We start from the raw sequence: 56,863 nt of genomic DNA, 5'->3' as shown, positions 1-56,863 counted from the left end.
AAATGGGTTTTGACAATGAATGTTGAGTAAATGGTAGATCCGGGAGGTTATGGCTTTTAGAGAAACTGGCCTGTAGGTGTTTTGATTCGACAAGGTGTAAGCATGAGTGCCTTAAGAGCGGAATGGTTCAATCTATGAAAGGAATAAATTGTCTAACCCAGTCCCTTGGGTCAGACGTTAGTTTGAATCGGTTGTTCAAAAACTAGTTGAAGGCGCGAGCCACACGTCCCGCACTTTGAATACGGTAATGGCCAACGTAAGCAGGAACAAATACAGATTGTCCCTTCGCGGCGGTTAACGTCTCACCGTTATCACTGATGAGTGTCAGGTCGGCATCAATCGCCATCAAAATCTCTGCGCTATTGGCATCAACCACTTCATTGTTCGGTTGGTTAAGAATGCTGAAACTAAAGTCTGCCACTGGGACCGGATAAAGGCTTTGGCAACCATCGGCATTGGGTTCTAGAACAAGGCTGTTAAACGGCTTAGGCACAAAGTCTGTGCATTTAACCAGTTCTTCAACATCCATATGTTTCGGCGTGAGTCCTGCACGCAAAACGTTATCTGAGTTCGCCATGATCTCTAATCCCGTACCTTTAATGTAAGCGTGTGGCGTTCTTGCGCTCAGGAACATGGATTCGCCAGGTTGCAGCGTGATGACATTCAACAGTAATGGCGCAAACAAGCCGACATCGCCAGGGTATTGAGTGGATAGATCCAAGATGAGCTGGAAAACGTCGCTGTCAGTGCCTTGCTCCGATTGACGTGAAGCGTGGGCAAGAAGCTGTTTCAGTGCTCGCTCTTTTGTTTCTCCTTCCATGGTCAGAATGTGCACAAAGAAATCGCGTAAACCTTGTGAGTTGATTTCGCGTTTGAAGGCATCTAGCGGTGCGCGTAGCTCATCGATATCGCAAAGGCCAAATGCCTCAATAATCTCGTCATACGAACGAAAACCGTTCATGGCTTGGTAACTTGTCAGCGCGTACACCAACTCAGGTTTGTGGTTTGGATCCTTGTAGTTACGATGGCTCGCGTTTAGTGGGATGCCAGCACTTTGCTCTTTTTCGAAACCTATTTCGGCATCTTGTTTGCTTGGGTGAACTTGAATCGACAGTGCATGTTCGGCCGCTAAGATCTTAAACAGAAAGGGCAGGTCGCCAAATTTCGCTGCGGTTTCTGCTGATAAGTAAGCGGGTTGGTTTTGTTTGATCAGTTCAGACAAAGGCAGCGTGTTTTGCTCAATCTGAACTTCAGAGCAGCCGTTTGGGTGAGTACCCATCCATACTTCTGCTTGAGGCTCATTCGTTTCGTTAGAAAAGCCAAACAAATCGTGAATAGAAGAGGTGCTTCCCCAAGCGTAGTTTTGGATTTTGTTGTTCATTTGAAAGAAGCTATGCGATGAAATAGTGTTCAAATTCATGAATTTTTCCCATAGTTAACCCTCCGAACTGAATCGGAAGAAAAATTGAGCAGAGATACGTTAAATAAGGATGGCGAGCTCGGTTAGGTCACTCGCCAATTTGACCGAAGGGCGATAAGTCGATTTACAATCGAGGTTTTGGTTCGAGTGGTTTTCGTGATGGTTGCGCTTGCAAAAATGGCAGCAACAAAAGGCCAATGACGGCTGCACAAACTGAAATGGTGATGAAGAAACCTGTCCAATGATATTCTTCAAGAATTAATGCCAGTGGATAGCCAGACAATGCTGCGCCCATGTAGGCGAACAAGCCCACGAATCCTGTTGCCGCGCCGGCAGAATCTTTGTGAGAGCACTCCGCCGCCGCCATACCGATCAGCATTTGTGGTCCAAAGACAAAGAAGCCGATGGAGAACAATCCCGCTGCTTGGAATGCAAAGTTGGTCAGAGGCATTAGCCAAAGCGCAGAGACAGATAAGAAAATCCCAATCGCGAACAGCAAGTTCATTGGTCCACGGTTACCGCCAAAGAGTTTGTCTGAGCCCCAGCCCGCAACCAATGAACCAACAAAACCGCCGATTTCAAACATAGACAGAGCAGCGTTGGCATTAATCAGGCTATAGTGATGCTGCTCGGTCAAGTACAGGTTTCCCCAGTCATTGATTGCGGTTCGGACGATGTAAACCAACACATAACTGAACGCGAGCAGCCAGATGTATTTGTTGTTAAATACGTACGATTTCAGAATTTCTCGGTAGGTGAGGCCACGTCCGTAATTTTCCTGCGCAAGTTCTAGTGCGTCGTTGCGCCATTGGCCGACACTTGGTAAACCCATTGTTGTGGGTTTGTCGCGCAATCGCCAACAAACGAATAGACCGAGTAATACGCCGATGATGCCGGGTAGAATAAAGCCTTCACGCCAGCTGTAGTGCAACGTTAAATAGCCCACCAAAATAGGGATCAGCGCGCCACCAACGTTGTGTGCGGTGTTCCAAATGGCCCATAAGAAGCCACGCTCGGAGCGTGAATACCAAGTGGTTAACAGCTTGGAGCATGAAGGCCAGCCCCAGCCTTGGAACCAGGCGTTTAAGATCCACAGAGTAATGAAAGCCGCGAGTGAGCTAGAAAAACCGAACGCGATATTGACCAGACCTGTCGCAATCAATCCTAATCCCATGAAATAACGAGGGTTAGAGCGATCCGAAATCGTGCCAGAAATAAACTTCGAACAGCCGTAAGTAATGTAGAAAAGTGTACCGATAAGACCCAAATCGCCTTTATCTAAGCCAAGATCGGTAATCATCGCTGGTGCGGCGTAGTTAAAGGTCTTACGGGTAAAGTAGAAACCTGCGTAGCCGATGTACATCCCCAACATAATGTGCAAACGCCAATGGTGGTAACGCTGGTCGATTTGCTCGTTGCTCAGGCTCGGTTGAGTAAATTTAGGTGAACGTAAAAATCCAAACATCTTGAGTTACACCTTAGGTAAAGTAATGCTGATTTGTGTGCCGATCACTTGATCGCTGGTGGAGTAGATAACCATTTTTCCACCTAACGCGTGCACACGTTCTTGCATGCCGCGAACGCCCATGCCTTTCATGCTGTCCTGAACTTTGAATCCGACACCATCATCGTGAATCATCAGTGACACCGCAGCTTCTCCAATTGTCAGTTCAATATTGATCAACTGCGCTTCTGCGTACTTGGCAGCGTTATTTAATGACTCTTGGCATAAACGGAATAGGGTTACTTTGAGTGTGTCACTCAGGCTGGTGTAATCGCCTTGCCAGTTCAGTTGAACAGTTGTTCCGTGATTGGCGAATTCCATCTCTCGCGTCAGTTGCTCGACGGATTCTTTTAAGTCCAAATCATCCAGCATTTTTGGTCTTAGCTTGCTTAACAGTCGCTTAGTGGTGTCGTACACGTTGAGGGAAAGCCCTTCGATCATGTCGGCGCAACCCACGCTTGTTTCGGCGTTATTTACCCGCTTAATGATGTTGGCTTGTGTGCGGATCGCCGTGATGTTCTGTCCAATTTCGTCATGTAGCTCGCGCGCAATATCGCGTCTTACCGATTCTTCCGCTTTGATAAGCTGGCGAGACAAATTCTGATTGCGTGCAAGTTCGCCGCGCAGTTTGTGATTGAGGTCTTTTTGTTTCTGAACCCCTAAGCCGAGCATAATGCCGGTGATGGTTTGCGCCGAGAGAGATAATAACAAATCGGTGATTTCTAGATTTGATACGCCGCTGCGAGCCGCAATCAGCGCAATGCTGTTGAGCATGGTGGCGAGTAGGGCTCCTTGCCAGCCGTAACGAAGTGCCAGCACGATGATTGGGATAGCCATACAAAATGGCGCAAATCGTTTTAACTCTTCAGGCAAACTCGTTTGCACTAGAATGCTGCCGATAAGAAGTACGGCGTAAAACACAATGTGGCGAATGCTGAACACCACAGTGTTGTTCAAAAGATGCGACGTCAGAGGCGACCATCGGCTTTGAAATAGGTAGTTCCACAGTAGGTAACACATAGGAACCAGCATCAGCCCACCAGAAATACTGGCTAACCACACCATGTAAACAGAAGGCACGTGAAAGCCGACCGCCATTACGTTGATGAAGGCGGTAATGATGATCACAACGCCCATGACGGCTAAGTGGCGGTTTTGGTCACCGTAGTAGTATTTTTTCGCAATCAGAGTGACCGGGATACTGGCAATGCTCGCAATCAGCACGGTAAGCCACTGCGGTTGACCCAGTAAGATCGCAAGTGCGATGGAAAGTCCCCACTCCGAAAGGTAAATCGTCGGCCAATAAGCGGTGCGAGTGTGCAGGGCGACACCTAATCTTAAAGCGAAAGGAAACAATAAGATCGCCAGTTCGGGATCATTGACAAAGTAATAGGCAATCACCCATAAGCAGAACCAGGCGCAAGCCATAACAAATAGTCCGCAAATGGTGGTAACAGCGTAAGCTCGCATTAAAAGGACTCTTGAGAAAATAGTTTGGCGAGCTCAACGTTGTTTTTCACGCCGAGTTTGTCGATGGCATTCGCACGATGCACATGCACGGTCTTGTGGCTCAAGCCAAGCTCTGCCGCGACAGACTTTACATCCAACCCGGTCGCAAGTAGCTGACATACCTCGTTTTCACGTTTTGTCAGTTGGCATAGAGAGGTGGTGTTGTCGCTAGGCGTTGCAAGTTTAAGTGCAATATCTGATGTGAGGTAACAGCCGCCAGAAGCACTGGTTCTCACGGCTTGAATAAGTTCGTCTGGGCTACAGCGTTTACTAAGATAGCCTTTTGCACCTAGCTTTAGTGATTTTTCCACCATCGCAGGGGAGTCATGCACGCTAAGCATCACGCAGGCAATGCCAGTTGGTATTTCGCTAAGAAAGTTTAAGCCGCTTTCATCTGGCATGGAGATATCTAGGATGATGACATGAGGGTGTACCGCAGGCAAGCCTTTGCGCGCTTCGGCGACAGAGCCGAATTCACCGACAACGGTAATATCACTTTCTAAATTTAATAATTGTGCGAAACCTGAACGCACGATGACGTGATCATCAACTAGAGCAACATGAATCATTATTACAACCAAATAGAGCAGACGACTAACAACAATAAGCTCCAACAGGAGCCAATAGAAAAACCTTTAATGATACTGAATTGATCAACTCATTTTAATGATCTTGCGCGCTTTACCGAAGTAAAGCGCGCAGAGAAGCTAGGCTTGGTTTTGTGCAAGTTGAAGCTTCTTCGCGTGTCGAATCTTCTTCTCTTCCGCGATAGCGACGAAAGCAAGCAAAACAATACAAATCATGGCGGAGGTATCTAGAGCTGCGAAGGTACCTTTCCAACCAGTTAAGCCGAAGATAGGTGTACCGTCTGCAATCATACCGAGACCAAGTTTCGCGAAGCTGTCACCGATTAGGTAAGCGAATGTACCTTTTACGCCGTCAGCCACACTGATTGCTTTTTTAGGGACAAAACCAACCGCGGCAACACCGATAAGAAGTTGCGGACCAAACACCAAGAAGCCCAATACAAATAGAGAGGCTAAGTACATGAACTCGCTAGTGGCGTGTTGGTAGAACTCAAGCGATACGATGATCAAACCAAGAGATACACAAGCAACCAATGCGCGGCGACCGTTTGCTAAGTCAGATAAGTAACCCCACATCAAAGTACCCACAAGCGCACCGACTTCGAATAGAGTAAAGCCAGAGATTGCCGTTTCTTTTGACAGACCAAGCTCTTGGTACGCGTATACCGTTGACCATTGGTCGATACCAATACGCACGATGTAAAGGAAGATGTTGGCAAAGCAAAGTAGCCAGATAACTTTGTTTTTAAGAACGTATTCAACAAATATTTCTTTTTTGGTCATCTGGTTTTCTTCTGCGGCGGTGTCTTCTTCACTCACTGCTTCATCGAAAAGTTCTTCTACTTTACCTAGACCGTAAGCTTCTGGAGAGTCGCTACCAAAGCGCATACCGATAAAGCCAACGATGATCGCGATGATAGAGGGGAACACGAACATGCCGATTACGTGGCCGTCGAATAGGTAGTTAGCACCGAAAAGAGCAACACCCGCTGCGCCCGCACCACCAACGTTGTGTGACATGTTCCACAAGCCTAGGTAAGAGCCGCGCTTGTTACGAGGTGTCCATTTTGTAATGGTTGAGTAACTAGAAGGGCCACCAGTACTTTGGAAGAAACCACTCAGAGCGTAGAAAGCCACCATCAAGAACAGGCTTGCACTACCGCCGCCCATGCTGAAGCTGAAACCAAGCATTGCAAGACCAGAAAGGATCAGCATAAAAGGGAGGAATTGCTTGGTGTTCTTACCGTCAGCGTAGTAAGACACAACGGTTTTACCGATGCCGTATGTGATGGAGAAGCCAAGGCCAATAAGACCTAGGTCTGTCATGCTCAAACCGTAAGTTGAGATCATGTCGTTTTGCGCGACATTGAAGTTCTTACGAATCAAGTACATGGTTAGGTAGCCGATGAATACGACCAAGTAAGATTGGATGAATGGTTTAAACCACATCTTTCTTCTAACTTCGACAGGAAGATCGAGGGTCGGCTTCCGCACCTGTTCGAGGAATTTTAACATGATGAACTCTCTTGTAATTGTTTTAGAAACACAACGGAGACCGTTATGTGCTCTTGTTACCTTTGACTGAGCGGAATTCTAGAGAGTGGTTTTGTGAGGCACATGAGATGGTTGCCTAGATCGGCTAGGAAAAATTCCTAGAAATGCCTAGGAAGGCGGAAAAGCGTGAAAAGAGTCACACAAAACCCTTACTAATTTATGGTTTTTTGACAGCGTTCTTATCGGATTGGAAAGCGTTCAAATGCAAGCAGGTTAATATACGCAAGCTTAGTGCTGACAAGGGGTGAGCTCGTTTGGTTGGAGAGAATAGTGTCTTGTCGCTAAGTATCAATTGGGAACGAGAAGCAAACAACAGAGACCCAGAGGTCTCTGTTAGAAATATTAGGAATTCGGCTAGGTTGACGTGTTAAGGTGCAGGGCTGTATAGACGCGGCGAGCTGTGTTTTGGCAAGTGAATTAGGTTCAAATGGTTTCTTCTTGCCCATTCGACAGTTAACGCTGTAGGTGCAGATAAGCAAACCAGAGTGGGGATACGCGCGCGAACGGCTTTGTGGATCAACTCTAAGCTGCAACGGCTTGTCATTATTGCGAAGCCACTTTGAGGTTCGATGTGATTGTTGGCCAATGCGCCAATCAACTTATCTAGCGCGTTGTGACGGCCGATGTCCTCTCGGCACAACTTGATGTTGCCTTGTAAATCTGCAAATAAGGCGGCGTGTAACGCGCCAGATTCACGTGCGGCTTCTTGATGCAGTGCGACTTTGTCTCGCAGCCCTTCAAATACATCGGAGCGCGGAGGAAGAGACGGTGTTAGCGGTGCTAAATCAGGCAAAGCTTGTTCCAGAGCCTCGACACCACAAATGCCGCATCCAGTTGTGCCGGCAAGATTCCGGCGTTGTGTTTTTAACGCCCAGAAAGCGCGGTTGCTGATTTCCACTTCCGCATAGTGAGATTCGTGATCGCCACCAACTTCAATGTCTTTGATCTCTTTGAAGTCGTGGACGATGCCTGTGCTTAGGCTAAATCCTTTTACGAAGTCTTCCAGATGGCCTGGCGTCACCATCATGACCGCTTGGCTAATGCCGTTGTAGCTGATAGCTAAGGCGGATTCACTCGCCAGCGACATTTGTTGCACTGGGCGGCCATCAATCAATTCTCGGTAATTGAACGCACTTGGTTGAGGTGGTGCTTGATTGAAATCGGACAGTTCAAAATAAGATTGAGTAGTACATCTCATGAAATCACCTCATAAGCCGTTATGTATGCCAAAAATTGACGTGTGGGTTGTTGTTATCGATTGAATATGTTCTTCGCTTCTGCGAAGCACTGATCGGTTAGCGCGGAGAAGGGTTCTTGTTTTCGCTTTAACAAACCTAGCGGCGCGTGAACGGCGGCTTCTTCGATAGGGATAATGCGAAGCGTATCGTTCAACTCTTCCAATCCACAGTTCAGCGGCATAATGGCGCAACAAAGGCCACTGGTTACTGCTTGGATCAAGTGAAAGGTGGAGTTACTTTCAATGACGGTTTGCGGAACTAGCCCTTTACTCACAAAGCTAAGATCAATTGAGTGGCGATAGTGCATACCCTTCGAAAGCAGCCCTAGCGGAATGTTATTGAGTGACTCCAACAACACTTCAGATTCGGCAAAATCAAAATGACGCTCATCGAATAAAACGCCAAGTTTGGTCGAGTCGAGCTCGATAACATCGAAGTAAGCGGTGTTAACTTGATCGACATAACACATCCCCAAATCTAGTTGATTGCGATTGAGTTGGTCTATGATCTGTTCGGTCGTCATGGAGAGTATTTGAAAGCGTAACTCAGGGAACTGGTGAGCTAATGGTTTGAGAAATTGCATCGGGTTTTGGCTGGCGAGTGGCACCATTCCAAGCCGAAGAGAGCCGACCAACTGACCACGGCAGTTGGCGGCTTCAGCTTGCAATCCATCATGAGCTGCTAAGACGGTTTTTGCCCAAGCTAAAATGCGTTCTCCGGCTTCTGTAAATCCTTCAAATCGTTGACTTCTTTGGATTAATTCGAGATCGAGTTCTTCCTCTAAGCTTCGGATCCTCATGGACAAGGTAGGCTGCGTAATGTGGCACAATGCGGCGGCTTGACCAAAGTGTTTGGTCTGTTCAAGTGCGATGAGATATTTAAGTTGTTTGATATCCATAATGGCTTGTTAACCTTGCGTTGTGAGTCACATGTACGGGGGAACTCCCTAAAAAGGGCACAGCACTACCGTACTTTTTAAGCGCTGGAGCGTTTTAACTGGGGAATGGAAAACCAAAACCAAGTCAAGAATAAAACCACACTCAAAATTGATCTGAATCAAGGCTATTCCTGATATTAATTAGGGTCAAATTTAAAGTATCTATAGTGTGATAGATACTATCTATTATCAAGAGGGCCGATTTTATTGAGTTCGTTAAGCGAACTAGGTGGAATCGAATGGGAAAACGATTAACCTCATAAGTTGTATTGATTAAAAATGTGCTGACCGTCAGTGGAAAAAATCGTCATAGATTTTGTTTATCACTCGGTCAGGATTATCAATTGGACGCATATTGAATAACGACTTAATCTTTGATTTAGATCAAGGCGCAACAATGCGAATTGAATCTACCAGTCTTAGAAACAGTAGGCGGGTATCCGATATCAAGAATCTAGATAAGTAAACGCTCGGACAAGCGAGAGTATGTTGAGTGGTTACTTATTTGGATTAAAAAATACATGGATTAGAAACTAAGCCCTTCAATACTTCCGCATTATCTCAATAAATAACGCGCTTGTTTTCACGGGCACCCTGCTTGCTGGTATATCTGCGAGGAGTAAAGTCGTGAGCCAAAAAGAACAAATAAAAACATACAAAGGTCCAGCTGGTGGTTGGGGTGCACTGAAAGCCGTAACCAGAAGTTGGTGGGGCAGTGAAAATGCAGTTAAAAACATTCGCACTATGCTCAAAACCAACCAAAATGGCGGTTTCGACTGTCCGGGATGTGCATGGGGTGAGTCGCCAGATAGTGGTAAAGTCAATTTCTGTGAGAATGGCGCGAAAGCGGTAAACTGGGAGGCGACCAATCGTCTGGTTGATCCTGAGTTTTTTGCCAATCACAGCGTATCTTCTCTCTCAACGCAAACCGATTACTGGTTGGAATACCAAGGCCGTATCACGCACCCAATGCGATACGATGCTGAATCCGATCACTACGTGCCAGTCTCTTGGGATGAGGCTTTTGCACTTGTCGCGAAACATCTCAATCAATTGGATTCACCACACCAAGCTGAGTTTTATACCTCTGGTCGTGCAAGCAACGAAGCGGCGTTTTTGTATCAGCTATTTGTGCGCGCATTCGGTACCAATAACTTTCCAGATTGTTCCAACATGTGTCACGAAGCCAGTGCAATAGGGATGAAAGACACCATTGGCGTTGGTAAAGGCACAGTGATCTTTGATGATTTTGAAGAAGCCGATGCGATTTTCGTGATTGGTCAAAACCCGGGCACGAACCACCCACGAATGCTTGAACCTCTGCGCGAAGCGGTAAAACGTGGTGCACAGGTTATCTGTCTAAACCCGCTGAAAGAGCGCGGATTAGAGCGTTTCCAAAACCCACAAATGCCGATTGAGATGTTGAGCAACGGCTCAGAGCCTACCAACACGGCGTACCTGCGTCCTGCTTTGGGCGGAGACATGGCAGTGTTTCGTGGAATCGCAAAATTCTTGTTGCAATGGGAACGCGAGGCATTGCAAAACGGTGGCAAAGCGGTATTTGACCGTGAATTCATCAAACAACACACGATAGGTATTGATGAGTATTTGGCTGAAGTGGACGCAACCTCTTGGGAACACATCGCGGAACAATCGGGTCTTGATTTAAGTGAAATCGAGATGGTGGCGAGCATGTATCGACGTGCAGAACGTGTGATCATGTGTTGGGCGATGGGGTTGACTCAGCATCGTCACTCTGTGCCAACCATTAAAGAAGTCGCAAACGTGCAAATGTTACGAGGTAACGTTGGTAAGCCGGGAGCGGGGCTTTCACCAGTGCGTGGTCACAGTAACGTTCAGGGCGACCGTACGATGGGCATTGATGAAAAACCTTCAGATCTGTTGTTGGATCGCATTGAAAGTCGATTTAACTTTGACGTCCCGCGTGGTGAAGGCCACAACACTGTGCAAGCCATTAAAGCGATGGAAGAAGGGCAAGCGAAAGTATTTATCGGTTTGGGCGGTAACTTTGCACAAGCAACGCCAGACACAGAACGTACGCACAACGCGATGCGAAACTGTAATTTAACCGTACACATTTCGACGAAGTTAAATCGTTCTCACCTTGTCACAGGTAAAGATGCGCTTATTCTTCCATGCTTAGGCCGTACTGAGATTGATCAGCAAGCGACTGGCCCACAAGGTGTGACGGTTGAAGATACTTTCAGCATGGTACATATCTCATTTGGTCAGCTAAAACCGCGTTCGGAGCATTTGCGTTCAGAACCAGCGATTATTGCCGGTATTGCCAATGCTACACTCGGGGCAAAACCAATTGATTGGTTGTGGGCGATTGAAGATTACGACCGTATTCGCGATTTGATTGCCGACACGATTCCGGGCTTTACCGACTTTAACCATAAGCTTAAACACCCGGGTGGATTCCACTTGGTAAACCCAGCTGCTGAGCGTCGATGGAACACACCAAGCGGCAAAGCGCAGTTCAGATCTAGCGAGTTGCCGAAGCAGTTGATCAGCGAAGCGATACTCGAAAAAGGCCAAAAGCCAGATTTGATCTTGCAAACCATGCGCTCACACGACCAATACAATACGACACTTTACGGCTTGAATGACCGTTATCGTGGAGTATTTGGTATGCGCGAAGTGCTGTTTATCAATGAAGCGGATATTCGTAAACTCGGTTTTGAACCGGGCGACAAAGTGGACATGGTGTCATTGTGGGAAGATGGCGTTGAGCGCCGTGTGAGCGGATTTACGCTTGTTGCCTATGATGTACCAGCAGGTCAGGCGGCGGCTTACTATCCAGAAACAAACCCATTAGTTCCTTTGGACAGTTATGGGGATAGAACGTTTACGCCAACCTCTAAGTTTATTGCGATCAAATTGGAAAAATCGACATCCGATAAGATCGCTTTGGTGGAAGCGGAATAGTGACCAAACCGGCACAACGACATTTCCGATAAGCAAACGGCTGATATTAATTATCAGCCGTTTTTAATTGCGCTCAGTCTGCATTTAGTGCGCATAGCTTGTGTATAATGTTAATGACATTATGCTGCTCGATGATAGACAGATAAGGCCGATTTGAATCTAATTTCAAGTAGTAAAACTAATAAGAAGATGCTTATGACCTTGAAAAATATAATTAAATTAACAATCAGTCACTTAGTGGCAGTTTCTATTGGCATTGCGATAGGTATCTATACTTTACCGATCCTTATTGCACCACCTGCGCCGACCGATGAACAAGTTGCTAAGAGCAAGCAAGGTGCAGAATACAGCGCAGTGTTTAAGAGGGAACTCAAAGGTAGCGATGCTTTTCATTGGGGAGAGGGAGAAATTCATTTGAGTTCTGAAGTCATTACGTTGGTAGGAAAACTCGCTCCCGGACCAGACTATAAACTCTATCTATCTCCTAAGTTTGTTGAAACGGAACAAGAGTTTAATGACCTTAAATCTGAGATGAGCTTAATTGGTGATGTCAAAACGTTCGATAACTTCGTTGTTGAGGTTCCTCAAAGCACTTCAATTTCTGAATACAATACGGTTGTTGTATGGTGCGAGACATTCGGTGAGTTCATTACTTCGGCAAAGTATCAATAAACCTTAGCAGTAGAGTGAAAGGCTTTTCTTTTCACTTTACGCTAGGATGTTGTTTCGCATAATTAAGAGGCAAAGACTCTTAAACACTCTAAATTTAAGAGCCTTTGTTTAGAGTTATTGACAGAACCATTCGACTTGTAAGTCGTTTGCACCTTTCAGGCTACGTTCTGGAAAAACAAGATTTCGAACTATTTAGAGTTATTCTCTGTTTGGCTTGTTTCGTTCGATGACGCTAATCGCAATAGCTAAAAATAGAATATCTTTTACTAAAAAGAAGTTTGTCACCAAAACCCCATCAGACACTTTCCATGTATTCGGTGTCGTAATTAGAAAGCTGAGTGTCGCAAGAAAAATAATTGCGGCGGCTATGCCAGAAAAATAAGCGACTCGTGTGTTTTTAAGGCCAACGATTAATCCAATAGCGACAATGATTTCTGTTGCGCCAATGATGTTTGATACGGCTTGAACTGACATCACATCATACAACCAACTCATCAGAAAATGATTTTCAACGAGCGGTTGTATAAGCTTGGCCTCTGTAGGTGTGAATTTATAAATACCAATCCATATTAGAACTAAAGAAACGCCGAAAACTCCGATAAGATATCCAATTGAGTCACATTGATGATGGCTTTTTACGTTTTGCATAATTAACTACATTCTCCTGTTTGTTAGCGCTTCCAACAAGACCTATAAGGTTGGTAGAAAATTTCATAGGTTTTTTCGCTCAAACAACAGATATTAAAAATCACGTGATACAGAATTACGTGTTTGATAGAACTTAAGGATATTTCGTGGAAGTTAAAATTTTTCAGGTTGACTCGTTTACATCAGAGGTTTTCAAAGGTAATCCCGCGGGTGTTTGTATCACAGAGTCAAGCCTTGATGAGGAAACGATGTTGGCCATCGCGGCCGAGATGTCGTTATCTGAAACGGCATTTCTGTCACTCAATACAATGCAACTTCGTTGGTTTACACCGAGGACGGAAGTTGCTTTGTGTGGACACGGCACACTTGCAACGGCGCACGTTCTGAAAGAGCAGGGGTTATATAATACTGGAGATACGATTGAGTTCGTTACGCTATCTGGGGTTTTAACTGCACAACTCGATCATGAAGAAATTCATTTGGTGTTTCCTGCGCCAACTTTAGATATGAGAGCGAGTATTAACAAAGACTTACTTCATGGCTTGGGGCTAGATGCCGCCAATGTAGTCGCCTACGGTCAGTTTGATAATAAGCAGTTGATCGTCATTAATGATGAATTTGTGCTTGAACAGCTCGACCCTGATTTTGGTGCGCTGCTTAAACAAAAGGGCCGTGGCGTCGTCATCACTGCTCAATCAAGTACTGACGCCGATTTTGTCTCTCGATACTTCGCGCCTTGGGTAGGTGTTAATGAGGATCCAGTTACAGGCTCTGCACATTGCGCTTTATGTGTTTACTGGGCTAAAGAGCTCAACAAAAAGCAACTGAAAGGCTTCCAAGCCTCCGAGAGAAGTGGGGTCGTCCATACAGAGTTGTTAAGCACTGAGCACGTTAAGCTTTCTGGAAATGCAGTAACGATATTGCGAGGATATATGAGAATCGCGTAGCGGTCCTTGTGGGAATGATTTTATTTTCGTGTTACCCAATGCTCAATAGTGAGGACGCTTGAATGCTACTTATTTAAGTGGCTGATTTTTTTTTGTAAAAACACCCCTGGCACGGTGGTGTATAACGATTGGAGAGTTATATGAAAACTATCGGTCTTCTAGGTGGTATGAGCTGGGAGTCGACGCTTAGTTATTACAAATTGATCAACGAAGGAGTCAAAGAGGCGTTAGGCGGCTTAAATTCCGCAAAAATTTGTATGTATAGCGTGAATTTTTCGGAGATAGAGAAACTTCAACATCAAGGTAAATGGGAAGAAACGGCAAGCATTCTATCTGATGCTGCATCTTCAATAGAAAAAGGGGGCGCTGACTTCATTCTTATTTGTACTAACACAATGCACAAAGTTGCGCCTCAAATTGAAGCCAGTATTAATATCCCCATACTACATATCGCAGACGCGACTGCTGAGTTACTTCGTGAGAAAGGGGTTCAAAAGGTCGGACTCCTTGGTACTCAATTCACAATGGAGCAAGACTTTTATAAAGGAAGGCTTTCCGACCGTTATGGGCTTGATGTCGTCATTCCCGATCAAGACGACCGCTCTAAAGTACATAACATTATTTATAAAGAGTTATGCCAAGGTGAAATCAAAGAGGAGTCAAGGACGATATACTTGCAAATTATTGAAAAACTAAAAGAGCACGGAGCTGAAGCTGTGATTCTCGGGTGCACTGAAATTGCCTTACTTGTAAACCAAAGTCACACCGAGGTTACACTACTTGATACCACTTCTATCCATGCTCAAGCAGCAGTCCGTTTGGCAATTGAAGGTGAATGATCTACGCTTTCTTTCCTGCAAAAAAAGAGAAAACCAAGCACGTGGTTTTCTCTTTTTTATTATCAAGTTATAAGCGAGCAAATTTGAGAGTTCTGTATCCACCAATCAAGTTGCGGGCTTTGTAACCATTGTTGACCAGCTGACGGTATGCTACGTTACCGCGTAACCCAACTTGACAGTAAATCACGATCTCTTTGTCTTTAGGAAGTTCGTGCATGCGACGACGTAGTTGATCGACAGGAATATTAATTGCACCTTCAAGATAACCAACGGACTCCAATTCACCAGGATTACGAACATCAAGTAACAGTTGGTCTTCTGTCAGTGAATCCATTTCATCATAATGAATCGCGGTCGCATCGCCTTTGATGATGTTATTTGCCACAAACGCCGCTTGGTTAATTACATCTTTAGCAGAGCCATAAGGTGGCGCGTAAGTTAGCTCGAGGTGTTGCAGTTGCTCTACCGTCATACCAGCACGCTGAGCAACTGCCATTACGTCGATACGTTTATCAACACCGTCTTTACCTACTGCTTGTGCACCTAATATTTTACCTGTTACTGGATCAAACAGCATTTTGAATGACACGGTTTCTGCACCTGGGTAGTAACTCGCGTGACTTGCTGTATGCACATACACTTTTTCATAAGCGATGTTTTCACGTTTCAGCTGTTTCTCGTTTTTACCAGTAGAAGCGACGGCTAAATCAAAAATCTTACAGATCGCCGTGCCTTGCGTACCTTGGTAAGTTTCTTGGCGGCCAAGCATGTTGTCTGCTGCCATTCGGCCTTGACGGTTTGCCGGGCCCGCAAGTGGCACTAGAGTTTGCTCGCCAGTCACGAAGTCTTTCTCTTCTACCGCGTCGCCGACAGCGTAGATCGAAGGATCGCTGGTTTGCATGTATTCATTGGTATAAATACCACCAAGAGCGCCGATTTCTAAGCCAGCTTCTTTTGCTAATTTGGTCTCGGGGCGAACACCAATTGCCATAATCAGAATATCGGTGGTGAGTCTTTCACCATTGTTTAGTGTTAATTCCAATTCACCTTCTAGATGTTGGTGTTTTTCGCTTTCACCAGAGTCGAAACTTGCCACGTGCTCGTTAGGTACGAATTTCACCGACTCAAGTGCGACGCCAAGTTTAAGGTCGATGCCTTTCTCACGAATTTCAGCATGTGCGAAGCCAGCCATTTCACGGTCAACGGGCGTCATCACTTGATCCGCCATTTCAACTAATGTGGTTTTTATGCCTAGCTGGTGGAAGGCTTCCATCATTTCCAAACCGATAAAACCACCACCAACGACCGTAGCGTGTTCAACTTTGTTGGTTTCGATCGTTTTAATGATGCGATCCATATCTGGAATATTGCGCAGCGAGTGTGTTAACGGGTTATCAATACCCGGAATAGGCGGCACAACTGGACCTGCGCCAGGGCTAAGTAGAAGAAAGTCGTAGCTCTCTTGGTATTCCGAGCCATCAAGCAAATTGTTAACCGTAACCGTTTTGTCTTGACGGTTAATAGAAACCACTTCGTTCATCACACGGACATCAACATTGAAACGCGCTAGAAAGCTCTCAGGCGTTTGAAGAAGCAGTTTGCTGCGCTCTTGGATATCGCCACCAATGTGATAGGGTAAGCCACAGTTTGCAAATGACACAAATGGACCGCGTTCAAACATAATGATTTCTGCGTCTTCACTAAGACGACGAGCGCGAGCTGCTGCAGATGCACCGCCAGCAACCCCACCAATAATCACGATTTTGCTCATGGATTTCTCCTGCTGAATGATCGAAAACGCCTACACCTTACTTAAATAAATTAGCTAAGTCTAATGTTATTTAATCTACATTAGCATTGACTTAATAATATTAATTAGTAATATCTAATAAAATGTAATGTAGTAATGAAGAGGCATAAGAATGGGCGACAGTATGCTACAAAGTGCGACCGAAGCGAGTGAGCTGCTTAAAATTATGGCTCATCCAGAGCGCCTAATCGTGATGTGTAAGCTGATTGAAGGCGAGAAAGGGGTCGGTGAACTGTTTGAAGGTTCATCATTAAGCCAATCTGCTTTTTCACAACATCTCACCGTATTGAGAAAGCACGACATTATTAAAGCTAGAAAAGTTTCTCAGCAGGTATTTTATTCAATTTCTGATGAAAGAGTTGGTCCGCTGGTTGAGGCCTTTAAGCAAGTTTTCTGTAAGTAATTAGTTTGGCGGTTGCTATGTTTGAAGTTCCTTGGATGTCGCTGTTGGGCGGCATAATAGTTGGCGTATCAGCGATAACACTGATGCTATTTACTGGCAAGACTGCTGGGATCAGTGGGATCTTAAACGGTGCCGTTGAGAACGCAGATCGCGTTTGGCGCATTGTTTTTTTAATTGCGATGGTATTAGGTGGCGTGTTTGCTGTTTATGTTCTTGGCGGGCATGTACCAGAACAGTACAGCGGTTCTGTTGTTTTAGTTATCGTTGCTGGCTTGTTAGTCGGTGTCGGTACGCGTATCGGCAATGGTTGTACTAGTGGTCATGGCATTTGTGGGATAGGGCGTTTCTCAATCCGTTCTGTGGTCGCGACGTGTACTTTTATGGCCACAGCCATGTTAACCGCCTTGCTAGTATCGTGAGGAATAGTGCCGTTATGAAAACTCATGTAATGAAAAGTATTAAGCAAATGTCCGTTGTTGCATTTTCTGGTGTGCTCTTTGGTATTGGTATGGTGGTCTCTGGTATGGCTGAACCGGCAAAAGTGATTGGCTTTCTCGATATTACTGGAGCATGGGATCCAAGCTTAGCCTTTGTAATGGGCGGAGCACTTGCGGTGTTCGTTCCAGCTTATCTTTTATTAATAAAGCCAAGAAGCGAATCTGTGTTTGGTGATGAGATTGTATGCCCAACTTCTAAAGCGATAGACAAAAAGTTAGTCGGTGGTGCTGTACTGTTTGGTATTGGTTGGGGGTTACTGGGTGTGTGTCCTGGTCCTGCGGTTGCCAGCCTTTTCACTGGCAACACACAAGTTCTGCTCTTTATAGTGGCAATGGCGGCTGGGTCATTCACCGCTAAAAGAGTGGTTCGTCAATAAAGAAAGTACTTCAACGTTAAAAATAGTACTTAAACGCTAAAAAGTGAGTGTCGTAGAAACCGGGCAATGGTCACTCAGTTTATAGTCGAGTACATCTTGTGTTTTGAAAACGGTTTGAACACCAGACGACGCCTTTAAATCACCACTCGCAATGATGTGGTCTATCACCGAGCGGAATTGGTGGGTTTTATTCGGATTACGATTAGAGCGCACTTTACATTCCGCTTTAGTGTCTTTAGTCACTAGCTTTGCACTAGTATTGTCCGATATCACGTCCCACAACCAATCTCCTTGATAACCCAAGTTGTGGTTAAAGTCGCCAAGCACGACATAATGTTGTTTGTTGTCCTCGCGCGCCTTTATCCACTTAGCTAGTGCCTGTCCTTGTTGTTTCACTATCTTACAATCGCGGTTATTACGATACGCGCCACTGCAACCCGCTTTCAGATGTACAGAGAGTAGGTGAGTCTCGTTTTCTTGGTTTGGATTGAAAACAAGGTAGCTCGCGAAGCGAAGCTTGCTGTTGCCTCGTGTGATAGAGAAGTCTGGCTTGTCTAATACGCTTACGCCATTGCGCACGGCAAAGCCTGTGTATTGGTTGGTGTCGTTAAACTGAAGGTGTCGGTTGGAGGCGTTTGAACGATCGGAAAGATAAATAGTGAAGTCATTGCCAACGGCTTTTTGGATGGCAGCAGCACTTTCGACTTCTTGAAAAGCAAAAATGTCGGCTTGTGTTTTATCCACATAGTGGGTCAGCTTTTCAAAATCTTGTGGTGTTCTCGACACTTTTCCACCATCTATAGATAACCATTCTATGTTCCAACTGGTTAGATTGATGGAGTTTTGAGCAAATGAAAGAGAACTAAAAAGTAATATTAACGTAACAAAAAGTGATCGCATTTTGGCCTGTTGCACTCCTATCTTTTAGCGTATTCCTTTCCATCCTTTATCCTACAAGACCTCCAAAAATAGCAAGTAGATTTAGTACCAATTTTGCAATTTTCATGGTTTTCTTCGCAACTGAGATCAACGCCAATAAGATCGATTTCTTCTTGTTCGCTAGCCAATCTTTATTGATCAAAATCAATGTTTTCGAGTGGTGCTTCTCGTTAAATACGCCACAATATATTGTGTTGCCAGAATAAAAAATAACCCCATATAGTGTGTTTGTGGATAACTCTGTGAGTATGCTCGGGTAAGGAGAACAAAGTGAAACCAATCGTAATCAAACGCGACGGATCAAGAGCTCCGTTCAACAGGGATCGTATCCAAGCAGCAGTTGAAGCAGCAGCGGAAAACAAAGATAAAGATGTCGCTATTTATGCTCTTAATGTGGCTCTTGCTGTCGAGTTACAGTTAAGAGAACACGATGAAGTTCACATCCATGAGATTCAAGACTTAGTCGAAAATGAACTCATGCAAGGTCCTTACAAAGCCCTAGCGCGTTCTTACATTGAATATCGCCACGATCGCGACATCGCTCGTGAGAAGCAAAGTGCACTAACTCGCGAAATCGAAGGTTTGATTGAAGAAAGTAATCTGGATCTAATCAACGAGAACGCGAACAAAGACGGCAAAGTAATTCCGACTCAACGTGACTTGTTGGCTGGTATCGTAGCGAAACACTACGCGAAGACGCACATTCTTCCTCGCGATGTGGTTCAAGCGCACGAAGTGGGTGACATTCACTACCACGATTTAGACTACGCACCGTTCTTCCCAATGTTTAACTGTATGCTTATCGATCTTAAAGGCATGCTGACGCATGGTTTTAAAATGGGTAACGCTGAGATTGATACGCCAAAATCAATTTCGACTGCAACAGCGGTAACAGCACAAATCATTGCTCAAGTCGCGAGCCACATTTACGGCGGTACAACCATCAACCGTATTGATGAGGTTCTAGAACCGTACGTAATCACAAGCTACGAGAAACACCTAGAGATTGCAAAAGAGTGGAACATTGCTGAGCCAGAAGAGTTCGCAAAAGCGCGCACTGAGAAAGAGTGTTACGACGCATTTCAATCTCTAGAATACGAAGTAAACACGCTGCATACAGCGAACGGTCAAACCCCATTCGTTACGTTCGGTTTTGGTCTTGGTACAAGCTGGGCATCCCGCCTGATCCAGAAATCGATTCTGAAGAATCGTATTGCAGGTCTAGGCAAGAACCGTAAAACAGCGGTATTCCCTAAACTTGTATTCGGCATCAAAGATGGTTTGAACCACAAATCAGAAGATCCAAACTACGACATCAAGCAACTTGCGCTTGAGTGTGCGTCTAAGCGTATGTACCCAGACATTCTTAACTACGACAAAGTAGTGGAAGTAACCGGTTCATTCAAAACGCCAATGGGTTGCCGTAGCTTCCTTGGTACTTACGAAGAAAACGGTGAGCTGATTCACGAAGGTCGTAACAACCTTGGCGTCGTGAGCTTGAACCTTCCTCGTATCGCTATCCGTGCAAACGGAAGCGAAGAGAAATTCTACGAGCTTCTAAATGACCGCCTACGTCTTGCTCGTAAAGCACTAGAGACACGTATCTCTCGCCTTGAAAACGTGAAAGCACGTGTGGCCCCAATCCTATACATGGAAGGCGCATGTGGTGTTCGCTTGAAAGCAGACGACTCAATCGCAGATATCTTCAAGAACGGTCGTGCGTCTATTTCTCTTGGTTACATCGGTGTACACGAGACAATTAACGCGCTATTCGGTACAGAAGCGCACGTTTATGATGACGCTGTTTTGCGTGAAAAAGCGGTCGCGATCATCAAGCATCTAAAAGATGCTGTGAATCAATGGGCTGACGAAACAGGTTATGGCTTCAGCTTATATGCAACGCCAAGTGAAAACCTATGTAGCCGTTTCTGCCGCATCGATGCGAAAGAGTTCGGCGTAATTGAAGGCGTAACAGACAAAGGTTACTACACCAACAGCTTCCACCTAGATGTTGAGAAGAAGGTGAACCCATACGACAAGATCGACTTTGAGATGCCTTACCCAGAAATCTCAAGCGGCGGCTTTATCTGTTACGGCGAGTTCCCGAACATGCAACGTAACGTTGAAGCACTAGAAAACGTATGGGACTACAGTTACACCCGAGTGCCTTACTACGGTACAAACACGCCAATTGATGAGTGCTACGAGTGTGGCTACAACGGCGAGTTTGACTGTACAAGTAAAGGCTTCACTTGCCCAAGCTGTGGTAACCATGACTCAACTAAAGTATCAGTAACACGTCGAGTTTGTGGCTACCTAGGCAGCCCAGATGCACGCCCGTTTAACTTCGGTAAGCAAGAAGAAGTGAAGCGCCGAGTTAAACACCTGTAAGGTTTACTACCACTCGTTTTAACACTTTGAAAATCAACTTTAAACAGGTTGATTTTCTCTTTCGCGATAACACAGAGACGCATTATGAATTACCACCAATACTATCCAATTGACGTTGTTAACGGACCGGGTACGCGCTGCACGCTGTTTGTGTCGGGTTGTGTGCATCAGTGCCGTGGGTGTTATAACCAGTCGACGCAACGTTTGAATTCTGGTGTACTTTTCACGCAAGAAGCGGAAGACAAAATCATCGCTGACTTAAACGACACGCGTATCAAACGCCGTGGCTTGTCGTTGTCGGGTGGAGATCCGCTTCACCCTGCTAATGTGCCTCATATTTTGAAGATAGTGAAAAGGGTGAGAGAGGAGTGCCCAGGTAAAGACATTTGGGTTTGGACTGGCTACACGCTGACGGAACTGAATAACGCGCAAAGGGAAGTGGTGCAATACATCGATGTTTTGATTGATGGTAAGTTTGAACAAGACAAGAAAGACCTCAATCTCGAATGGCGTGGCAGTTCAAACCAAATCATTCATCGCTTTACGGACATCTAATCAAGCATTCTCCGCACATAAAAAGGGCTCACGCGTGCATAACGGGTGAGCCCTTTTGGTGTGAGTTCGTTAATGTCTTTTTGGTTACGCTGTCACCGATTGGTCATCTTCAACCATATTATTTATCCAACGTTTAGATTGAATACGGTAAGTCGTCAGCACGCCTTTCACTAACTCTTCCGCGAGCAGAGACATCAAGACAAAATGCAAAGGCAGCCCTAACACCATGCCTGTGTAATAAGTAAGGGGGATGCCAATAGCCCACTGACCGAACGTGTCGATGAAAATGCTATAGCGAATATCAGCGCCACTCTTTAGTACGCCGCCAATCCCAACCATGTTAAACACCCTCAAAATCATACCTAACGCCATGACTAAACATACGTTAAGTGCCATATCTGCATCGGTTAACGGGCTCAGTACCAATAGGTGATGAATCATGGGCGAGCTCAACCACACTAGGAAAAACAGCAAGGTGGCTAAGATTGCGCTGGTTAACACATACCACCACGCCGTTTTCTCGACTCGGTCATAATGTGTTGCACCAATATCATTCCCAAGAAGAACGGATGCAGCGACCGCAAATCCCATAAAGGTTGAAATCAGTACCCCTTCAATCGGTGATAAGAATGAGATGATCGCCAGTTCTGAAACGCCCAATTGACCATAGATGATGCTGTAAACGATCAATCCACCAGTCCAAAGCGCATCGTGGACCAACATGGGTAAAGAAACCTTAAAGTACTTTTTTCGATACTGTTTTAAGCGGCCTTGTACCCAATCGAACTTAGTCGGAATTAGGTAAGCATATCGTTTGTAGAAAAAATAAATCAAGACGGCGGTTTGGAAAAATCGAGAAACAAAACTACCTACGGCTGCACCAAACACGCCCCATTGAGGGAAACCAAATAAACCAAAAATCAAAACATAATTAAGCGCGACGTTAACGACAATGGCGGAGATACTAACGTTGGTTGCCAGTTTGGTTTGGCCCACGGAGCGCAATACCGCTTCAATCGGTACTACTATCGCCGTAGCAATGAGGCTAAAGCCCGTAACCACAAGATAATCACGTGCATAAGTGACGTATTCAGGATCGTCAGACATAAAAGAGACGATCTCTTCATCAAAAATCGCATAAAGAACGATAAACGGCAGCGTCACCAAAATGGAAATAAACCAAGATTGCGCCAACGTTCTGCGAATTCCGGCTAGGTTTCCTGAGCCGTAGTATTGAGAAGCAAGTACGGTAACTGCACCGCACAGGCCAAAGACAACCGCTAGGTTGAAGAAAAAGATACGATTTCCAACTCCAACTGCTGCCGTTGCAGATTCTCCGAGTAGGCTTACCATGAAAATATCCACGACGCCGAGCAAAGCAAAAAGCATGGACTGAAGTGAAACAGGTAGGCCAATCGTAATCAGCTTTTGCCAAAATGCTTTATCGATGTATTCGCGTGTTAAGAGCATCGCATTTCTCCTTAAAGATTAATGCGAGTAGTTTATCCTCATGATTTGGCGGTGTATTTTTCAAAGGAATCCAAAACCTTTGTAAAACTCTCTACTAACGCACATGTGAGCCAATAAATCATGGAAGATAAACAAGAACGCTACGCGATTTCAGAAAAAACTTATCAAGAGTTTATTGATCACAGTCGAGTATTAGCACTTGAGGAGAGAGGCATTGTGCAGTGCGGCATTGCCACTTGTCGTGACTTCTTCTCTGTTTATCGTAAAAACCAAAAGAAACACATGCTGCTCTATACGGTGCGTGGTAAAGGGTGGCTAGAGAGTGGGACTTATCGATACGATTTGGAACCGGGCTCGTTGATTACAGTACCCGCAGGTGTTGAAAACGGTTTTGGTATAGAAGAAGAACCTTGGCAGATCGCGTGGCTTTTTCTTGCTCCTGATAGAGAGTGGCCGATATTAGAATGTGATGTTCGCTATCAGCTTTCATCTACACCTGAAGTGATGTATGCATGTATCCAAACACTACTACGCAGCATTCACCTTCCAATCGATTATGGTGGTGCGGTAGGTGAGCATAGTGTGGCTCAGTTAGAGCTGATGTTAAACATGCCGCCCTCAGAGTCGATATCACGCAGCCAATTGAGGCTTCGGCGTGTATTTGACCTTGTCCAACGTCAGCTCCATAAGGATTGGAGCGTTGAGCAGGTGGCGGCTCTATATCCATGTTCGGAGCCTCATTTGCATCGACTGACTCAAAAGCAGTTTGGTCGAAGCCCAATGGCACATTTAACGCGTATGCGCATGGAATATGCTGCTAGGTTACTTCGTTCAACAGAATGGCCAATTCAGCATATTGGAGAAATAGTCGGATATCCGACCAGCGCTAACTTTAGTACACGTTTTAAAGCGTGGTCGACCATGACACCAAGAGAGTTTAGAAAAAACGGTAGAGTGGATTGGTACGACGAGGAGTGAATCGTTCTTTTTCTGAACGATAGAGCGCACAAAACTCACCGCAATCCAGAATTTTGTTCTCTAATTGATGAAATAAGTGAAAAATCATTTCGTCATTTTTTGCGATGGTGTTAACGTGAGGTTCGGTACTTGAATTTCAAAGGGTTATGACTTTCATGTTTTCTAATCTCCCAACTCCCGTATTAGATCCTATTTTATCTCTATCCGTTGCATACCGTAACGATGAACGTCCAAACAAGGTTGACCTTGGCATTGGCGTATACAAAAACAGCGCAGGCGAAACGCCGATTATGAAAGCCATTCAAATGGCGCAGGATGTCGTTGTTGAAACTCAAAAAACCAAGTCTTATGTTGGTCTTGCGGGTTGCGAAGAATTTAATAAAAGCATGATCGATTTGCTGCTGACGGGAACGTCTGCAATGGATCGTGTTGCAGCTATTCAAACGCCAGGTGCAAGTGGTGCGCTGCGTATGCTCGGTGATCTAATGAAGATCGCACAGCCAGATACGACGGTTTGGATTTCCAACCCAAGCTACGTAAACCACAAGCCAGTGATGGAAGCAGCAGGCCTTAAAGTTAAGTTCTACCACTATTTCTCTTCGGAAACGAAACAAGTAGACACCGCAAAAATGATGGATGATCTTGCGAAAGCTGGGCCTTCAGATGTGGTACTTCTTCATGGTTGTTGCCACAACCCAACTGGTGCAGATATTGACTTCTCTGCTTGGCAAGCCATTACAGAATTGTCGCAGAAGAACGGTTTCATCCCATTTGTGGACATTGCTTACCAAGGCTTCGGTGATGGCCTAGAAGAAGACGCAAAAGGTCTTCGTTTTATGGCAGATAACGTTGAAGAGATGTTGATTACTACTTCATGTTCGAAGAACTTTGGTCTGTACCGTGAACGAACTGGTGCAGCGATTGTGGTTGGTAAGAACATGCATGATGTAACCAATGCAAAAGGTAAACTCCTCACTCTAGCTCGCTCGACTTACACGATGCCACCCGACCATGGTGCAGCTTTAGTCAAGACCATTCTGCAAGATGACAATCTCACTTCCGTTTGGAAGCAAGAATTGAGTGAAATGCAACATCGTTTGGTTAGCCTTCGTCAAAGTTTGTGTAACGAGTTGAGAAACAACCATAATACAGATCAATTTGATTTCATTGAGGGTCACAAAGGCATGTTTACTGTGCTAGGCTTTAGTGGAAACCAAATGGCGCAACTGCGTGAAGATTATGGCATTTATGGTGTTGGCGATGGTCGAATTAACATTGCCGGACTTACCGAAACTCATATTCCATACGTAGCGGACGCAATTAAGAAAGTATCTCAAGCTTAATTGGAGTGTGGATGAAAAACTGGAAACTGATTCTGCCGCTTATGATGAGCGGCAGTTTAATTGCTTGTACGTCAACTCAAACGACGCAGGAACCTGTTGAGCCAGAGTCGCCAAAGGTCGAAGCGCCCGTTAAAGTCGAGCCAGAAGTGAAACCTGATGTAGATCCAAAGCCAGAGGTGGAGCCCAAACCAGAAGCGAAACCTGAGAAAAAGCCGGAACCAAAGCCTAAGAAGCCAGTCAAGGTCACAAAAACACCCGATGGCATGTTAATTCTTGGTTCTGAAGAATGGGTTTATGTTCCTGAAATTGACCAGACTTTCAAGGCTAGAGTCGATACAGGTGCGACAACATCATCAATTAGTGCGACTGACATTGTTCCGTTTGAGCGTGATGGTAAAGACTGGGTTAAATTTAAGATAGATTTAGGTGACAAAGACACCAAAGAATTTAAAGTACCCGTTGAGCGCTGGGCTAAAGTTAAGCAGTCTTCGTCAGAAGAGGTGGATAAACGAGCGGTGGTAAAAGCCTACATTACCGTTGGGGATCACAAAGAAAAGACAGAGTTTACGTTAGCGGATCGCGGACATATGACGTTTCCAATTTTGCTTGGTCGAAGCTTTTTTAGAGATATTGCCGTTGTGGATGTATCGAAAAAATATGTGCAAGATAAACCTAAAAAAACCGCTAAAAACTGATGTATTAAAGCTAGTTTCTGCTACAAGCTAATAATTCTTGATTAGCAAAAAATGGCCTCCAAAATCGGAGGCTATTTTTATTGAATCATATGCTTGCTTGTGATGCCTGGTAGTCATATCCACTAAAATGCAAAACGAGCAGACATTACAATTTGCTGGCCATAGACACCATTATTTTTGAAATCTGCACCAAGCGATAGTTGTTGAGTTGAGTGGAATCGTGCGCCCAGATTGTAAATGGTGTTCGAATCGTCATTATCTATGATTTGGCCGATACGGCCATGTAGCTCAACATTTTGCATAAACCAAATACGAGTGCCAATATTCACTTCCGTGCGCCACTCGTCACCCACTTTATCACTGCCGTTCTCTTTAATGTTGTGTACCAACATTTGGCCATAAATATCTGCAAATTGGCCTGCTGGCCCATTAAAGCCTATACCACCAGCAATGTCCCAGTCTCCGCTAAACTCACTGTCTGCGCGAGCAATGAAATGGGTATTCTCTGTAAAGTAGGTATTGAACTCGCCACCAAATGTACCAGGGCTAGTGCCCATGCGAAATTCCATCGTGTTGTAGTTGAAATTATTTGCATGTGCGGAAAGTGGCAAAATAGCACACAAACCAAAGGCTGCAACCTTTAGAGCTTTACCTAGCATGGTGTCTCCGGGCAAGATGATTAAAATGAACAAAAAAATGGTCTGCAAAAAGCAGACCAAGATTGATAAAGCTATCATTTTAAGTGCTTGCCGTCACTATTTAGCTGTAATCGTCACTACATCATGTTGATATGCACAGCAATCGGGGTTTGTTTTACATGACTACGAGTTGTTCGACTTCAATCTCTGGTTTGTTCCCGCCTTCAAATTCGCCAAACAGACGGACTTTAGTCGTGTGATCAATCGGAGTATTTAGCTGAATATCGTCATCGAGTTCGACCATCACTTCACCGGAACCATCGCTAAAGACAAACTTATCCGCGCGAACTTGACGCAATAAGTTACCTTCAACGACCACATCTTTTTCAGTAAACATATTGGAGTCGTTTAGCAAGGCATCCAATTTTTCCACAGTGACAGGACCGTTAAACTGCAAGTTTGATTGGTTTTGAGCGTTATCTTTCGCGAACGCGATAGAAGGAGCAATAGCTAAGGCGGCGATTGTTGCGATAATTGTATTCTTTTTCATGTTACATCCTCATCGGTTTGTTTTGATGGGGTCATTAAAACAGGGCTTGTTTGAACCAATGATGATTTCAACATTCATATTCTATTCATTTGCTTGAGTAAGTGGGGACGATGACGTTATGATTGTTCATCTTCCTCTATTCCTTACGAATGTTCATGAAATCAGCGATCCCATCTTTAATGGTTCAAGGCACCACTTCGGATGCCGGAAAAAGTGTCCTTGTGGCAGGTTTATGCCGTGTATTAGCAAGAAAAGGGATAAATGTTGCCCCATTTAAGCCACAAAACATGGCACTAAATAGTGCGGTAACCAAAGATGGCGGTGAAATAGGTCGAGCACAGGCCGTTCAGGCACAGGCGTGTAATATTGAGCCAACCGTACATATGAATCCGGTTTTGATTAAACCTAACAGTGATACAGGTGCTCAGATCATTTTGCAGGGTAAGGCGATTTCCAATATGGATGCGGCTGGCTTTCATGATTACAAGAAAGTGGCGATGGACACGGTGTTAGATTCCTTCTCTCGTCTGACTCAAGAATTTGATTCGATCATTATCGAGGGCGCGGGGAGTCCTGCTGAAATCAATTTACGAGAAGGCGATATTGCAAACATGGGTTTTGCTGAGGCCGCTGATGTACCAGTGATCATTGTTGCTGATATTGATCGTGGTGGAGTGTTTGCACATTTGTACGGAACACTTGCGCTACTTTCTGAATCTGAACAAGCGCGAGTAAAAGGATTTGTTATCAACCGTTTTCGAGGTGATATTCGTTTATTGCAATCGGGCCTCGATTGGCTAGAAGAAAAAACAGGTAAACCTGTACTTGGTGTACTTCCTTTTCTCCATGGTTTGAATTTAGAAGCAGAAGACGCGATCACTGCGCAGCAAGAGTTGCACTCTGAGGTAAAACTGAATGTTGTTGTGCCTGTTTTAACCCGGATTAGTAATCATACTGATTTTGATGTGCTGCGATTGAATCCAGACATCAATCTACGTTATGTAGGTAAAGGCGAAAAAATAGATAAAGCCGACCTGGTTATTTTGCCTGGGACCAAATCAGTGAGAGACGATCTGGAGTATCTAAGAAGCCAAGGGTGGGATAACGATATCTTGCGTCATATTCGTCTTGGTGGAAAAGTGATTGGTATCTGTGGAGGCTACCAGATGCTTGGAAACTTGATTGATGATCCAAACGGCGTCGAAGGCCAACCAGGTCAAAGCGAAGGACTTGGGTTGCTTGATATCACTACGACGCTAACTAACAGCAAACAGCTTACAAACACACAAGCACAGCTTTCTCTTAACGGCAAAACAGCCAATGTAAAAGGTTATGAAATCCACGTAGGGCGAAGTGAAGTACGGGGCCTGCAACCTCTTACATTCAGTTCCGGTGAAGCGGAGGGGGCGATCAGCGAGTGTGGCCAAATCATGGGAACCTACCTTCACGGGTTCTTTGACGAGGCAGATGTCTTAAGCCTGGTATCAGAATGGGTAAACGGCACCCAAATCAAACAACAAGACTTTGAAGAGTTAAAGGAGCAAGGCATTAATCGCATCGCAGATGCGATAGAACAACATATGCGCCTTGATTTTTTGTTTAAATAGCACATTAACTGATTGAACTTTATATTCAAATAACCTGTTCTTTCGCTTGCCTTGTATTGGAGTATCTCTATGAAAGCATGGAAACAGCATGCTTGCCTTGCGGCAGTATTAAGCATTTCATTTTCAGCAAACGCAGCAACGAACCTAAAAGTGTATGCAGCCTCTTCTATGACGAATGCGATTAACGAGATCGCGCAAAACTTTGAAGAAAAGTATGACGTTTCTATCACTCCCGTTTATGGTGGTTCTTCTTCTATCGCTCGACAAATTATCAATGGCGCACCAGCGGATGTATTCATTTCTGCGAACACGAAATGGATGGATTATTTGGTCGATAAAGACGTCATTTTTCGTGACAATGTCACAAATCTAGTGCGCAATAGCTTAGTGTTGATTGCTCCCCAGTCTTCAGAATTAACCTCATTTAACTTTTCTGATGCAAAGGCATGGGAGAAGGCATTGCATGGAAATCGTCTTGCTTTAGGCAATCCGACGTCAGTACCTGCTGGTATGTACGCGAAAGAGTCATTGACTACACTGGGTGTATGGAAAGCGGTTCAAACTCACGTCGCACCAGCAAAGAATGTGCGCTTAGCTTTGGCGTTGGTTGAACGTGGAGAAGCGCCTTTAGGTGTGGTCTACAAAACCGATGCTCAGTTAACTGATAAAGTCAAAATTGTCGGCGAATTTGCGAGTGATACGCATGCGGCTATTGTTTACCCGGCTGCAATTGTGAATGATTCTACTGAGTCGGAGCAGTTCTTCCAGTACCTAAAATCGGACGAAGCCGCACGCGTTTTTGCTCAATATGGCTTTCAGCAATAAACCGGCCTTCAATTATAGGAACGAAGCGTGACAGAACTGGAATACCAAGCCTTAATGTTAAGCCTCAAAGTAGGCGCGTACGCAGTACTTTGGCTGATTCCTCTCGGCGTTTTTCTTGCTTGGCTACTTTCTCGAAAAACGTTCTTTGGTAAATCGATTCTCGATAGCTTAATTCATTTACCACTGGTATTGCCGCCAGTGGTAATCGGCTATTTGTTGTTGATTTCTTTAGGACGACAAGGGTTCCTTGGAAAGTGGCTCTATGAAAACTTAGGGGTAGTCTTTAGCTTTAATTGGAAAGGGGCAGTAGTCGCTTGTCTTGTCGTGGCTTTGCCTTTGATGGTTCGTTCAGTACGCTTAAGCTTAGATAGCGTCGACCCTAAATTGGAGCACGCAGCCTCTACGTTAGGCGCTTCTCCTTTAAAAGTGTTTCTCACCGTCACGTTACCACTGACCATTCCCGGAATTATTACGGGCACGATGCTGTCATTTGCTCGTAGTCTTGGCGAATTCGGGGCGACGATCAGTTTCGTCTCTAACATTCCGGGTGAGACCCAAACGATTCCGCTGGCAATGTACAACTTTATTGAAACGCCAGGTGCAGAAATGCAGGCGGCTCGTCTGTGTATCATTTCTATCGCGTTAGCCTTGTCTACATTAATGATCTCTGAATGGCTAAATCGTAAAGCGGCAAGCAGATTGGGTGCGAAGCAATGACGATTAAAGTCCAATTTAAACAAATGCTTGGTGAGACTGACTTCGACATCAAACTTAAGTTACCTTGTAACGGAATTAGTGCCTTGTTTGGACGATCTGGTGCAGGTAAAACGACGTTGATTAACATCATCAGCGGATTGGTCACTCCAAGGCAAGGGTATGTTGCGGTTGGTGAGCATGTTTTGTTTGACAGTGAACAGGGAATCAACCTACCAACGCACAAGCGTGGTATTGGTTATGTGTTTCAGGATTCACGTTTGTTTCCTCACTATTCGGTTCAAGGCAATTTGTTATATGGCGTTAAAGAAAAAGATGACGAGTATTTTGATGCAGTCACCGAACTCTTGTCTATCAAACCGTTACTAAAGCGCTTTCCGGTATCACTTTCTGGTGGTGAAAAGCAACGTGTTGCGATTGCGCGCGCATTGCTATCTAAACCCAATTTGCTTTTGATGGATGAGCCACTTGCCTCACTCGATATGCCAAGAAAGCGTGAGGTAATGCCTTTTCTTGAGGAGTTGTCGGAGAAGGTAAATATTCCTATTATCTATGTCACACACAGTCTCCAGGAAATTTTAAGGCTTGCTCAGCACCTTGCAATTATTGACCAAGGTAAAATTTCGAGTTCAGGTAAGCTTGAGGAAGTGTGGGCTTCTCATGCTATGCGCCCATGGCAATCTTTCTCAGAGCAAAGCAGCTTATTTGAAGGCCGGATTGCTGAACATCATGAACGTTATGCACTGACTTGTATCAGCCTTGCACCTAATGTATTCCTGTGGGTGCAAAAGATTGACGGAACACCAGACACGCCAATACGCTTGCAAGTGCGTGCCAACGACGTTTCTATCACGCTCGAGCAGTCCAAGGCGACGTCGATTCGAAATATTTTGCCTGCTATTGTCGATTCCATCGAGGTGTTTAATGCAGCCGATGACAAGCAGAGTATTAATGTATCACTCAAGCTAGACGAGAAATGTTATTTGTGGGCAACGATCACACCGTGGGCCCTTGATGATCTCAACCTAAAAGTTGGTAGCCGTGTTTTTGCACAAATTAAAGGTGTCAGTGTGACACAAAAAGATATGGCACTAGCGCCTCATTAACCGTTTAGACTGATTTACGCTTCATGATCAAAAAAGGCCGCAAAGTGCGGCCTTTGTTACTAGAAGAATGTCGGAATTACTTCGCGAATACTTCTTTGAATTCACGCTTAAGAAGTGGGTCACGACGTGCTTTCTTAAGTTGCTTAACCATGTCTTTCACACAGTTGTGAAGCACATTATCAAGTAGTTGAGCACGGTATTCTTCTTTATCTTCATCTGTCATGTTTTCTGGCAGATTAAGAGTAGGAAACTCTTCCATCACATTAATACCAGCGAATGCTTGGCCTACAGAAACTAGAGCATGAAACTGTTCAAAGTTGTCTAGAATGTTCTGTGCGCTTGCTGGCATTTCGTCCCATGATTCACGTACCGCTTCTTCAGACACTTCATGGATAGAGGTAACCATTTCGAACATTTGCTCTGGAACTTCGTCAAATTCGATAACTTTACGTAGCTCTGGAGAAATGCTGGCTAGATCGATTTTTTTGCTTTCGCTGTTAGTTGCTTCTGACATGGTGTGTCTCTCATTACAAAAAGGCGGGAATATTAATACCAAATGCATCAAATAGCTATACCCATTAGTCCGCAAGATGACCAAAGTGAATGAGTTTGTTGAACTTCTGCTCACAGGCCATGATTAGATAGGGTAACGTCCAGTCTAACTGCTTTATGCAATGGATTCCGTGTTATTCAAACAAAAATATAGCACTTAATTATTAGTCGAATGCAACAACTCTATGAGTATGGTATATGTTTAATAAAGACATAATTAAAAATGGAACGCGTTATGCAACCGACAGGGACATCGATGCGAATCCTTCTGGTTGACGATGTTCAGCTAGACAGGATGCAGTTGGCTATTCGTCTAAAGCAACTTGGACATATTGTAAAAGCCGTAGGTAGTGGACTAGAGGCGTTAAATACCTACGAGAGTTTTGATCCGGAACTGGTGTTACTCGATATATCAATGCCAGATATGAACGGTTTTGAAGTCTCTCTTCATATAAGAGAAACGTTTCCGGATTGGATCCCAATTATTTTCTTGAGTAGTCACGAAGAGCCAGAAATGATTGCTAAAGCCATAGACGCGGGCGGTGATGACTATTTAATTAAGCCGGTAGATAAACTGGTACTGAACTCTAAACTTATCGCAATGCAGCGTATTGCTCATATGAGACGAGAGCTTAAGCAAGCGACAGCTCAATTAGAGCAAGTTAATCAACTTTTGACTCAGCAAGCGAATGAAGATGGCCTAACCAAACTCTATAACCGCCGTTATATCGACCATAAGTTGGAATCGATGGTTGCATGGCATGGCCGTCACAATATGCCAATGGCTTTGATTCTATTGGACGTCGATTTTTTTAAACCGTTTAATGATAATTACGGTCATATTGAAGGCGACCGTTGCTTGCAAGCGATTGCGAATCAACTAAAGGCGACGTTTTGTCGCTCTGGGGAATATGTAGGTCGATATGGTGGAGAAGAGTTTGTCGTGTTGCTAGGGTGTACCGACACTCAAACAGCAGAAAGAGAAGCCGAGCGTATACAAGAGGCTATGTATTTTCTCGATTACCCACATGAGTATTCTAGTGTGTCAAATAGAGTGACAGTGTCACAGGGTGTTTTTGTTTTTCAACCGACAGGGAAAGAAGTGCAATCAGACTTGTATGCAACCGTTGATAAAGCGCTATATACCTCGAAGTCTTTGGGAAGAAACACACATACTTTAGTTAATTCTCTTTAAAAACAAAACCTTATGAATGCCGCTCTTTTTGTTGCGTTGTCACTTTTTTGGTGGTTATTTTTAAAGCTCACTCAAAGTAAGATAGGCAAACAGTGCGAACGGAATGTCGCAATCGGGCGTATACCTTATACCTTTGATTAGATAGATAACATCTGGATAGTGGCAACGATGAGTGCAGTTATTATGCTGATGGGGAAGTTCGGTTTTGTTGTAAACCCAGACAAGCTTATTAACTTTCACGATTGGTGAGGGTCTAACGAAGCTTTATGCAGTTACGTCCGGCCTTTTTCGCTTTGTAAAGTGCTTCGTCCGCTGATTTAATGACGTCCAGAGGAGCTTGCCCATTCCGGCTATCAGCAACTCCGAAACTTGCGGTAACAAAAACCGACTTTCTTTTCGAACTGTTGCTACCACGACGTTTTTGTCCTTGTTTATGGTTCTCAGGGCGAGATTCTTCATCGCGTAATATCATCTCGTATTCTGCAATCGATTTGCGAGCTTCTTCCAAAAAGTTCTTACATTCGTCAGCGTATTTGCCTTTAAAAACGATGGTAAATTCTTCTCCGCCAAATCGATAAACTTTTGCGCCGCCTGGGGTTTTAGTGAGGCGCGAAGCGACCATTTTTAGAACGTCATCACCAGTATCGTGACCGTAGGTGTCGTTAAACTTTTTAAAATGGTCAACATCAAGCATTGCGATCGTGAACTTCTTACCCATGTGTTTTAGATCGAGATCAAGTGCACGTCTGCTCGGAATCAGCGTTAGGCTATCGGTGAAAGCCAGTTGATGGCTAGCGGAAGCGGCATAAACAATGATAAGCAGCCCTGTTAGCGTAAACATGGTGCTTGATATGTACTGCACATCAAAGAAAATGAACGTCGCAGACGCCAATACCATGGCAGAGTAGGTCATCGCATGAATAATTTCATTCTTCTTTAAAACAAGGATTCCAAGAAAACAGACAATACCCACGCAATATAAAACAAGAATTAAAGGCAGTTTAGAGACGGTCGGTACAATAAATAAAATACCGCTTGTCCATTGTTCAAACCCTCCTTCAACGTAATATGCTAGCGTTAGATAAGACCAAAGAACGAACATTGCTAACATCAAGATATAAGTCAACATGGCTCTGGAGTCAAAACCTTCTTTACTAAACAAAAATACCGTAAGAAACGAGACAGGAAGTAACGTGGCTAAAATGGTTAGCTCAAGTAAAGCGGTACCACTTTGAAGCGGGACTTGTAGGCGGTGCTGTATCACGAAATAGGCTAGCAACATTGCCAAGCACACCATGGACTCTCTGCCTTGCTTAAATGAATAACAAAGGAGTAGCGCACAACATAATAGTATGTACGGCAAGTTTGCGGCAATGCCCCAGTTTGCCTGAGTCATCTGAATAATGCTGTCCATGCCCGAACTCACTATGCCCAGTAGCAAAAAAGGGAATAAGAATCTGAAGCCTGATGAAGTCATTGACGATGAGGACATCTATTACAAACTGCCTGAAAATAGTTGACTATATAATTGGTTAGGTAAATCGTTTTATCAATATGGATATTTATCCGTTATTGAATTTCGAACTTTGAGAACTAGCAAGAATACGTCTATTTGTTCCTTTTCCCAAGTATTTTGGAAGACATTACCGCAAAAAGAGAGAGATTGATTAAATTAAGAGCAATCAATAAGTTGTTATAAACAAGTCGTTGCTATACTCATTTCATAGGAAAAAGGAGATTTACAGATGCAGATAAGCTCAGATGTGCACAACTACATGGAAACATTAGTAGGCCAGGTTCTCAGTTTGCCTGAATTTTTAGAACAGTATGACAACGAACAGTTAGCCGATATTGCTTGCCTTGCGCTTATCCAGCTCAAGCCTGTCTATATCCGTCATGATATTGATTTTTTGTCTTCACTTCCTGAACAAAAATTAAGCCAGTTTAAGCAAAGCGCGGATATAGCGGTGAAAAACGCCGCAGAAATGGTGAAAGAAGACAGGCGTAAGAACCGAGAGTATGATGTGCCTGTAATTTTTTCCCATACTAGTTATGATGATGACAAAGAGTTGGATTGGTATGAAAAACCGATCCTTAACGTTAATATTAAGTAAGAGTCGCTCAGTTGACTAGTGAGCTGACCCAAGGAGGAATCGTGGGATTTTTTTCGCGTTTGTTTGGTGGTAGTGAGAAAACGGTTGAAGCCAAAAATATCGAACCAGTTGAATATAAAGGCTTCCTTATTTACCCAGAGAGCCTTTCAGAGGGCGGACAATATCGCATCGCTGGTCGAATAGAAAAGCATGACAATGATGAAGTGAAAACACATCGGTTTATTCGCTCCGATTTGCTTGGCTCAGAGCAAGATGCCAATGACCTTATGTTGAAGAAATCTCAAATGTTTATTGATCAAATGGGCGATAAAATCTTCGACTAGCAATTTACTGCAATTTGATTCCAGTCATCTTAAAAAGAGCCATTAGTGTATATGCTAGTGGCTCTTTCTTTTTAACGCTTAAATCTCTGTTAAGTCAGTATTTAATCGTTACCTGATTAGACCTCAGTCTAGTACGGTGTTGCGTTGTTATTTTTCGTGCACAGAGCGACAATCATTCATTACTTAGCGTTATATGTAATGAAATTTAGTATTTAAATTACAAAACACTTGAAGTAATGAGACGCGTTCGATACAAACAGAATAATAACAGGGCTGTTAGTCAAGGTGTTATTGTGCAAATGGGTGTCCCCAAACATCATCTTTCGTTTGCAATTGTCTTGCGTGGTAAACAGATAGAAATAAAAAAGAATTAGAGTAGAGCGACGCTCTGTTTTGGGACTAATTTATTGATATGTATACAAGGAGTATGCGTTTTGCAAATCGGTGTACCTAAAGAGATACTCGCGGGTGAATCGCGAGTGGCTGCATCGCCGAAGTCGGTTGAGCAGTTAATAAAATTGGGATTCGATGTCGCGATTGAATCCCAAGCGGGGGTGCTAGCGAGTTTCGATGATGCCGCTTATGAAGCAGCTGGTGCGAAAATCCTTTCTAGTGAAGAAGTTTGGGCATCTGGCCTTATTTTAAAAGTTAATGCGCCAATTGTGGATGATGAGCAAGGCATTGACGAAATTGCGTTACTGCAAGATGGAGCAACACTGGTTAGCTTTATTTGGCCGGCTCAAAATGCTGAGTTGATGGAACAACTTTCAAGTAAGAACATTAACGTTCTTGCCATGGATTCCGTTCCTCGTATCTCACGTGCACAAGCCTTAGACGCGCTATCTTCGATGGCTAATATCGCTGGTTATCGTGCAGTGGTTGAGGCAGCTCATGAGTTTGGTCGTTTCTTTACAGGTCAAATTACGGCTGCCGGTAAAGTACCTCCAGCGAAAGTATTGGTTGCGGGTGCTGGCGTCGCTGGCTTGGCGGCTATCGGTGCTGCAGGTAGCTTAGGTGCCATTGTCCGTGCGTTTGACGTCCGCCCAGAAGTAAAAGAGCAAGTTGAATCGATGGGCGCTGAGTTCCTGACCGTTGACTTTCAAGAAGAGTCAGGCTCTGGGGATGGCTACGCAAAAGAAATGTCTGATGACTTCAACAAAAAAGCGGCAGAGTTATACGCAGAGCAAGCTAAAGATGTTGATATCATTATTACGACCGCGCTCATCCCTGGTAAACCTGCGCCGAAGTTGATCACCAAAGAAATGGTCGACAGCATGAAAGCGGGCAGTGTAATTGTCGACTTGGCAGCTGCTAATGGCGGTAACTGTGAATATACAGTGAAAGACCAAGTTATCATGACGGATAACGGAGTAAAAATTGTTGGTTACACTGACATGGTTGGTCGTTTGCCAACACAATCTTCTCAGCTTTACGCGACAAACCTTGTTAACCTTCTAAAACTGCTGTGTAAAGAGAAAGATGGCAACATCAATATTGATTTTGAAGATGTTGTTATCCGAGGCGTTACCGTGGTGAAAGAAGGTGAAGTTACTTGGCCAGCGCCACCAATTCAGGTTTCAGCTCAGCCGCAAGTGAAACAAGAACAGCCTGTGAAGCCAGAGCCTAAAGTAGAAGAACCTACGTCTCCAACGAAGAAAATTATTGGTGTGGCAGCGGCTGTTGGAGCCTTTGCATGGGTTGCATCGGTTGCTCCGGCAGCGTTTCTTTCTCACTTTACTGTATTTGTTCTAGCGTGTGTTGTCGGATACTACGTAGTATGGAATGTTACCCATGCACTTCATACTCCACTAATGTCAGTAACGAATGCTATCTCTGGCATTATTGTCGTTGGTGCATTACTGCAAATTGGACAAGGTAATGGCGTCGTTTCATTCCTATCTTTTATTGCCGTATTGATCGTGAGTATCAATATCTTCGGTGGTTTCACCGTCACCAAGCGTATGCTTGAAATGTTCCGCAAAGATAAATAGGAGTCACAATGTCTGCAGGATTAGTACAAGCAGCTTACATTGTTGCTGCATTATTTTTCATCATGAGTTTGGCGGGGCTTTCAAAGCAAGAGTCTGCTCGTAATGGTAACTACTACGGTATCGCTGGTATGACGATCGCGCTAATAGCGACGATCTTTAGCCCAGATGCGCAAGGTTTTGGTTGGATCATTATCGCGATGGCGATAGGTGGTGCGATCGGTATTTTCTATGCGAAGAAAGTAGAAATGACCGAGATGCCAGAACTGGTTGCGATTCTACACAGCTTTGTAGGTTTAGCTGCGGTTTTAGTTGGCTACAACAGTTACCTAGATGCGCCAGAAGCAGCAACACATGCTGAGCATGTTATCCACCTTGTAGAAGTATTCTTGGGTGTGTTCATCGGTGCCGTAACTTTCACCGGTTCAATTGTCGCATTTGGTAAGCTGCGTGGTGTGATTTCTTCGTCGCCACTTAACCTGCCTCATAAGCACAAAATGAACCTCGCAGCGGTTGTTATTTCTACGCTTCTTATGATCTACTTCGTAAAAGCAGATGGCAGCATGTTCGCTCTTATTGTGATGACTTTGATCGCGTTCGCATTCGGCTACCATTTAGTCGCTTCAATCGGTGGTGCTGATATGCCAGTTGTTGTCTCTATGTTGAACTCATATTCAGGTTGGGCAGCAGCGGCAGCAGGTTTCATGCTAGCAAATGATCTATTGATTGTAACAGGTGCTTTGGTAGGTTCATCAGGTGCGATTCTTTCTTACATCATGTGTAAAGCAATGAACCGTTCGTTTATCAGTGTTATTGCCGGTGGTTTTGGTCAAGAGATAGTGATTTCAGGTGACGAAGAGCAGGGCGAATATCGTGAAACAACGGCTGAAGAAGTTGCAGAGATGTTGAAGAACTCAAAATCAGTAATCATCACTCCAGGATATGGCATGGCAGTAGCTCAGGCACAATACCCTGTTCATGAAATTACTGATGTACTTCGTTCACAAGGTATTGAAGTTCGCTTTGGGATTCACCCAGTAGCGGGTCGTCTACCGGGGCATATGAATGTGTTACTCGCTGAAGCAAAAGTACCGTATGATATCGTTCTTGAAATGGATGAAATCAATGATGACTTTGCAGAAACCGATACCGTATTGGTTATCGGTGCTAACGATACGGTCAACCCAGCCGCACTGGAAGATCCGAACAGCCCAATCGCTGGTATGCCCGTATTGGAGGTATGGAAAGCGAAAAACGTAGTGGTATTCAAGCGCTCAATGAATACTGGTTACGCAGGAGTACAGAACCCACTGTTCTTCAAAGAAAATACATCAATGCTATTTGGTGACGCAAAAGTCAAAACTAGTGAGATATTAGATCATCTTTAGATGGGTTGATTTAAGACAATAAAGACAAAAGAGAGCTTCGGCTCTCTTTTTTGTTATGCAACTCATTGGGTCAGGAATAAAGCTGTCATACTTGTTATGGGTTTATGTAACAGAGACTTGATATGTCACTCACTAAGACAGAATATATACTGCGCAGTATTCGCAAGCTTAATAACAAAGGGTGGGAGTTTTTCATAGTTACGAGAATCATTCACGCTTTACCAGATGATATAGAGTTTGTGACACAGCAATTGGTTCGATTGCAAAATGGTAAAAGAGCACTTACAGATCTGTACTTTCCCCAATTTGATATTCATTTAGAGATAGACGAAAAACATCATGAACGTCAACGCGATAAGGACTTTAAACGTGAAATGGATATCGTACGAGTCACCAAGCATTCCATAGTTCGAATTCAAACCCCTGATACAAAGCAAGAACACGCACTAAAGATAGTTTGCGCCGAAGTAGATGCTTTTATCAATAAGTTATTAAAACTGAGAGGCATGAAAGTGTCTAAGGGCGAGTTTTGCCCGTGGGATTTCGAAAGTCGGTACTCCGCAGAATCAGTGATTAAGGCTGGAGTTGTATCAGTAAAAGGCAACATAGTATTTCGAAAGCAGTTAGAAGCATTGCGTTGTTTTGGCTTTCAAGGAAGCGCTTATCAGCGTGGTGCGTGGCAAATACCAGATGGTAGTAATGATATGATTTGGTTTCCACGACTCTATACACATGGGATCTGGCACAACGAGATCACTTCAGATGGAACTAGAATTGTTGAGAGAGCGTTTGAAGGAAACCAAGCTGCTGTAGACTCGATCAAAAAGCAAAAGGAACTTGAGATGAAATTTGGTGGGCGCAATGCGATTGTTTTTGCAAAAGCTAAAGACTCTTTAGGATTCAACCTATATCGATATGTAGGAACCTTTAGAATGAACTTGAGTAAAAGTACAAATACTGAAATTGTTTTTGATAGAGTAAGTGATGAAGAAAAGATAAGAACTCTTGACTAAAGCGTGTATCGTTCGTAAGAATCAACCCTGAACAGCAAGTATGGCAAAGTATATGTTTGGACTTGAGTCAAAAGAAACTGCTGTACATGAAACTACAATAAGCAACTAAAGAGCGTCATTCGGAGCTTAGAGCATCACAATGTTTAATTTCAATGTTTTCTCTCGTCGAAATAAAAAAAATATGAACGCCTCTAGAGAGGTTAAGCCACTAACACCAGAGTTCAGAAATCGTTTTTTATTGCTGATGAATCAAACGCCTCTGGGATTCTCCATACAAGATTTAATGGAGGAGCTAAGATTGAAGATGATGATGAACCTAGGTAGAGCAATTGGCAAGCCAACTCGCGAATTATTCCACGACTATACATCTGACATGTTTGAATACTTGTTTTCTTGTCCAGATGAACACTTTTTCGATGCTTTAGAATATATGTTCGAAACGAGAGTTGGGGTGAACCTTATTCACAATGAAAAACTAATAGAGCAAATCAATCAGTTTTTTGATCTTGATGATCTACCTTACAAGCTCACTCAAGGCAAAGTAGACTACAATGAGTCGACAGATGAAGATGGTTTTGTATGCACAAGTCATGATATCACATACCCTAAAGTCGTTAGAAAGGATAGCAGTATATTAAATGATTTTGCTATTGAACCTGTGCTGACTTTGTTAAGAAAGCCAGAATATAAGAATGCCAATGCCGAGTTTTTGCTGGCGCTAGAGGACTACAGACATCGCAAATACCGTGATGCAGTCACTAAATCATGTAGCTCTTTCGAGAGTGTAATGAAAGTTGTTTGTAAGCAACGACGAATTAAGCTTAAAGGCCATGAAACCGCATCGCCGCTGATTGATAAAATACTTGAAGATGCTCAGTTACCTTCTTTTTTTAAACAGCCGCTATTAAGCATTGCAACTATACGCAATAAGTTGGGAATTGCTCACGGTTCCGGCAGCGAAGAAAAAGTAGTATCCGAGAGTATTGCTCTGTACTCAATTAATGCGACTGCTTCAGCGATATTGCTTGTCACTGGAGATTGGTAATGTTACTAGCGAATCGTTTTTACATGAGAACCAGGCAATGAGATAACTGAGTTAGACATTGGCTCGATAGGCAGCGCTGGTAGTGGTTTGTCATACTCTGTGTTTAGTATCGATTCTAAACCTTTGTCAGAAATGAATGGCAGTTCTGCCGTTTCAGTATTACTTTCGAGCCATAAAGCTACTTTCGGAAATAAAGCATGATAATCACTACAATTTTTAGTTTGAGGTTCATCTAAGCTCTGTTGAGTGATCACACCATATGTCTCGTTCAAGTAACGCCTTACATCATTTTTTCTCACTTGTGTACCAAAAGGTAGCAGGCATGAATGTAGTAACTTGAAGTATTGAGCATGTTCACTAGCTCGATATTCATTGTCATATTTTAATCTGTAGGTTTTAGCTTTCATGGCAAGGTCATCTAAAGTTCCAGATATTTCCTGACAAAAGTACTCTTTAGTATCATCCGTCCAAGTTTGTAGCTCACCATAAGAGGCTAGAGCGATTTGTTTATCAAACGCGCCTAATAATTTACCTGTTTCAATGATATGTATTGTCTTGTCACGAGAGAATCCGTGTTCAGAACAGAGAGCAGCTTTAGCACTTATTGAAGAATAACCTTTAATCATATCTGGTTTGAGAGTTGATTTTTTTATGGGTTCTTCCTCATAAGTTTGATTCACACATCCCGTTAAACTTGTTGCCAACAACATAAAACAAGTAGACCACTTCACCTTCCATCTTCTCCCGTCTAGTCGCACAAGGTATCTATGAAACCAGCGAAAATGATATCAAACTATTTTAGTCATTTCTTAACCCTAACCTCATTTATTGACTTAGCTATTAAAAATAGTTGTTATCGTTGATGTTTATACGCTTATTGTATTAAAGTGTACGATAATCGAAGATTTTGGTTTTATAGTCGCAACAAAAGAGAGAAAGAATGAGCTATTCGGTAGACGTATACTACAACGCAAACGAAACAGTACTAGGCTTGGTACAAAAGCACGTAGAAGAGAAATACAACGTTGAAACGACAACGTGTAAAGGTTTTTTGTTCTTGAAAAGCAACGACGACGAACTATTCAACACAGTAGTGAAAGAACTTGAAGGCGGCGAACATCCGTACGCAAGTCACGGTCATTACAGCTTTGCAGCAGAAACGACACTAGACTTTGTGAACGGTGAAATCTCTGAAGCAGAGCTTGAAGAAGCACTTGCTCAAGAGTGGGACTTAGAAGCAGAGCAAGCAGGTTTGCAAAAAATGCGCGACCTTGTAGCTGCGAACCCTGAACTTCAAGCAACGCTAGCAGAGATTGCGAAAGAATACGGCGATATGGACGATAACGCAGTCGATGATCAGATTGTGGGTGATGAAGTCGATTTTGAACTCGACGAAGAAGCTACGTATGCGTTTGTAGTCGGAATCACAAAACAAGTAGGTCGTCTAATAGAAAGCGGTGATTTTAACAACAACGAAGCACGTTCAAATCTTCGTGCGGCGATGAAGTTTTTGGTCGAACATAGTCCGTCATACCGTGAAATTTTGAAAGAATCAGGTGCTTCTGAAGAAGAAGTACAAAAGCTAGTAGATCTAGCAAACTAAGCATTCTTTAATGAACAAAGCAGCCTTCGGGCTGCTTTTTTTATGCCTGCTGAAAAAAATTCAGCGAATAAAGTTTAACAGCTCAGGATCTCGGTTAATAATGGCACCAAGACAACGAAATACACTTAACTTAAAGAGAAATAACATGAACAAAATCAATGAATACGTACACGCTTATTACGAAGTAGAAGACAAGCTACTAATTCGAAGAATTATACTTGATATTGACAGCATAGACGAAGCTGCTCATGTAATTAGACATTATTCAACGAAAGACGGTTGCGAATTTCAGCACGACGATATTGTAAATGCACTCGAAAAATATATCGAAGAAAGCAACAGATATACAAAGCAACATGTAATTAATATGCTCTTTGACGTGAAAGACAACGAGCTATTTTCAAAAGAGCTGCAACAAAAAATATGTATTAATGACGCTATCGTTACGATGTGCATATTATCAGATCAGCTTGATATCATCGATTACGATACAGAGAACGACGACACTGAAGAGCTTCTGCAAGAATACATTGAATACGATGAAGTATTTAAATCTTTAGAAGAAGAATTAGACAAAATGATAGCAGAAAATGCTGAATAGTTAGATCTCAACTAGACAATAGCCGCGCAAGCGGCTTGTCGTGCTTTTGCTGTACAAATATACAGTGCTTGTTATCATGGCAATATCACAAGAGGTATTGACTATGAAATCACGTGAGCACACCAGATCTAAGCAAATTAAAGCCGAAGTAGTTGAAATGACATGCGAGAAATGCGAACGCGGTGTCTTTCGTTATGACGATTCTAGGGAAGTGCTATCACCGTATCAAACCAAGCAATACCCGCACAAATGCTCTAGATGTGGCTATGAAGTCTACATATCGATTCAGTACCCGATCATTAAGTTTGGCAACGAAACATGGGTACTCGCGAAGAATGTCGGTTAAGCGAGTTCGTACTGCTTGAATAGCAAGTCGATAGTTTCTTGTGGCTTTTCACGTACACGCTGATCTGAAGTTGGAAGACAATGCGCGTTCTTAAATTCAATCAATCGTTCGCAAACTAGCTCTAGTCTCTTGCTGCTAGACATTTCTTTATCATTATCGTAATCGCCGTTAAGAATACACTGAAGACGCTTAGACCATTCTTGTACTTCTGCTAATGCTGGCAGTTCTACAAAACCTGAATCGACATGCGACTCTTCGTGAATACTAACTACTTGCTCTTGTACAGCTTCACGTTCAACGTTTTCGTTCTTTCTTAGTGATTGTGCTAGTTGACGAAGTTTCGCGTTCTCTTCGCTTAGAGACGCACTGTGTGCTTGTTCTTCTTCAAGCTGGCGTTGTAAGCTTTGCTTTGCTGCTACAAGCTCTTTGTACTCAGCAGCGATTTTCTGTAGTTCGGCAATCATAATATCTTTCTGATCATTTTGTTTCTGTAGGTCAGCTACTTGCTTACGTAGTATCGAAAGCTCATCTTCTCTTGGGTCGATGAACTGCTTTGTTGCGAATAGACGATCAATAGTTACGCGAGTAACTAGGCTCGCATCTGCATTGAACGTGAACGAATCTTTTTCATCGTTATAATCGCCGTTCGAGCAAGATGCAGCGTATAGCTCGCGCGATTCAAAGTCGTAGGCAATAGCAATGCTTTTTGAAGGATCGAAGGCAAGCAAGTGATTCGAATCAACGGCGACGTATACGTCGCTCAAGCTAATGTTGCGTTCAAGTCTACGTTTTAATGTTTGAGTTTTAGCTTTGTCACCGCAGTTGAGCAACGAAACAGGGAATGATTCGTAAAAAGTAATGATCGAACTAGCGTGTGTCGTGTTCTTTTTCTTACTGATGAAATCTTGGAATCGAAGTGTGTAGTTATTGCGGTTAACGAATAGTGTTAGCTTTTTCATGTGTTTCCTTTGCGCACAAGTGGCGCTCTAATAGAATATTGAGTAGTTGTGACAGTGAACGTTTATCGCCTCTGTCATGAAATTGTTCTAGTAAGTCGTTGCGCAACTTTGCGCGGACAGTTGATGTATTACTCATTTTTTGCATTCTCTAGTTCTCTCACAAATTTGTAGATGGTCGCAGTTGATATCTTGTAAGTCTTGCTTATCTCAAGCACAGTCATATCACCGTATGTGTATACGTCGTAGATCTCTTGCTTCTGTTCTGGCGTTTTGCGTGGCTTCTTGATTCTCATGTTATTCTCGTTTCTTGTTTCTACATTTCTATTTATATCGAGCAGAATCAAGGTTCCGGTGATTTTCGCAAAAAGTTGAAATTATTTTAAAGTCAATGGCGGCATCGTTAAACAAATCATCAATTTACGCAGTTCGTAAGCAGTTCGTAATTCCACATTCGATGATGTGACATAGCAGTTCGTAAGCAGTTCGTGATGCAAAATCGTTAATCAAGCAGCAGTTCGTAAGTAGTTTATAGCAGTTCGTAAGCAGTTCGTAAGCAGTTCGTAATGCAATTTTAACTAGCTATAGCTATAGTTCAAGTCGCAAAATAAATAGCTAATGAAAGGAATGAAAGGAGCGAAGCGAAAAGAAAGTTATTAATAATATTAAGAGACGGCTTAGTAGACCTCGTGGTCGCTTCGCTTTCTCTCAAGTAGATGGTACTTGTAGTTCTACTGGTAGATTCTCGACTGGTCTTCAATTGGGGCTTCGCCCGTCGCACCTGCGGTGCTCCAAAATCCTACCGCTTCGCTTAACTTTCAATTCAAACTAAATCGCTTGTAAGAGCTTCTAAAGCTGCTCTAACTGGCTGTTTGTTGCTGTACAGATTTCGACTTGAGTATCGTTGGTAGATCAGCTTGAAATGCGTCTTGTATGCTCTTCCGAGACATTTTTAAAATTATTTCGATAAATCGACTTGCTAGATTCTTCAAGGGCTTAGAGAGCTTTATAGACGGTTTTGAACTGGTTTTGTTTACATCTAGCGTTATAACCTCATTTTTACTTTTCTAAATACATTCAGATTCAACAAAAGAGAGAAAATCTGAATGACTAACAATATTGACATTACTGTTCTTGAGAGCATCAAAAACTTAGAAGCAAACTTCGTCGTAACTAAAGTGCTTGATAAAGGCATGAACAAACACAAGAAGCCGATTTACATCGATTCGATTCATAACTGGTGTGTGCTTGATATCTCAACTCCGACTCAGCCGATGAAGTACACGATCATCGACTTGTCTGATTTGTTCACAGTCGCTAACTGCTTGTGGCGTTACACTCTTTACAAGAACCGTAAACAGGGTTCGAAAAATGAATACGTACAAACAGTTGTTTACGACAAATCAACTGCCAAATCGACTTGTACAACGTTAAGTCGTGTTGTCCTTTTCGGTTACGGTAGCAAGACGAGAATGGTTGCTGATCATTGTCGCTCAAATAAGCTCGATAATCGTCGTAGTTCACTTGAAGCAACTACGCACTCTGAGAACTTGAAACGTGCAGAACGTCGTCCGTGGGAAGGGGCGAATATTAGAAAGCGAGTCCGTGTTTCTACGCCTGACGGCGAATTTGAAAGCTTAACAGCCGCTGCAAAATTCTACGGTGTAACGCCGCAATGTATTTCACGACGTATTAAATTCGGTATGAAAGGATTCAAGAGAGTGGAGGCAGACAATGCAAAAGCTGCTTGAGATCGTTGTATGGGTTTTGTTTGGCGTATGCGTTGCAACGATGACGTACAACGTGCTTGAGAAAGAGAGTTTGAGTAATCGTATTACTGAGATTCAAACAACGCAAAGCGTTATTCAAGAGCAGCAAAACGAAATGCTAAATATACTTGATTAATGTTTAACAGCAGCTATTTGTAGCCGATAATAGACACATCTCGAAAAGAGAATGAATTAACTTAATTAACTTTACTTGAGTTAGTCTGGATACAATCTATCAGTTTCACTTCCCGACGTGACCAGACCTGACAGGTTGCCCTAAATCAGTTCTGCCCCAAAGTTTGTTAAGCGAGACAGATAGCTCACCTCCTATTGCGCCTTTCTGGCACATCCATAACTTACCAATCCATTCATAGAACCTAAACAGCTATGCTTGATATGGAACTGCAAGTCATTCAATCGGGTATGCCTTTTTGAGAGGTTCGTTGATAGTTTTTACTTTGTTGCATATCAACGAAGCTCTATAATGACCACCTGATTTATATGAGGTTTGTTATGGATTTTCAAGGGATAGTCAATGAATGGAATGCTCCTGTAGGTTTTATTGCAGCTGTATTAGCAATCTTTGGTGTGCTGTGGGGAATGTTTAAGTTAATACGTGCACAATATAGAAAGTTTAGAGAGCCAACTGATGTTCATGGATTCCTACATAACTTAGGGTTAAGAAAAAAATACAAAATCGCGATTGTAGACGATGAGATTAAGGACTTCCCAATAGAATACCTGAAAAGCCTTGGTTACAGTGTATCAACTTATGAATCTATCTCCTTGAATGAGGTTGATAGGCTACTTTCATTCGATATTATTTTCCTAGATGTAAAAGGGGTTGTTACAGAAGACCTAGATACGGGGGGAGCTAAGCTATTAAAGCTCGTAAAGAAAGCTAAGCCTAGTGTAATGGTTATTGCCGTGTCCTCAGGTAAATATCAACTCAACTTAAACTCCTTTTTTGAAGATTCAGACGATGTTTTGAACAAGCCTATTCGAGAGATAGACATCGAGAACTCAATATCAGAGTTGATTAAATGCAATATCGACGTTGATAGCATGGCAGAAGAACTAATCAATATGATTGTTTGCTCCAAATCAAAACAAGAGAAACTCATTAACAAGAATTTGATTGGCTACTTCTCAGGAAAAATTGGTTACGATGTTCTGTGCGATGTTGTTCATAAGAATACCAATCACAAATACTCTGAAAAAATATCGACACTAGCGAAAAGAATAATGGGAAGGTTAAGTTTTGATTCGTGATTTCTTTAAAGATGGACTGATTAGCCACAATTTTCCTGTAATGGTCGATGGTGTCGTATATAACGGAAATAAAACCAATAACAACGGTATCTGTTCAACCAACTGTTACAATGGACAATATACAAATACAATTAAATCAGTGATTTGTAGTCATGGTTTTACCCACTATCTGAAGAAAGTCAACGGTGTTGATATTGCTATCGTTGATGTTATATCGGATAACAGCAAACTTGCCAAAAAGTACCGAGGCAGAAATGTTAGTCTAGCATATGCAGAAAGGTGGTTTAGCTACATATCACGATTCGGAAATCGTTTGGAAGATCTTGTCTATAAAAAAGCCAGCGAAGACTTTGATAAATTTCATGAAGTGACGAAATGGTGCGACCAAATACATCATTACTCTGACAAAATTTTGAGGGGGTATGGTAACACTCCAAAAGAAGCTGAACGCAACGCTCCTAAGAGTGTGAAGAGCTTATATAAGTCTTCAGTAATGCTTAAAGATTCGCTTGAAACAACTGGTATTTATTTTAATCCCAATGCTGCGAAGTATGGTCGAAGGCGTACTACTGATGTATATAGAATGGTCGATAAGATAGTTCGAGTAGTTGAACACTCTGAAGCAAGTGCTTTCAACAAAAAGATTAAACTTAGCGGTAGAGTTGATAAGAATTATGATGTTTATGAGTCTTTCAAAATTATTCCGATGTCATTTTTACAGAACGCAATAAAGTACTCTTCTAGTGACGAGATAAAAGTTCGATTTGAAGAGTTTGGCAACTCACTTTCCATTAATATTATCTCAACTGGTAACTACATAACTGACGAACAACTAGAAAGGCTGTTTGATAGAGGTTATAGAACTCCTTGGGCAAGAAAGACACATCATGATGGAAAAGGACTTGGATTATTCGTTTCAAAAATAGTAGCCGATGCTCATGATTTCGAAATAGGAGCTAAGAGTATGAAGTTAGAGTATGAGTACAATGGTCAGTCTCAAGCTGAAAACCTTTTCTATCTGAAGCTAACGGTCAAGTGAGCGACAACGTATTAAGCATCCAAATCTACAAAAGAGGTCTATATGACCTCTTTTTGGTACTAAGTCTAAACATCGTTTAACTCAGAAATGTCCAAAAGTGAGCTGTGTGATGTCGAGTGTGGGTGTACGATTAAGTCACACTGTATAATCAAATCTGTCAGATCGCGTCTGAGTTTGTACACTTTACTTCAACTGAGTTAGTTCTAAATGTGTATATTTCTTTCCATTAAGTTAAGTCATTTTTTCCCCCGATTCGTTACGGGGCTTTTTTGGTCTATAGATTCCGACGAATCACTTCTCATTACTAACACAGCTACGCTTGTTATGAAAAAGAGTCGAAAAGGTGTAAGTATTCGTTAAGTTCATCGGAAGACATGGGGCTAGATTTACCATCAAAAACTGCTTCGATTAATTTTAAATGAGTTTGAAAAAAGCATTCGTCGGTGCCAATGTGTCTTCGTACTAGATTGCCAAACCACATATCATGCTCAAACCTAAGGGTTTTGTCGTTTAGACGATTTAGACTCTTTAAACAATCGTCTTTGAGTCCTGTTCTCAAGCCTACATCTTCATAGGACATTCTCCTTATCGAATACCAAAGTTCTTCGTAAGTTTTGATTACTTCATATGAGTAACTACCCAGTTGATCCCCCAAATGTTTTGGTTGAATGCGCCGATTCTGATTTATTTCGCCAGAGATGGGCGTATAAATTTCTTCGAGCTCATAAGTCTCCTTCGGAAAGAGCTCATAACCAAAAATGTTTGACATAACCTCGAAAATAGATACCACCACCGTTTCATCAAGGCTTAATAAGGCAGCTTCAACACGAGCACTGATTTGTTCTGCTCTTCTAAATGAAGTTGTGTGAGCAGCGCAGAAGAAAGCAAAGACCTCTTGAGCAGAGTCTTTGCAGATCTCGGGGAAGACGTTGAGATTATCAAAAGGGACTTGAGAAAACATGTCATATGCTTTGACGAAAGATAGGTAGTCAGGCTCAGATAGCGATAATCGTCGTTGAAAAAACCTACTTAGATACTCTTCAGAGTCAAATTGTTCACCATATACTGCTTTGATAGAGCACTCTAACTGGGTAGTATCAGTAGACAACACGAATACCATATTAGGTATATCAAACAGATGTTTCACTACTTCGAGCATTTCAATCGCATATGTCGGTCTGCATCGGTCAAGCTCATCGATGAATACATAAACTTTAGGCTTACTTGATATCTCGCAAGCATCTTTCACTAAGTCACTCAGATTAGACTTGAACGTTTGAACAAACTCTTTGTGTTTTTCATGCGTTGCGAACATCTCTTTTCCGAATTCTCCAAAATCTGGAGCAGGGGCAGAGTTGTCATCAATAGTACCTTTCACCGATACGCCTATCTCTTTCAGTAGAGACTCGTAATCTTTACCGAGATAGTGTTTACCTAGTGCCATAGTTAATACTGGCAAAAAGTTTTTCGCTAGCTTCCATCCAGCACTGAAAATTTGCTTTTCTTTCTCTGCAAAATCTACCATTCCACTACGCTTTTTAAGCTGGGTGAGTATCTCTGCTGTAACAATTGCTAATGGGTCATTTAGGTAGTCAGACTCCCAAGCGTCTATTTTGACCGAAACGTAGCCTTGTTCACCCAGCTTTTTACACCAGTTATCGACAAAAAACGTCTTACCAGTACCCCATGCGCCATTTAGGTTGGCTACATAACCACAAGTACCAGGTCTTGAATTTAGATAATTAGTAAAGGCTTCTGCTTGTTTTTCTCGGACTTCTTTGTACGCGCAATTTGCAAATGCTTGATTTGGAGTAGTGAGGGCGTTCATAAAATGTACTATTTGTCTGTATGCATATGATGCCTATTCTAACTCGGTGAATCTTTAGAGCAAGGTTCTAATGTGTTCAGTATCTAAAAATGTGGAGAGAGGAATGCATCGTAACCAATGTAGTTAATCACTCGATTAATTTGGTTACTTAACCCCAAATAAAACATAGTTGCTTATAAGTTTTTATCTTTGACGATAGAGTATGCGTCGTATCATTAAGCTTACATTTTGTAATGATAAAATCGCCAAAATTGAGCTATAAAGCGATGTCTCAAATAGAACAATGACTTTGTAATATCTATAATTTCCCCTTTTTGATAAGGGGTATATTGTGAGGTATATGTCATATTTGTTTGTCATGTTATTAGTGGGCTGCGCAGCGCCGCAACAACAAACAAAGTTCCAGTCTAATGCGACCGTGCAGTGGGTAAGCGGGTTGAATGAACCAGTTTACATTGCACCGACTAAGAAAACCGTTAGTGCAAAGGTACACGATAAACTATATGTGTTCTCACTTGACGAAAAGACTTCTGGTATGAAATGTGTAGTTTATGAGTATGGTAAAATAGCTGCAATGGAGGTCTGTGGGTCTGAAATTACAATAACGAATTCTGACGGTATTGCTACAGATGTTGGACATTTAATAATGGATGATGACGCTCAACACATTAGTTTCGAGGTAGATGAAGCGATCATTGCTCAAGAAGAAGAGAGAAAGCGTTCGAAAGCTATAGAGCTTGCTGAACAAGAGCAGTTAGAGCAATGGGCTCTCAAACAGACAAAACGTCGTATAGAAGCTGAAACACGTGAAATTGAAACTCGTAGTAATAAAGCTGCTGAATCTATAGATGCCTCGAACGATGCGTTGAGAGATTTGGGAGAAGGTGTCAAAAACCACGGTGTTAGATAGCCCAGTAATCTTGTCTAGCCCCGTACATTTGGGGCTATTCAGGTCTATAGATTCCGACGAATCACTTCTTCATTACTCACGTAGCCATCCTCTGGCGACCAACAAACAATAGAATCACTGTTACGGACATCGAAGTGAAACCATCCGATCCCGACTTCTAAGAAAGTAATATACGGGAATTCGTCTGGGTTTTCTAAAACGTATTTCCGAACTTCGCTTGCTGAATAGTCTCTGAACTTACAGTCAGCAGCTCGACCAAATTTGTGCTGAGATCTGCTTGCTTCGAATTTCGGCACTGAACCATAGAAAGAAACGTCGCGTAAACCGCTTTGATTGAACGAACCGCCCCAAGACCAATTGTTGATAGTACATGGCCCGAAACGTTTTCTGAGTGCGTCTAGCGTGCGTAGAAGACGGTCATCGAGCATATAGATAGCTTGTTCGCCGTGTCGTTGATAAGTCTCGCGAGATACGAGTTCTTTGACTGAAAAATGTTCTGAACTGAATGCCATTAAATACACCTTTAATAGATAAAAGAAGTATTTAAGGGATGAGAGTTTTAAAGGCGAAAGAGCTTAACGAATACCGAAATGAACTACTTAAAAAGCAAGATTACAAATGTGCTTTATGTGGTTTGCCATTATCAGAAGAAGATGCAGTTTGCGACCATGATCATTCGACTGGCCATTGTCGAGGTGCATTGCATTCAATGTGCAATAGAGTAGAGGGAGTCGTTCATGGTTGGCTCAAGGGATTTAAGATTGCAGAAGTGCAGTGGTTGGTACGATTGATTCAGTACTGGCAAGCAGATTATAGCGACAATGCTATATACCCAAGTCACCCAAACGACATGACGAAGAAGTTCAAGCGACTATCTAAGACAGACATGATCGAATTGCTGAACGAAATTTACCCTGAGATGGTACTAGAGCAATACACAAAGTCGCAGCTAGCTAAGCTGTACCGCGACTCTTGGAAATCTATTTGATTATTTTTGACAACGACCGGTGTAAGTAGTTGTCCCTTCAGATATTACAAAGATCATCTCAGCTTCGTTAAATGGGTTTTTCTTAACTGTTATGACCGCTACAGGGAGAGCTTTATTGATATCTGAAATTAATTGATAAACAGTTCCATCGTTTGAACTCTCATAAGTATGATGTTTTAGAGTTTGACCGCGAAATTGATTAGTTGCCAAATCAATCGTAAACATCGTACCGACTGCACCTTTTGAGAAACTAGATGACTTTTCGTGGAGTTCGCTTCTTTCAAACGGTAGACCATTAAAAACATGCTCTTTTTCTACAATGCAAGCTAGAGGACTAGCTTGCAACTGAAATGTCATTAAAGAGCATCCTGCAATTAAAAACATTTTTCTAAGCATGTTTTACTTTGTCGCCTTTTTCATTGCAGCTTGGATACGTTGATCAATATATTCTTCTAGAGCTAGTGATGATGCATCTTCTACTCGTGAATCACGAGCTACTTTTTCACAAACTGCCTCAAACGCAAATCTGCGTCCTTCCGCACCTACTTTAGACTTCATTGCTGCCCATTCGTGCAATGTTGTGACAGGTATACCGCTTTTTTCTGCGACTTCTTTAAGAGTACTTACCCCTACAGATTTGGCGTACTTGCTGGCATTTAACATTAATGTCATCTCCGTAATGTTGATCTAGACATGTTAGCACAAGGGAAAATCCCATTCTATGTATATTCGTGGCAATGCCGAGTCGTTGAATTTTAGAGATTTTTCTGAAAATGGTTTTGAAAAGTGGGTCAAAAATTTTTTTTAAAAGATCGTACGGCAGATCTGAAAATTTGGCGTGCGTTTTTAGAACTTTTTAGGAAAGAGAGTGAAGAGTAGGGTAAACCGTATTTAAGCTAGATATATCAAAGGTTCAGAGCGTTTTTGTTTTTCTTGCTGTACTCTTATCTATATGTTTAAAAATAAGGTTTGACGGTAAAATAGGTAAAAAGTACTTATTTTTTTACTTCTCGATATGACTTCAGCATAGGCACAGCAATGGTTGAAGCTATTTTTAACCATTTTTTCACCGTTTTTTAATTAGCTATCAAGATCACATTAAATTCATATTGCTACGATGATCGTATATTTCCGGTTGCTCATATTCGGTATTGGCTATTAAAGTTCATTACATCGAAGCGAAACACGCTTTCATTAACTAAACAAAGTGAGCACATTATGAAAAACGTAACTATGAAAGAAATTAAAGAATCTGGCGCAACTTTCGGTCAATTTCTAGGCTTTGACATCTACGGTCGGCTAGAAGCGGATGAAGTTGTTCTGACTGCTACAGTGATGCTTGAAGAAAACAGCGACGCTTCAGTACACGTTGCCGAAGTATCTTGCGAGACAATGAAAGAGGCAAAAGAGACGTTAAAAGAAGAACTACGCAACATCGAACACAATGCAAACGACATCAAAACGCTTGCTATTGAAAATGACTTTGTAGGTACATACGACGATTTGATCGAGCTTCTGAGCAACGAAGAAGAAAACACAGATACAAAATTGCGCTTGTGTGAGTCACCAGAACTAACCGAAGAACAAATGGCAATGATCGAAAGACAGACAGCTTTCGACAACGTGACAGAATCAAGAGCGAGAGAACTATTTGAACTAGGCACGCCAATTACGATTCGTGAGTCATACGGTGACTTTGGTCTTGAATACTCGCCGAGAGAATACAACGACTTTGAACAAGTCATCGATCTACTAGATTCACCGACTACTGCGTATTTCATGGTTGAGCCAGAAGCACATCAAAAAGCGAAACAATTAGAGCAACGAAATGCCGATGAGCAAGACTATATTGATAACCCACCAACGCCAGAAGAGTTGAAACAGCTTGATCAAGTCGTCGAAACTCTGAAGCAAGAAAACCAAGCGACAGAAACCTTGCCAGAAGCTATTCAGAGCGCGATTAACGAGATCGAAGCTATGAGTACTACTGAAGCGCGTTTGAACGCTTACAAATCGTTTTACATCGAAACACACCAGAAACTAATCGAAGCAACTACGCCGAAACGTAGATCACGTGTCAGCAATCTTGCCGTAGTAAGTAATGAGATCAAATCAACCGCATCTGCACAACGAGGTGAAGAAGCTCGCCAGCAGATTGAAAAAGATGCAATGAAATACATGGGAATGGCTAACATCACGTTTGATCGTCGTGGCAAGTACAAAGATTGGTATATCTCAGCAACAGACGAACACGGCGAAGAAATGTGCCAGCGTCTAGATGCTTTCAAGAAAACATTACAAAAAGTGATGGAAGTAACAAAGGAATCATAAAGTATACGTTTATCGTAGACAAATCGGTTGATTGGCTTCGGTCATGGAGCCTAATCTTAACTCATCGAAACGAACAACGATTTAAACAACTTGAAAGCGAGAACATTATGAACATCACAGTGAACTCAGTTTACAACACTATCAAAGTTAACATGTCTAACGCTATCGATGTGATCGAATTGACTACAGACTCAGACCACGACGATATCACAAACGAAATCTTGCGAGTTGCTCAAGATAACCAATGGGATACATACGATGTGATCTACTATCACGAAGCTTGGGAAATCGTATCTGGTAACGAATTCAACGCTTACGAAGAAGAAGTTGATCTGTCACGTTGCACTACAGCACTAGAAGCAGTTATGGCAGAAGCTAACGCGACAATGAACAACGTATCACAATCAATGGCGCGTGAAGTCGCTGAAGAGCTTGCAACTGAAATCATGCATCTAATCGAAGCAGCTACAGATCTAGACTACGACGGCAAAATCACTATCTCGAATGGTTCAGTTTACGGTTGGGCTGTTCACGACTCAGAAACAGACGAAGGTGTTTGCATCTACAAAAATCTAGAAGGTGAGAAAGGTCTAACGGCAGTTGAGTACTGCATTGATGGCAGCACCTATGCTTCAGCTTGCTTTCACGCTTAATAATTCCATGATTCTAGAAAAAAGGTAATATGATGAGATACGAAATCAACGTCGCCAAAGCATCAGGTAAAGACTGGAAAGGTGAGAAGCCTTTGTACCGTCATTACTTCAGAATCGAAGTGCCTTATGAGAACAGGGAAGAAGTGTACAGGCAGATGCAAGAACACTATCCGTTGCCAGAGTACAGATTGACACTCTCAGAAGTGCGTACAGTCAGCACTACAATCTGGCAAGATTAATCAAAACCAACAACACACATGACCGCCTTATGGCGGTTTTGTCGTTTCTGCGATACTTACAGCGATAAATACTCATATTACTAACAAAGAGATAGCAATATGAGATTTAACACACTAGAAGAGCTTGATAGCTTCATTCTCCGCTTGAAAGCATCATACATGAACAAACACGGGCTAGACTTCGAAAACCCGTCTACAGAGCGTTTGAGAGACAAATTAATCGATATCGGATTGCAGCTTATCGCGGCAGAGTTTGAGCAGTCGATTGATCCCACAAATATCGATACCTATCTGTTTACCATCGAATCCCACCGAGCGCAGCGAGGCACAGACGTATGATCGAAGTGCTGAAGCTACACATCCCAGATACACATTCCCTGACTGCATTCTGTGAGCACTTGAGAGCGTTGTCAGTGCGTCACAACGTCGTAGGTAATGCAGTTGTATATGAGTACGACACGAAACGGGCAGAGAGCATCTACAGCGACGGAGAAGAGTGGCTGCTATATCAACCGGACGTTGTACTTGAGCACGTGACAGACTATGAAAGGGAACAGCTATGGCAAGATTAGAAAAGAAGCAACCATGTTGTGCACCTGGCTGTAGTAAGTACAGAGTTGCCAATGGCTACTGTGATGACCACCAGCACCTGCATACCGAAAGAGTAGCTAACAGTTTTGCAGTTAACGCGAAGAGAGTACGCGATAAGTTCGGTTACAATCCCTACAGCACTGCACGCTGGCGAGCACTCAGGGAGCACGTGAGGCAACGTGATAAGAGTCTATGCCAAGCATGTCTCGAACAAGGTAGAGTTGTAGCTGGCAACGAGTTCGACCACATCATTGCGGTGATCAACATGACCGAACCTAATGAGCAGTTCTGGGACGCTGATAACATCAGATGTCTGTGCAGCGCGTGTCATGCAATAGTAAGTGTTCACCAAGCCCCTATTGACAGAAAAAGTGTGACACTCAGCACTTGATCCATTCTTGGCTATTGAGTGAT

Annotated in this window: 60 protein-coding genes; 38 read left to right on the top strand and 22 right to left on the bottom strand. The window is 43.0% G+C overall.

What is annotated here, in order from left to right; translation table 11 throughout:
- Positions 1-202 precede the first annotated feature (202 nt).
- The 7 genes from manA to R7Z50_RS19870 form a co-directional block, all read right to left on the bottom strand.
- Positions 203-1,420: a mannose-6-phosphate isomerase, class I gene (gene manA / locus R7Z50_RS19900; protein ID WP_042520955.1), complete on the bottom strand. Its 1,218-nt coding sequence runs from the start codon at positions 1,418-1,420 to the stop codon at positions 203-205.
- Between the two features lie 124 nt (positions 1,421-1,544).
- Positions 1,545-2,885, bottom strand: a complete 1,341-nt coding sequence (locus tag R7Z50_RS19895; RefSeq protein WP_005376086.1) for an MFS transporter — start codon at positions 2,883-2,885, stop codon at positions 1,545-1,547.
- Positions 2,886-2,891: 6 nt separating this feature from the next.
- On the bottom strand, positions 2,892-4,394 hold the full coding sequence (gene uhpB / locus R7Z50_RS19890; protein WP_042520953.1) for a signal transduction histidine-protein kinase/phosphatase UhpB: 1,503 nt from the start codon (positions 4,392-4,394) through the stop codon (positions 2,892-2,894).
- Positions 4,394-5,002, bottom strand: a complete 609-nt coding sequence (uhpA, locus tag R7Z50_RS19885; RefSeq protein WP_042520951.1) for a transcriptional regulator UhpA — start codon at positions 5,000-5,002, stop codon at positions 4,394-4,396. Before uhpA ends, uhpB begins: the two co-directional genes overlap by 1 nt.
- Positions 5,003-5,140: 138 nt before the next feature.
- Positions 5,141-6,535, bottom strand: a complete 1,395-nt coding sequence (uhpT, locus tag R7Z50_RS19880) for a hexose-6-phosphate:phosphate antiporter (protein WP_021707729.1) — start codon at positions 6,533-6,535, stop codon at positions 5,141-5,143.
- A 406-nt stretch (positions 6,536-6,941) separates the two neighbouring features.
- Entirely contained in the window at positions 6,942-7,772 is an 831-nt protein-coding gene (gene fdhD, locus R7Z50_RS19875) for a formate dehydrogenase accessory sulfurtransferase FdhD (RefSeq protein ID WP_042520949.1), read from the bottom strand.
- 53 nt (positions 7,773-7,825) lie between these two features.
- A complete protein-coding gene (locus R7Z50_RS19870; RefSeq protein WP_042520947.1) occupies positions 7,826-8,710 on the bottom strand; it encodes a LysR family transcriptional regulator in 885 nt (294 codons plus the stop codon).
- 666 nt (positions 8,711-9,376) lie between these two features.
- Between R7Z50_RS19870 and R7Z50_RS19865 the strand changes: the two genes are divergently transcribed.
- Positions 9,377-11,701 carry an FdhF/YdeP family oxidoreductase gene (locus R7Z50_RS19865; RefSeq protein WP_285384880.1) on the top strand — a complete coding sequence of 775 codons (2,325 nt, stop codon included), beginning with the start codon at positions 9,377-9,379 and terminating at the stop codon, positions 11,699-11,701.
- Between the two features lie 195 nt (positions 11,702-11,896).
- Positions 11,897-12,373 carry a DM13 domain-containing protein gene (locus R7Z50_RS19860; RefSeq protein ID WP_005376099.1) on the top strand — a complete coding sequence of 159 codons (477 nt, stop codon included), beginning with the start codon at positions 11,897-11,899 and terminating at the stop codon, positions 12,371-12,373.
- Positions 12,374-12,571: 198 nt separating this feature from the next.
- On the opposite strand, the gene R7Z50_RS19855 is transcribed toward R7Z50_RS19860, so the two are convergent.
- Positions 12,572-13,021 carry a YkgB family protein gene (locus R7Z50_RS19855; protein ID WP_005376100.1) on the bottom strand — a complete coding sequence of 150 codons (450 nt, stop codon included), beginning with the start codon at positions 13,019-13,021 and terminating at the stop codon, positions 12,572-12,574.
- Positions 13,022-13,167: 146 nt separating this feature from the next.
- On the opposite strand from R7Z50_RS19855, the gene R7Z50_RS19850 reads away from it, so the two are divergent.
- Positions 13,168-13,968, top strand: coding sequence for a PhzF family phenazine biosynthesis protein (locus R7Z50_RS19850; RefSeq protein ID WP_017634635.1), 801 nt, complete (start codon positions 13,168-13,170; stop codon positions 13,966-13,968).
- A gap of 140 nt (positions 13,969-14,108) precedes the next feature.
- On the top strand, positions 14,109-14,807 hold the full coding sequence (locus R7Z50_RS19845) for an aspartate/glutamate racemase family protein (RefSeq protein WP_017820174.1): 699 nt from the start codon (positions 14,109-14,111) through the stop codon (positions 14,805-14,807).
- A 67-nt stretch (positions 14,808-14,874) separates the two neighbouring features.
- On the opposite strand, the gene R7Z50_RS19840 is transcribed toward R7Z50_RS19845, so the two are convergent.
- Positions 14,875-16,578 carry an FAD-dependent oxidoreductase gene (locus R7Z50_RS19840; protein WP_017820173.1) on the bottom strand — a complete coding sequence of 568 codons (1,704 nt, stop codon included), beginning with the start codon at positions 16,576-16,578 and terminating at the stop codon, positions 14,875-14,877.
- Between the two features lie 151 nt (positions 16,579-16,729).
- On the opposite strand from R7Z50_RS19840, the gene R7Z50_RS19835 reads away from it, so the two are divergent.
- From R7Z50_RS19835 to R7Z50_RS19825, 3 genes are read left to right on the top strand one after another with little or no spacing between them, the layout of a single operon-like run.
- Positions 16,730-17,020 carry an ArsR/SmtB family transcription factor gene (locus R7Z50_RS19835; RefSeq protein ID WP_005376206.1) on the top strand — a complete coding sequence of 97 codons (291 nt, stop codon included), beginning with the start codon at positions 16,730-16,732 and terminating at the stop codon, positions 17,018-17,020.
- Positions 17,021-17,025: 5 nt separating this feature from the next.
- Positions 17,026-17,439, top strand: a complete 414-nt coding sequence (locus tag R7Z50_RS19830; protein WP_372081249.1) for a YeeE/YedE family protein — start codon at positions 17,026-17,028, stop codon at positions 17,437-17,439.
- Between the two features lie 14 nt (positions 17,440-17,453).
- Positions 17,454-17,894 (top strand): YeeE/YedE family protein, encoded by a 441-nt coding sequence (locus tag R7Z50_RS19825; protein ID WP_053307706.1) that lies wholly within the window; start codon positions 17,454-17,456, stop codon positions 17,892-17,894.
- A 36-nt stretch (positions 17,895-17,930) separates the two neighbouring features.
- Here R7Z50_RS19825 and R7Z50_RS19820 read toward each other — a convergent pair whose 3' ends face one another.
- Entirely contained in the window at positions 17,931-18,794 is an 864-nt protein-coding gene (locus tag R7Z50_RS19820) for an endonuclease/exonuclease/phosphatase family protein (protein WP_137282617.1), read from the bottom strand.
- 309 nt (positions 18,795-19,103) lie between these two features.
- Between R7Z50_RS19820 and nrdD the strand changes: the two genes are divergently transcribed.
- The gene (gene nrdD / locus R7Z50_RS19815; RefSeq protein WP_005388026.1) at positions 19,104-21,224 is read left to right on the top strand and encodes an anaerobic ribonucleoside-triphosphate reductase; all 2,121 of its coding nucleotides are present in this window, start codon (positions 19,104-19,106) and stop codon (positions 21,222-21,224) included.
- 84 nt (positions 21,225-21,308) lie between these two features.
- Positions 21,309-21,779, top strand: coding sequence for an anaerobic ribonucleoside-triphosphate reductase-activating protein (gene nrdG / locus R7Z50_RS19810; protein ID WP_318149229.1), 471 nt, complete (start codon positions 21,309-21,311; stop codon positions 21,777-21,779).
- An 84-nt stretch (positions 21,780-21,863) separates the two neighbouring features.
- Here nrdG and R7Z50_RS19805 read toward each other — a convergent pair whose 3' ends face one another.
- Positions 21,864-23,249, bottom strand: coding sequence for an MATE family efflux transporter (locus tag R7Z50_RS19805; RefSeq protein WP_054575442.1), 1,386 nt, complete (start codon positions 23,247-23,249; stop codon positions 21,864-21,866).
- 120 nt (positions 23,250-23,369) lie between these two features.
- Between R7Z50_RS19805 and R7Z50_RS19800 the strand changes: the two genes are divergently transcribed.
- The 3 genes from R7Z50_RS19800 (at position 23,370) to R7Z50_RS19790 (ending at position 26,265) form a co-directional block, all read left to right on the top strand.
- Entirely contained in the window at positions 23,370-24,227 is an 858-nt protein-coding gene (locus tag R7Z50_RS19800; RefSeq protein ID WP_005388028.1) for an AraC family transcriptional regulator, read from the top strand.
- Between the two features lie 155 nt (positions 24,228-24,382).
- A complete protein-coding gene (locus R7Z50_RS19795; RefSeq protein ID WP_017634625.1) occupies positions 24,383-25,570 on the top strand; it encodes an aromatic amino acid transaminase in 1,188 nt (395 codons plus the stop codon).
- 11 nt (positions 25,571-25,581) lie between these two features.
- On the top strand, positions 25,582-26,265 hold the full coding sequence (locus R7Z50_RS19790; RefSeq protein WP_064354793.1) for an ATP-dependent zinc protease: 684 nt from the start codon (positions 25,582-25,584) through the stop codon (positions 26,263-26,265).
- Between the two features lie 122 nt (positions 26,266-26,387).
- Here R7Z50_RS19790 and R7Z50_RS19785 read toward each other — a convergent pair whose 3' ends face one another.
- On the bottom strand, positions 26,388-26,924 hold the full coding sequence (locus R7Z50_RS19785) for a hypothetical protein (protein WP_017634623.1): 537 nt from the start codon (positions 26,922-26,924) through the stop codon (positions 26,388-26,390).
- 154 nt (positions 26,925-27,078) lie between these two features.
- Complete coding sequence (locus R7Z50_RS19780) at positions 27,079-27,453, bottom strand: YgiW/YdeI family stress tolerance OB fold protein (RefSeq protein WP_005376220.1); 375 nt, start codon at positions 27,451-27,453, stop codon at positions 27,079-27,081.
- Positions 27,454-27,608: 155 nt separating this feature from the next.
- Here R7Z50_RS19780 and R7Z50_RS19775 point away from each other — a divergent pair, with 155 nt between their 5' ends.
- The 4 genes from R7Z50_RS19775 to modC all read left to right on the top strand — a co-directional run bounded on the left by R7Z50_RS19775 (position 27,609) and on the right by modC (position 31,705).
- Entirely contained in the window at positions 27,609-29,060 is a 1,452-nt protein-coding gene (locus R7Z50_RS19775; RefSeq protein ID WP_047101159.1) for a cobyric acid synthase, read from the top strand.
- Positions 29,061-29,129: 69 nt separating this feature from the next.
- The gene (modA, locus tag R7Z50_RS19770) at positions 29,130-29,885 is read left to right on the top strand and encodes a molybdate ABC transporter substrate-binding protein (RefSeq protein ID WP_017634622.1); all 756 of its coding nucleotides are present in this window, start codon (positions 29,130-29,132) and stop codon (positions 29,883-29,885) included.
- Between the two features lie 27 nt (positions 29,886-29,912).
- Positions 29,913-30,602: a molybdate ABC transporter permease subunit gene (gene modB, locus R7Z50_RS19765; protein WP_017634621.1), complete on the top strand. Its 690-nt coding sequence runs from the start codon at positions 29,913-29,915 to the stop codon at positions 30,600-30,602.
- The gene (modC, locus tag R7Z50_RS19760) at positions 30,599-31,705 is read left to right on the top strand and encodes a molybdenum ABC transporter ATP-binding protein ModC (protein ID WP_017634620.1); all 1,107 of its coding nucleotides are present in this window, start codon (positions 30,599-30,601) and stop codon (positions 31,703-31,705) included. Before modB ends, modC begins: the two co-directional genes overlap by 4 nt.
- Before the next feature lie 76 nt (positions 31,706-31,781).
- On the opposite strand, the gene R7Z50_RS19755 is transcribed toward modC, so the two are convergent.
- On the bottom strand, positions 31,782-32,219 hold the full coding sequence (locus R7Z50_RS19755) for a DUF3069 domain-containing protein (RefSeq protein WP_005376232.1): 438 nt from the start codon (positions 32,217-32,219) through the stop codon (positions 31,782-31,784).
- Between the two features lie 273 nt (positions 32,220-32,492).
- Between R7Z50_RS19755 and R7Z50_RS19750 the strand changes: the two genes are divergently transcribed.
- Positions 32,493-33,452, top strand: a complete 960-nt coding sequence (locus R7Z50_RS19750) for a diguanylate cyclase (protein WP_005376234.1) — start codon at positions 32,493-32,495, stop codon at positions 33,450-33,452.
- Positions 33,453-33,705: 253 nt separating this feature from the next.
- Here the strand turns inward: R7Z50_RS19750 and R7Z50_RS19745 are convergent, their stop codons facing one another.
- Positions 33,706-34,944 (bottom strand): GGDEF domain-containing protein, encoded by a 1,239-nt coding sequence (locus R7Z50_RS19745; protein WP_206969424.1) that lies wholly within the window; start codon positions 34,942-34,944, stop codon positions 33,706-33,708.
- 253 nt (positions 34,945-35,197) lie between these two features.
- On the opposite strand from R7Z50_RS19745, the gene R7Z50_RS19740 reads away from it, so the two are divergent.
- The 6 genes from R7Z50_RS19740 to R7Z50_RS19715 all read left to right on the top strand — a co-directional run bounded on the left by R7Z50_RS19740 (position 35,198) and on the right by R7Z50_RS19715 (position 41,323).
- A complete protein-coding gene (locus R7Z50_RS19740) occupies positions 35,198-35,566 on the top strand; it encodes a late competence development ComFB family protein (RefSeq protein WP_005376241.1) in 369 nt (122 codons plus the stop codon).
- A gap of 41 nt (positions 35,567-35,607) precedes the next feature.
- Positions 35,608-35,889: an HlyU family transcriptional regulator gene (locus tag R7Z50_RS19735; protein WP_005376244.1), complete on the top strand. Its 282-nt coding sequence runs from the start codon at positions 35,608-35,610 to the stop codon at positions 35,887-35,889.
- 434 nt (positions 35,890-36,323) lie between these two features.
- A complete protein-coding gene (locus tag R7Z50_RS19730) occupies positions 36,324-37,880 on the top strand; it encodes a Re/Si-specific NAD(P)(+) transhydrogenase subunit alpha (RefSeq protein ID WP_206969432.1) in 1,557 nt (518 codons plus the stop codon).
- A gap of 8 nt (positions 37,881-37,888) precedes the next feature.
- Positions 37,889-39,265 carry a Re/Si-specific NAD(P)(+) transhydrogenase subunit beta gene (gene pntB, locus R7Z50_RS19725; RefSeq protein ID WP_318149228.1) on the top strand — a complete coding sequence of 459 codons (1,377 nt, stop codon included), beginning with the start codon at positions 37,889-37,891 and terminating at the stop codon, positions 39,263-39,265.
- Between the two features lie 122 nt (positions 39,266-39,387).
- A complete protein-coding gene (locus R7Z50_RS19720) occupies positions 39,388-40,278 on the top strand; it encodes an AbaSI family restriction endonuclease (RefSeq protein ID WP_256965584.1) in 891 nt (296 codons plus the stop codon).
- A 139-nt stretch (positions 40,279-40,417) separates the two neighbouring features.
- On the top strand, positions 40,418-41,323 hold the full coding sequence (locus R7Z50_RS19715; protein ID WP_256965583.1) for an abortive infection family protein: 906 nt from the start codon (positions 40,418-40,420) through the stop codon (positions 41,321-41,323).
- A gap of 5 nt (positions 41,324-41,328) precedes the next feature.
- Here R7Z50_RS19715 and R7Z50_RS19710 read toward each other — a convergent pair whose 3' ends face one another.
- The gene (locus tag R7Z50_RS19710; RefSeq protein ID WP_318149227.1) at positions 41,329-42,054 is read right to left on the bottom strand and encodes a hypothetical protein; all 726 of its coding nucleotides are present in this window, start codon (positions 42,052-42,054) and stop codon (positions 41,329-41,331) included.
- Between the two features lie 209 nt (positions 42,055-42,263).
- Here R7Z50_RS19710 and R7Z50_RS19705 point away from each other — a divergent pair, with 209 nt between their 5' ends.
- The 3 genes from R7Z50_RS19705 to R7Z50_RS19695 all read left to right on the top strand — a co-directional run bounded on the left by R7Z50_RS19705 (position 42,264) and on the right by R7Z50_RS19695 (position 43,873).
- On the top strand, positions 42,264-42,926 hold the full coding sequence (locus R7Z50_RS19705) for a hypothetical protein (RefSeq protein WP_318149226.1): 663 nt from the start codon (positions 42,264-42,266) through the stop codon (positions 42,924-42,926).
- A 145-nt stretch (positions 42,927-43,071) separates the two neighbouring features.
- A complete protein-coding gene (locus R7Z50_RS19700) occupies positions 43,072-43,527 on the top strand; it encodes a hypothetical protein (protein WP_238966432.1) in 456 nt (151 codons plus the stop codon).
- Between the two features lie 103 nt (positions 43,528-43,630).
- Positions 43,631-43,873: a hypothetical protein gene (locus tag R7Z50_RS19695; RefSeq protein ID WP_213899934.1), complete on the top strand. Its 243-nt coding sequence runs from the start codon at positions 43,631-43,633 to the stop codon at positions 43,871-43,873.
- Here the strand turns inward: R7Z50_RS19695 and R7Z50_RS19690 are convergent.
- Together R7Z50_RS19690 and R7Z50_RS19685 are read right to left on the bottom strand one after the other, a co-directional pair.
- The gene (locus R7Z50_RS19690) at positions 43,870-44,832 is read right to left on the bottom strand and encodes a hypothetical protein (protein WP_318149225.1); all 963 of its coding nucleotides are present in this window, start codon (positions 44,830-44,832) and stop codon (positions 43,870-43,872) included. The two genes, R7Z50_RS19695 and R7Z50_RS19690, sit on opposite strands and share 4 nt — an antisense overlap.
- 128 nt (positions 44,833-44,960) lie before the next feature.
- The gene (locus tag R7Z50_RS19685) at positions 44,961-45,125 is read right to left on the bottom strand and encodes a hypothetical protein (RefSeq protein WP_238966430.1); all 165 of its coding nucleotides are present in this window, start codon (positions 45,123-45,125) and stop codon (positions 44,961-44,963) included.
- 810 nt (positions 45,126-45,935) lie between these two features.
- Between R7Z50_RS19685 and R7Z50_RS19680 the strand changes: the two genes are divergently transcribed.
- The 4 genes from R7Z50_RS19680 to R7Z50_RS19665 all read left to right on the top strand — a co-directional run bounded on the left by R7Z50_RS19680 (position 45,936) and on the right by R7Z50_RS19665 (position 48,909).
- The gene (locus tag R7Z50_RS19680; protein ID WP_318127534.1) at positions 45,936-46,580 is read left to right on the top strand and encodes a hypothetical protein; all 645 of its coding nucleotides are present in this window, start codon (positions 45,936-45,938) and stop codon (positions 46,578-46,580) included.
- Entirely contained in the window at positions 46,564-46,734 is a 171-nt protein-coding gene (locus tag R7Z50_RS19675; protein ID WP_318127532.1) for a hypothetical protein, read from the top strand. Before R7Z50_RS19680 ends, R7Z50_RS19675 begins: the two co-directional genes overlap by 17 nt.
- A 377-nt stretch (positions 46,735-47,111) precedes the next feature.
- A complete protein-coding gene (locus R7Z50_RS19670) occupies positions 47,112-47,870 on the top strand; it encodes a hypothetical protein (protein WP_274880769.1) in 759 nt (252 codons plus the stop codon).
- A complete protein-coding gene (locus R7Z50_RS19665; RefSeq protein ID WP_274880770.1) occupies positions 47,860-48,909 on the top strand; it encodes a sensor histidine kinase in 1,050 nt (349 codons plus the stop codon). Before R7Z50_RS19670 ends, R7Z50_RS19665 begins: the two co-directional genes overlap by 11 nt.
- Positions 48,910-49,231: 322 nt before the next feature.
- On the opposite strand, the gene R7Z50_RS19660 is transcribed toward R7Z50_RS19665, so the two are convergent.
- A complete protein-coding gene (locus R7Z50_RS19660; RefSeq protein WP_318149224.1) occupies positions 49,232-50,737 on the bottom strand; it encodes a P-loop NTPase fold protein in 1,506 nt (501 codons plus the stop codon).
- A gap of 340 nt (positions 50,738-51,077) precedes the next feature.
- On the opposite strand from R7Z50_RS19660, the gene R7Z50_RS19655 reads away from it, so the two are divergent.
- Positions 51,078-51,647, top strand: a complete 570-nt coding sequence (locus R7Z50_RS19655; protein ID WP_274024100.1) for a hypothetical protein — start codon at positions 51,078-51,080, stop codon at positions 51,645-51,647.
- Between the two features lie 44 nt (positions 51,648-51,691).
- On the opposite strand, the gene R7Z50_RS19650 is transcribed toward R7Z50_RS19655, so the two are convergent.
- On the bottom strand, positions 51,692-52,159 hold the full coding sequence (locus tag R7Z50_RS19650; RefSeq protein ID WP_318127525.1) for a hypothetical protein: 468 nt from the start codon (positions 52,157-52,159) through the stop codon (positions 51,692-51,694).
- Between the two features lie 38 nt (positions 52,160-52,197).
- On the opposite strand from R7Z50_RS19650, the gene R7Z50_RS19645 reads away from it, so the two are divergent.
- On the top strand, positions 52,198-52,635 hold the full coding sequence (locus R7Z50_RS19645) for an endonuclease domain-containing protein (protein ID WP_140145141.1): 438 nt from the start codon (positions 52,198-52,200) through the stop codon (positions 52,633-52,635).
- Here R7Z50_RS19645 and R7Z50_RS19640 read toward each other — a convergent pair whose 3' ends face one another.
- The gene (locus R7Z50_RS19640; protein WP_318149223.1) at positions 52,636-53,031 is read right to left on the bottom strand and encodes a hypothetical protein; all 396 of its coding nucleotides are present in this window, start codon (positions 53,029-53,031) and stop codon (positions 52,636-52,638) included.
- A gap of 3 nt (positions 53,032-53,034) precedes the next feature.
- Entirely contained in the window at positions 53,035-53,298 is a 264-nt protein-coding gene (locus R7Z50_RS19635) for a hypothetical protein (RefSeq protein ID WP_140199259.1), read from the bottom strand.
- 555 nt (positions 53,299-53,853) lie between these two features.
- Between R7Z50_RS19635 and R7Z50_RS19630 the strand changes: the two genes are divergently transcribed.
- The 6 genes from R7Z50_RS19630 to R7Z50_RS19605 all read left to right on the top strand — a co-directional run bounded on the left by R7Z50_RS19630 (position 53,854) and on the right by R7Z50_RS19605 (position 56,840).
- Positions 53,854-54,966, top strand: coding sequence for a hypothetical protein (locus R7Z50_RS19630; RefSeq protein WP_318149222.1), 1,113 nt, complete (start codon positions 53,854-53,856; stop codon positions 54,964-54,966).
- Between the two features lie 107 nt (positions 54,967-55,073).
- Complete coding sequence (locus R7Z50_RS19625) at positions 55,074-55,619, top strand: hypothetical protein (protein WP_274024095.1); 546 nt, start codon at positions 55,074-55,076, stop codon at positions 55,617-55,619.
- A 29-nt stretch (positions 55,620-55,648) separates the two neighbouring features.
- The gene (locus R7Z50_RS19620; RefSeq protein WP_318149221.1) at positions 55,649-55,858 is read left to right on the top strand and encodes a hypothetical protein; all 210 of its coding nucleotides are present in this window, start codon (positions 55,649-55,651) and stop codon (positions 55,856-55,858) included.
- A 99-nt stretch (positions 55,859-55,957) separates the two neighbouring features.
- Positions 55,958-56,197: a hypothetical protein gene (locus R7Z50_RS19615; RefSeq protein WP_318149220.1), complete on the top strand. Its 240-nt coding sequence runs from the start codon at positions 55,958-55,960 to the stop codon at positions 56,195-56,197.
- The gene (locus tag R7Z50_RS19610; protein ID WP_318149219.1) at positions 56,194-56,430 is read left to right on the top strand and encodes a hypothetical protein; all 237 of its coding nucleotides are present in this window, start codon (positions 56,194-56,196) and stop codon (positions 56,428-56,430) included. The genes R7Z50_RS19615 and R7Z50_RS19610 overlap by 4 nt, the downstream gene beginning before the upstream one ends.
- A complete protein-coding gene (locus R7Z50_RS19605) occupies positions 56,418-56,840 on the top strand; it encodes an HNH endonuclease (protein WP_318149218.1) in 423 nt (140 codons plus the stop codon). Before R7Z50_RS19610 ends, R7Z50_RS19605 begins: the two co-directional genes overlap by 13 nt.
- Positions 56,841-56,863 lie beyond the last annotated feature (23 nt).

This window comes from Vibrio sp. 1249-1, assembly GCF_033340495.1.
This window is presented reverse-complemented; position numbering and strand designations above follow the sequence as displayed.

Bases quoted from the DNA above. Each gene is read 5' to 3' on its own strand.
- R7Z50_RS19700 (WP_238966432.1), top strand. From the start codon at position 43,072: ATGAACAAAATCAATGAATACGTACACGCTTATTACGAAGTAGAAGAC.
- R7Z50_RS19620 (WP_318149221.1), top strand. From the start codon at position 55,649: ATGATGAGATACGAAATCAACGTCGCCAAAGCATCAGGTAAAGACTGG.
- R7Z50_RS19750 (WP_005376234.1), top strand. From the start codon at position 32,493: ATGCAACCGACAGGGACATCGATGCGAATCCTTCTGGTTGACGATGTT.
- R7Z50_RS19605 (WP_318149218.1), top strand. From the start codon at position 56,418: ATGGCAAGATTAGAAAAGAAGCAACCATGTTGTGCACCTGGCTGTAGT.
- R7Z50_RS19805 (WP_054575442.1), bottom strand. From the start codon at position 23,249: ATGCTCTTAACACGCGAATACATCGATAAAGCATTTTGGCAAAAGCTG.
- R7Z50_RS19820 (WP_137282617.1), bottom strand. From the start codon at position 18,794: ATGCGATCACTTTTTGTTACGTTAATATTACTTTTTAGTTCTCTTTCA.
- R7Z50_RS19640 (WP_318149223.1), bottom strand. From the start codon at position 53,031: ATGCTTAGAAAAATGTTTTTAATTGCAGGATGCTCTTTAATGACATTT.
- R7Z50_RS19840 (WP_017820173.1), bottom strand. From the start codon at position 16,578: ATGAGCAAAATCGTGATTATTGGTGGGGTTGCTGGCGGTGCATCTGCA.
- nrdG (WP_318149229.1), top strand. From the start codon at position 21,309: ATGAATTACCACCAATACTATCCAATTGACGTTGTTAACGGACCGGGT.
- R7Z50_RS19685 (WP_238966430.1), bottom strand. From the start codon at position 45,125: ATGAGAATCAAGAAGCCACGCAAAACGCCAGAACAGAAGCAAGAGATC.
- R7Z50_RS19715 (WP_256965583.1), top strand. From the start codon at position 40,418: ATGTTTAATTTCAATGTTTTCTCTCGTCGAAATAAAAAAAATATGAAC.
- R7Z50_RS19800 (WP_005388028.1), top strand. From the start codon at position 23,370: ATGGAAGATAAACAAGAACGCTACGCGATTTCAGAAAAAACTTATCAA.
- modC (WP_017634620.1), top strand. From the start codon at position 30,599: ATGACGATTAAAGTCCAATTTAAACAAATGCTTGGTGAGACTGACTTC.
- R7Z50_RS19670 (WP_274880769.1), top strand. From the start codon at position 47,112: ATGGATTTTCAAGGGATAGTCAATGAATGGAATGCTCCTGTAGGTTTT.
- R7Z50_RS19630 (WP_318149222.1), top strand. From the start codon at position 53,854: ATGAAAAACGTAACTATGAAAGAAATTAAAGAATCTGGCGCAACTTTC.
- R7Z50_RS19645 (WP_140145141.1), top strand. From the start codon at position 52,198: ATGAGAGTTTTAAAGGCGAAAGAGCTTAACGAATACCGAAATGAACTA.
- R7Z50_RS19650 (WP_318127525.1), bottom strand. From the start codon at position 52,159: ATGGCATTCAGTTCAGAACATTTTTCAGTCAAAGAACTCGTATCTCGC.
- R7Z50_RS19660 (WP_318149224.1), bottom strand. From the start codon at position 50,737: ATGAACGCCCTCACTACTCCAAATCAAGCATTTGCAAATTGCGCGTAC.
- R7Z50_RS19825 (WP_053307706.1), top strand. From the start codon at position 17,454: ATGAAAACTCATGTAATGAAAAGTATTAAGCAAATGTCCGTTGTTGCA.
- R7Z50_RS19860 (WP_005376099.1), top strand. From the start codon at position 11,897: ATGACCTTGAAAAATATAATTAAATTAACAATCAGTCACTTAGTGGCA.
- R7Z50_RS19845 (WP_017820174.1), top strand. From the start codon at position 14,109: ATGAAAACTATCGGTCTTCTAGGTGGTATGAGCTGGGAGTCGACGCTT.
- R7Z50_RS19635 (WP_140199259.1), bottom strand. From the start codon at position 53,298: ATGTTAAATGCCAGCAAGTACGCCAAATCTGTAGGGGTAAGTACTCTT.
- uhpT (WP_021707729.1), bottom strand. From the start codon at position 6,535: ATGTTAAAATTCCTCGAACAGGTGCGGAAGCCGACCCTCGATCTTCCT.
- R7Z50_RS19775 (WP_047101159.1), top strand. From the start codon at position 27,609: ATGAAATCAGCGATCCCATCTTTAATGGTTCAAGGCACCACTTCGGAT.
- R7Z50_RS19690 (WP_318149225.1), bottom strand. From the start codon at position 44,832: ATGAAAAAGCTAACACTATTCGTTAACCGCAATAACTACACACTTCGA.
- pntB (WP_318149228.1), top strand. From the start codon at position 37,889: ATGTCTGCAGGATTAGTACAAGCAGCTTACATTGTTGCTGCATTATTT.
- R7Z50_RS19675 (WP_318127532.1), top strand. From the start codon at position 46,564: ATGCAAAAGCTGCTTGAGATCGTTGTATGGGTTTTGTTTGGCGTATGC.
- R7Z50_RS19835 (WP_005376206.1), top strand. From the start codon at position 16,730: ATGGGCGACAGTATGCTACAAAGTGCGACCGAAGCGAGTGAGCTGCTT.
- R7Z50_RS19785 (WP_017634623.1), bottom strand. From the start codon at position 26,924: ATGCTAGGTAAAGCTCTAAAGGTTGCAGCCTTTGGTTTGTGTGCTATT.
- R7Z50_RS19855 (WP_005376100.1), bottom strand. From the start codon at position 13,021: ATGCAAAACGTAAAAAGCCATCATCAATGTGACTCAATTGGATATCTT.
- R7Z50_RS19655 (WP_274024100.1), top strand. From the start codon at position 51,078: ATGTCATATTTGTTTGTCATGTTATTAGTGGGCTGCGCAGCGCCGCAA.
- R7Z50_RS19610 (WP_318149219.1), top strand. From the start codon at position 56,194: ATGATCGAAGTGCTGAAGCTACACATCCCAGATACACATTCCCTGACT.
- R7Z50_RS19615 (WP_318149220.1), top strand. From the start codon at position 55,958: ATGAGATTTAACACACTAGAAGAGCTTGATAGCTTCATTCTCCGCTTG.
- R7Z50_RS19745 (WP_206969424.1), bottom strand. From the start codon at position 34,944: ATGTCCTCATCGTCAATGACTTCATCAGGCTTCAGATTCTTATTCCCT.
- R7Z50_RS19755 (WP_005376232.1), bottom strand. From the start codon at position 32,219: ATGTCAGAAGCAACTAACAGCGAAAGCAAAAAAATCGATCTAGCCAGC.
- R7Z50_RS19795 (WP_017634625.1), top strand. From the start codon at position 24,383: ATGTTTTCTAATCTCCCAACTCCCGTATTAGATCCTATTTTATCTCTA.
- manA (WP_042520955.1), bottom strand. From the start codon at position 1,420: ATGAATTTGAACACTATTTCATCGCATAGCTTCTTTCAAATGAACAAC.
- R7Z50_RS19625 (WP_274024095.1), top strand. From the start codon at position 55,074: ATGAACATCACAGTGAACTCAGTTTACAACACTATCAAAGTTAACATG.
- R7Z50_RS19870 (WP_042520947.1), bottom strand. From the start codon at position 8,710: ATGGATATCAAACAACTTAAATATCTCATCGCACTTGAACAGACCAAA.
- R7Z50_RS19740 (WP_005376241.1), top strand. From the start codon at position 35,198: ATGCAGATAAGCTCAGATGTGCACAACTACATGGAAACATTAGTAGGC.
- uhpA (WP_042520951.1), bottom strand. From the start codon at position 5,002: ATGATTCATGTTGCTCTAGTTGATGATCACGTCATCGTGCGTTCAGGT.
- modA (WP_017634622.1), top strand. From the start codon at position 29,130: ATGAAAGCATGGAAACAGCATGCTTGCCTTGCGGCAGTATTAAGCATT.
- R7Z50_RS19705 (WP_318149226.1), top strand. From the start codon at position 42,264: ATGAGCTATTCGGTAGACGTATACTACAACGCAAACGAAACAGTACTA.
- R7Z50_RS19695 (WP_213899934.1), top strand. From the start codon at position 43,631: ATGAAATCACGTGAGCACACCAGATCTAAGCAAATTAAAGCCGAAGTA.
- fdhD (WP_042520949.1), bottom strand. From the start codon at position 7,772: ATGAGATGTACTACTCAATCTTATTTTGAACTGTCCGATTTCAATCAA.
- R7Z50_RS19680 (WP_318127534.1), top strand. From the start codon at position 45,936: ATGACTAACAATATTGACATTACTGTTCTTGAGAGCATCAAAAACTTA.
- R7Z50_RS19720 (WP_256965584.1), top strand. From the start codon at position 39,388: ATGTCACTCACTAAGACAGAATATATACTGCGCAGTATTCGCAAGCTT.
- R7Z50_RS19780 (WP_005376220.1), bottom strand. From the start codon at position 27,453: ATGAAAAAGAATACAATTATCGCAACAATCGCCGCCTTAGCTATTGCT.
- R7Z50_RS19895 (WP_005376086.1), bottom strand. From the start codon at position 2,885: ATGTTTGGATTTTTACGTTCACCTAAATTTACTCAACCGAGCCTGAGC.
- R7Z50_RS19790 (WP_064354793.1), top strand. From the start codon at position 25,582: ATGAAAAACTGGAAACTGATTCTGCCGCTTATGATGAGCGGCAGTTTA.
- uhpB (WP_042520953.1), bottom strand. From the start codon at position 4,394: ATGCGAGCTTACGCTGTTACCACCATTTGCGGACTATTTGTTATGGCT.